The 57671-nt window shown below is 37.2% G+C and carries 63 protein-coding genes (2 of these 63 cut by a window edge); 50 read left to right on the plus strand and 13 right to left on the minus strand.

Translation table 11 applies throughout. From position 1 onward, the window contains the following. Positions 1–112: the 5' portion of a cardiolipin synthase gene (gene cls, locus H3R21_RS06000; protein WP_046305884.1), read on the minus strand. It extends 1346 nt beyond the left edge of the window; the window shows 112 of its 1458 coding nt (coding positions 1–112); its start codon is at positions 110–112; its stop codon lies off the left edge, out of view. 18 nt (positions 113–130) lie between these two features. Next, positions 131–1063, minus strand: a complete 933-nt coding sequence (locus H3R21_RS06005; RefSeq protein ID WP_198183784.1) for an alpha/beta hydrolase — start codon at positions 1061–1063, stop codon at positions 131–133. 72 nt (positions 1064–1135) lie between these two features. On the opposite strand from H3R21_RS06005, the gene H3R21_RS06010 reads away from it, so the two are divergent. After that, a complete protein-coding gene (locus H3R21_RS06010) occupies positions 1136–1936 on the plus strand; it encodes a ribonuclease H family protein (protein WP_198183786.1) in 801 nt (266 codons plus the stop codon). On the opposite strand, the gene H3R21_RS06015 is transcribed toward H3R21_RS06010, so the two are convergent. After that, positions 1937–2902, minus strand: a complete 966-nt coding sequence (locus H3R21_RS06015) for a DUF1002 domain-containing protein (RefSeq protein WP_198183788.1) — start codon at positions 2900–2902, stop codon at positions 1937–1939. Between the two features lie 141 nt (positions 2903–3043). Here H3R21_RS06015 and H3R21_RS06020 point away from each other — a divergent pair, with 141 nt between their 5' ends. From H3R21_RS06020 to H3R21_RS06045, 6 genes are all read left to right on the plus strand, one after another. Further along, complete coding sequence (locus H3R21_RS06020) at positions 3044–3889, plus strand: glycosyltransferase family 2 protein (RefSeq protein WP_198183790.1); 846 nt, start codon at positions 3044–3046, stop codon at positions 3887–3889. Then, positions 3886–4542 carry an alpha/beta fold hydrolase gene (locus H3R21_RS06025; protein ID WP_198183792.1) on the plus strand — a complete coding sequence of 219 codons (657 nt, stop codon included), beginning with the start codon at positions 3886–3888 and terminating at the stop codon, positions 4540–4542. Before H3R21_RS06020 ends, H3R21_RS06025 begins: the two co-directional genes overlap by 4 nt. A gap of 129 nt (positions 4543–4671) precedes the next feature. After that, the gene (locus H3R21_RS06030) at positions 4672–5652 is read left to right on the plus strand and encodes a ribose-phosphate pyrophosphokinase (RefSeq protein ID WP_046305895.1); all 981 of its coding nucleotides are present in this window, start codon (positions 4672–4674) and stop codon (positions 5650–5652) included. A 140-nt stretch (positions 5653–5792) separates the two neighbouring features. Then, positions 5793–6476 (plus strand): TetR/AcrR family transcriptional regulator, encoded by a 684-nt coding sequence (locus H3R21_RS06035; RefSeq protein ID WP_046305896.1) that lies wholly within the window; start codon positions 5793–5795, stop codon positions 6474–6476. Between the two features lie 11 nt (positions 6477–6487). Next, entirely contained in the window at positions 6488–7315 is an 828-nt protein-coding gene (locus tag H3R21_RS06040) for a hypothetical protein (RefSeq protein ID WP_198183794.1), read from the plus strand. A gap of 48 nt (positions 7316–7363) precedes the next feature. Further along, the gene (locus H3R21_RS06045) at positions 7364–7837 is read left to right on the plus strand and encodes a nucleoside 2-deoxyribosyltransferase (RefSeq protein ID WP_198183796.1); all 474 of its coding nucleotides are present in this window, start codon (positions 7364–7366) and stop codon (positions 7835–7837) included. Between the two features lie 41 nt (positions 7838–7878). Here H3R21_RS06045 and H3R21_RS06050 read toward each other — a convergent pair whose 3' ends face one another. After that, positions 7879–8865, minus strand: a complete 987-nt coding sequence (locus H3R21_RS06050; RefSeq protein WP_052726732.1) for a CAP domain-containing protein — start codon at positions 8863–8865, stop codon at positions 7879–7881. 126 nt (positions 8866–8991) lie between these two features. On the opposite strand from H3R21_RS06050, the gene H3R21_RS06055 reads away from it, so the two are divergent. The 8 genes from H3R21_RS06055 (at position 8992) to H3R21_RS06090 (ending at position 16022) form a co-directional block, all read left to right on the plus strand. Then, positions 8992–10029, plus strand: coding sequence for a helveticin J family class III bacteriocin (locus H3R21_RS06055; protein ID WP_198183798.1), 1038 nt, complete (start codon positions 8992–8994; stop codon positions 10027–10029). A gap of 240 nt (positions 10030–10269) precedes the next feature. Next, the gene (locus H3R21_RS06060; protein ID WP_046305904.1) at positions 10270–11355 is read left to right on the plus strand and encodes a D-alanine--D-alanine ligase family protein; all 1086 of its coding nucleotides are present in this window, start codon (positions 10270–10272) and stop codon (positions 11353–11355) included. Positions 11356–11382: 27 nt separating this feature from the next. Then, positions 11383–12162, plus strand: coding sequence for a transcriptional regulator (locus H3R21_RS06065; RefSeq protein ID WP_046305905.1), 780 nt, complete (start codon positions 11383–11385; stop codon positions 12160–12162). Positions 12163–12325: 163 nt separating this feature from the next. Then, a complete protein-coding gene (locus tag H3R21_RS06070) occupies positions 12326–13408 on the plus strand; it encodes a YibE/F family protein (RefSeq protein WP_370628109.1) in 1083 nt (360 codons plus the stop codon). After that, the gene (locus tag H3R21_RS06075) at positions 13405–14166 is read left to right on the plus strand and encodes a YibE/F family protein (RefSeq protein WP_046306197.1); all 762 of its coding nucleotides are present in this window, start codon (positions 13405–13407) and stop codon (positions 14164–14166) included. The genes H3R21_RS06070 and H3R21_RS06075 overlap by 4 nt, the downstream gene beginning before the upstream one ends. Next, entirely contained in the window at positions 14163–14978 is an 816-nt protein-coding gene (locus tag H3R21_RS06080; RefSeq protein WP_187158569.1) for an alpha/beta hydrolase, read from the plus strand. Before H3R21_RS06075 ends, H3R21_RS06080 begins: the two co-directional genes overlap by 4 nt. Before the next feature lie 49 nt (positions 14979–15027). Continuing rightward, positions 15028–15420: a hypothetical protein gene (locus H3R21_RS06085; RefSeq protein ID WP_198183800.1), complete on the plus strand. Its 393-nt coding sequence runs from the start codon at positions 15028–15030 to the stop codon at positions 15418–15420. Between the two features lie 71 nt (positions 15421–15491). Further along, positions 15492–16022, plus strand: a complete 531-nt coding sequence (locus tag H3R21_RS06090; protein ID WP_198183802.1) for a hypothetical protein — start codon at positions 15492–15494, stop codon at positions 16020–16022. A gap of 54 nt (positions 16023–16076) precedes the next feature. Here H3R21_RS06090 and H3R21_RS06095 read toward each other — a convergent pair whose 3' ends face one another. Next, a complete protein-coding gene (locus tag H3R21_RS06095; RefSeq protein WP_046305909.1) occupies positions 16077–16442 on the minus strand; it encodes an aggregation promoting factor surface protein in 366 nt (121 codons plus the stop codon). A 158-nt stretch (positions 16443–16600) separates the two neighbouring features. On the opposite strand from H3R21_RS06095, the gene H3R21_RS06100 reads away from it, so the two are divergent. Next, positions 16601–19138, plus strand: coding sequence for a M1 family metallopeptidase (locus H3R21_RS06100; RefSeq protein ID WP_198183804.1), 2538 nt, complete (start codon positions 16601–16603; stop codon positions 19136–19138). A gap of 135 nt (positions 19139–19273) precedes the next feature. Here the strand turns inward: H3R21_RS06100 and H3R21_RS06105 are convergent, their stop codons facing one another. Next, the gene (locus H3R21_RS06105) at positions 19274–19690 is read right to left on the minus strand and encodes a hypothetical protein (RefSeq protein ID WP_198183807.1); all 417 of its coding nucleotides are present in this window, start codon (positions 19688–19690) and stop codon (positions 19274–19276) included. A gap of 118 nt (positions 19691–19808) precedes the next feature. After that, positions 19809–21020 (minus strand): L,D-transpeptidase family protein, encoded by a 1212-nt coding sequence (locus H3R21_RS06110; RefSeq protein WP_198183809.1) that lies wholly within the window; start codon positions 21018–21020, stop codon positions 19809–19811. Positions 21021–21131: 111 nt separating this feature from the next. Here H3R21_RS06110 and H3R21_RS06115 point away from each other — a divergent pair, with 111 nt between their 5' ends. The 10 genes from H3R21_RS06115 (at position 21132) to H3R21_RS06160 (ending at position 32223) form a co-directional block, all read left to right on the plus strand. After that, positions 21132–21920, plus strand: coding sequence for a DUF4931 domain-containing protein (locus H3R21_RS06115; RefSeq protein WP_046305915.1), 789 nt, complete (start codon positions 21132–21134; stop codon positions 21918–21920). A gap of 127 nt (positions 21921–22047) precedes the next feature. Continuing rightward, entirely contained in the window at positions 22048–22662 is a 615-nt protein-coding gene (locus H3R21_RS06120; protein ID WP_046305917.1) for an ECF transporter S component, read from the plus strand. A gap of 149 nt (positions 22663–22811) precedes the next feature. Continuing rightward, positions 22812–23561: an ABC transporter ATP-binding protein gene (locus H3R21_RS06125; RefSeq protein ID WP_074426054.1), complete on the plus strand. Its 750-nt coding sequence runs from the start codon at positions 22812–22814 to the stop codon at positions 23559–23561. An 11-nt stretch (positions 23562–23572) separates the two neighbouring features. Continuing rightward, the gene (locus H3R21_RS06130) at positions 23573–25399 is read left to right on the plus strand and encodes an FtsX-like permease family protein (protein WP_198183811.1); all 1827 of its coding nucleotides are present in this window, start codon (positions 23573–23575) and stop codon (positions 25397–25399) included. Between the two features lie 28 nt (positions 25400–25427). Further along, positions 25428–27239 carry an FtsX-like permease family protein gene (locus tag H3R21_RS06135; protein ID WP_198183813.1) on the plus strand — a complete coding sequence of 604 codons (1812 nt, stop codon included), beginning with the start codon at positions 25428–25430 and terminating at the stop codon, positions 27237–27239. A 398-nt stretch (positions 27240–27637) separates the two neighbouring features. Further along, on the plus strand, positions 27638–28834 hold the full coding sequence (locus H3R21_RS06140) for an ABC transporter substrate-binding protein (protein ID WP_122034130.1): 1197 nt from the start codon (positions 27638–27640) through the stop codon (positions 28832–28834). A 48-nt stretch (positions 28835–28882) separates the two neighbouring features. Further along, a complete protein-coding gene (locus tag H3R21_RS06145) occupies positions 28883–29761 on the plus strand; it encodes a branched-chain amino acid ABC transporter permease (protein WP_046305923.1) in 879 nt (292 codons plus the stop codon). Positions 29762–29769: 8 nt separating this feature from the next. Further along, on the plus strand, positions 29770–30726 hold the full coding sequence (locus tag H3R21_RS06150) for a branched-chain amino acid ABC transporter permease (RefSeq protein ID WP_198183815.1): 957 nt from the start codon (positions 29770–29772) through the stop codon (positions 30724–30726). Positions 30727–30729: 3 nt separating this feature from the next. Beyond that, a complete protein-coding gene (locus H3R21_RS06155) occupies positions 30730–31512 on the plus strand; it encodes an ABC transporter ATP-binding protein (protein ID WP_198183817.1) in 783 nt (260 codons plus the stop codon). Continuing rightward, entirely contained in the window at positions 31513–32223 is a 711-nt protein-coding gene (locus tag H3R21_RS06160) for an ABC transporter ATP-binding protein (protein ID WP_198183819.1), read from the plus strand. Positions 32224–33117: 894 nt separating this feature from the next. On the opposite strand, the gene H3R21_RS06165 is transcribed toward H3R21_RS06160, so the two are convergent. Then, positions 33118–33765 (minus strand): histidine phosphatase family protein, encoded by a 648-nt coding sequence (locus H3R21_RS06165; protein ID WP_198183821.1) that lies wholly within the window; start codon positions 33763–33765, stop codon positions 33118–33120. A gap of 28 nt (positions 33766–33793) precedes the next feature. Continuing rightward, a complete protein-coding gene (locus tag H3R21_RS06170) occupies positions 33794–34423 on the minus strand; it encodes a matrixin family metalloprotease (protein ID WP_198183823.1) in 630 nt (209 codons plus the stop codon). A 206-nt stretch (positions 34424–34629) separates the two neighbouring features. Between H3R21_RS06170 and helD the strand changes: the two genes are divergently transcribed. The 8 genes from helD (at position 34630) to H3R21_RS06210 (ending at position 42902) form a co-directional block, all read left to right on the plus strand. Continuing rightward, positions 34630–36924, plus strand: a complete 2295-nt coding sequence (gene helD, locus H3R21_RS06175) for an RNA polymerase recycling motor HelD (protein WP_198183825.1) — start codon at positions 34630–34632, stop codon at positions 36922–36924. Between the two features lie 11 nt (positions 36925–36935). Beyond that, entirely contained in the window at positions 36936–37385 is a 450-nt protein-coding gene (locus H3R21_RS06180) for a GNAT family N-acetyltransferase (protein WP_198183827.1), read from the plus strand. Between the two features lie 103 nt (positions 37386–37488). Continuing rightward, entirely contained in the window at positions 37489–38403 is a 915-nt protein-coding gene (gene coaA / locus H3R21_RS06185) for a type I pantothenate kinase (RefSeq protein WP_198183829.1), read from the plus strand. A 144-nt stretch (positions 38404–38547) separates the two neighbouring features. Then, positions 38548–39120: an elongation factor P gene (gene efp, locus H3R21_RS06190; RefSeq protein WP_198183831.1), complete on the plus strand. Its 573-nt coding sequence runs from the start codon at positions 38548–38550 to the stop codon at positions 39118–39120. Positions 39121–39360: 240 nt separating this feature from the next. Continuing rightward, positions 39361–39858, plus strand: coding sequence for a PTS glucose transporter subunit IIA (locus tag H3R21_RS06195; RefSeq protein WP_198183833.1), 498 nt, complete (start codon positions 39361–39363; stop codon positions 39856–39858). A 13-nt stretch (positions 39859–39871) separates the two neighbouring features. Continuing rightward, entirely contained in the window at positions 39872–40723 is an 852-nt protein-coding gene (locus H3R21_RS06200; protein WP_046305933.1) for a PRD domain-containing protein, read from the plus strand. Further along, positions 40716–42128 carry a PTS transporter subunit EIIC gene (locus H3R21_RS06205; protein WP_198183835.1) on the plus strand — a complete coding sequence of 471 codons (1413 nt, stop codon included), beginning with the start codon at positions 40716–40718 and terminating at the stop codon, positions 42126–42128. The genes H3R21_RS06200 and H3R21_RS06205 overlap by 8 nt, the downstream gene beginning before the upstream one ends. Before the next feature lie 9 nt (positions 42129–42137). After that, the gene (locus H3R21_RS06210) at positions 42138–42902 is read left to right on the plus strand and encodes a ChbG/HpnK family deacetylase (RefSeq protein ID WP_198183837.1); all 765 of its coding nucleotides are present in this window, start codon (positions 42138–42140) and stop codon (positions 42900–42902) included. 64 nt (positions 42903–42966) lie between these two features. Here the strand turns inward: H3R21_RS06210 and H3R21_RS06215 are convergent, their stop codons facing one another. Further along, positions 42967–43413, minus strand: coding sequence for a hypothetical protein (locus H3R21_RS06215; RefSeq protein ID WP_198183839.1), 447 nt, complete (start codon positions 43411–43413; stop codon positions 42967–42969). A 176-nt stretch (positions 43414–43589) separates the two neighbouring features. Between H3R21_RS06215 and H3R21_RS06220 the strand changes: the two genes are divergently transcribed. Beyond that, a complete protein-coding gene (locus tag H3R21_RS06220) occupies positions 43590–43937 on the plus strand; it encodes a hypothetical protein (protein WP_046305939.1) in 348 nt (115 codons plus the stop codon). Between the two features lie 43 nt (positions 43938–43980). On the opposite strand, the gene H3R21_RS06225 is transcribed toward H3R21_RS06220, so the two are convergent. Then, entirely contained in the window at positions 43981–44637 is a 657-nt protein-coding gene (locus H3R21_RS06225; RefSeq protein ID WP_198183841.1) for a hypothetical protein, read from the minus strand. A 62-nt stretch (positions 44638–44699) separates the two neighbouring features. Here H3R21_RS06225 and yaaA point away from each other — a divergent pair, with 62 nt between their 5' ends. The 11 genes from yaaA to H3R21_RS06280 all read left to right on the plus strand — a co-directional run bounded on the left by yaaA (position 44700) and on the right by H3R21_RS06280 (position 53012). Further along, a complete protein-coding gene (yaaA, locus tag H3R21_RS06230) occupies positions 44700–45467 on the plus strand; it encodes a peroxide stress protein YaaA (RefSeq protein ID WP_198183843.1) in 768 nt (255 codons plus the stop codon). A 29-nt stretch (positions 45468–45496) separates the two neighbouring features. Continuing rightward, positions 45497–46102 (plus strand): histidine phosphatase family protein, encoded by a 606-nt coding sequence (locus tag H3R21_RS06235; RefSeq protein ID WP_198183845.1) that lies wholly within the window; start codon positions 45497–45499, stop codon positions 46100–46102. Positions 46103–46253: 151 nt separating this feature from the next. Continuing rightward, complete coding sequence (locus tag H3R21_RS06240; RefSeq protein ID WP_198183847.1) at positions 46254–46775, plus strand: TetR/AcrR family transcriptional regulator; 522 nt, start codon at positions 46254–46256, stop codon at positions 46773–46775. Further along, a complete protein-coding gene (locus H3R21_RS06245) occupies positions 46775–47836 on the plus strand; it encodes an ABC transporter permease (protein ID WP_198183849.1) in 1062 nt (353 codons plus the stop codon). The genes H3R21_RS06240 and H3R21_RS06245 overlap by 1 nt, the downstream gene beginning before the upstream one ends. A 1-nt stretch (position 47837) precedes the next feature. Further along, positions 47838–48512, plus strand: a complete 675-nt coding sequence (locus tag H3R21_RS06250; protein WP_046305949.1) for an ABC transporter ATP-binding protein — start codon at positions 47838–47840, stop codon at positions 48510–48512. A gap of 495 nt (positions 48513–49007) precedes the next feature. Beyond that, positions 49008–49226 (plus strand): hypothetical protein, encoded by a 219-nt coding sequence (locus tag H3R21_RS06255; RefSeq protein ID WP_046305951.1) that lies wholly within the window; start codon positions 49008–49010, stop codon positions 49224–49226. 90 nt (positions 49227–49316) lie between these two features. Next, positions 49317–49955 carry a TetR/AcrR family transcriptional regulator gene (locus H3R21_RS06260; protein ID WP_046305953.1) on the plus strand — a complete coding sequence of 213 codons (639 nt, stop codon included), beginning with the start codon at positions 49317–49319 and terminating at the stop codon, positions 49953–49955. Between the two features lie 143 nt (positions 49956–50098). Further along, positions 50099–50638: an NADPH-dependent FMN reductase gene (locus tag H3R21_RS06265; RefSeq protein ID WP_046305955.1), complete on the plus strand. Its 540-nt coding sequence runs from the start codon at positions 50099–50101 to the stop codon at positions 50636–50638. Positions 50639–50649: 11 nt separating this feature from the next. Next, positions 50650–51198, plus strand: a complete 549-nt coding sequence (locus tag H3R21_RS06270) for an NADPH-dependent FMN reductase (RefSeq protein WP_198183851.1) — start codon at positions 50650–50652, stop codon at positions 51196–51198. 84 nt (positions 51199–51282) lie between these two features. Then, a complete protein-coding gene (locus H3R21_RS06275; RefSeq protein WP_198183853.1) occupies positions 51283–52074 on the plus strand; it encodes a tyrosine-protein phosphatase in 792 nt (263 codons plus the stop codon). A gap of 8 nt (positions 52075–52082) precedes the next feature. After that, on the plus strand, positions 52083–53012 hold the full coding sequence (locus tag H3R21_RS06280) for an FAD:protein FMN transferase (protein ID WP_198183855.1): 930 nt from the start codon (positions 52083–52085) through the stop codon (positions 53010–53012). 103 nt (positions 53013–53115) lie between these two features. Here H3R21_RS06280 and H3R21_RS07575 read toward each other — a convergent pair whose 3' ends face one another. Then, positions 53116–54183: a C39 family peptidase gene (locus H3R21_RS07575; RefSeq protein ID WP_341462977.1), complete on the minus strand. Its 1068-nt coding sequence runs from the start codon at positions 54181–54183 to the stop codon at positions 53116–53118. Between the two features lie 146 nt (positions 54184–54329). Then, positions 54330–54866 carry a CvpA family protein gene (locus H3R21_RS06290; protein ID WP_046305963.1) on the minus strand — a complete coding sequence of 179 codons (537 nt, stop codon included), beginning with the start codon at positions 54864–54866 and terminating at the stop codon, positions 54330–54332. A gap of 157 nt (positions 54867–55023) precedes the next feature. Between H3R21_RS06290 and rsmG the strand changes: the two genes are divergently transcribed. The 4 genes in view from rsmG to H3R21_RS06310 are tightly spaced (at most 16 nt apart) and all read left to right on the plus strand, a layout consistent with a single transcriptional unit that may run on beyond the window. After that, complete coding sequence (gene rsmG / locus H3R21_RS06295) at positions 55024–55746, plus strand: 16S rRNA (guanine(527)-N(7))-methyltransferase RsmG (RefSeq protein ID WP_046305969.1); 723 nt, start codon at positions 55024–55026, stop codon at positions 55744–55746. 15 nt (positions 55747–55761) lie between these two features. Next, positions 55762–56598, plus strand: a complete 837-nt coding sequence (gene noc / locus H3R21_RS06300; protein WP_046305971.1) for a nucleoid occlusion protein — start codon at positions 55762–55764, stop codon at positions 56596–56598. Positions 56599–56614: 16 nt separating this feature from the next. Then, on the plus strand, positions 56615–57394 hold the full coding sequence (locus tag H3R21_RS06305; RefSeq protein ID WP_046306204.1) for a ParA family protein: 780 nt from the start codon (positions 56615–56617) through the stop codon (positions 57392–57394). After that, positions 57372–57671, plus strand: partial view of a ParB/RepB/Spo0J family partition protein gene (locus tag H3R21_RS06310; protein WP_046305973.1) — the beginning only. Its footprint extends 588 nt past the window's final position; only the first 300 of its 888 coding nucleotides appear in the window; its start codon is at positions 57372–57374; its stop codon lies beyond the right edge, outside the window. The genes H3R21_RS06305 and H3R21_RS06310 overlap by 23 nt, the downstream gene beginning before the upstream one ends.

Below are 57671 nucleotides of genomic sequence, written 5' to 3' on the forward strand. Positions count from 1 at the left end.
TCAGCCAAGCCCATGTGGTAGAAACTGAGCGTCGTCGATGAAAGACAATGTAAAAGGCTAAAATAGTATTAGTAATAATGATAATGTAAAAAATGTCGCGGAGCAGGGTCACGTGAATCCTCCAGAAAAATTAATCTTTTAGTCCAATAAATTTATCTATGATATTGATTACAAGTGGATTATCATGCATCCAGCTATGTTCGGCGTACTTTTTCCCACGAATTTCAACTTCATGGTAAGATTTAACGTTAGGAGCCAGAATATAACGAATGCTCTTGGCAGAAATCACAGAAATAAATTTATCGCTGTTAGTATTATCAAGTACATTACCATAAATGTTCAAGACAGAAATATTTGAATTGAAATGTTTTCGTCGAAGCATGAGATAGAGGTAATGCAAATTCATGACAGTGGGTCGTCCGCTGCTGTTAAGTTCATTTACATTAGGTATATCACCCATGTAAGTAACGCCATCAAAAGGCCCGGCAATAAAAGCGCATTTGGCTAAGTGCGGAAAATTCTTTTTCCGGTACTTACGCATTTCCGTTCTGACAATGCAGGGGCAGGCTAATGAATGGGCAACTGCTGAGTAGTGCGTAAAATGATATCTTTTAGCTAAAAAGGGTAAAATAAACCGTAAGTAATAGTCAATCGCATATACACCAACGATTCGCTGCCGAAAGACAACCTGAACAATTGGATTCTTGTCGCCCGTCCAAGTTCCTTCGAGTTTGAAGTTACCCCATAAATCCGCTGTTACCTTGAGAAAATGAGGGTCTCCTTTATCTACTAAGGCTTGTTTAACCATCATTTGAGTGGTGTAATCACCGCCGCGGAAGCCATGAAAGTAGATGATTGGAACTTGCTCAAATGATCCACGTTTATTCTCAACCGTGACGTTATCTTCAATCTTTCTTTTATGTAGACGCAAAAAAATCCGCAAGGGAGCAATTGTTGCCAAAATAGCCAAAGAGATCATATTGAATTTACTTGGCTCTTCTGCTAGATTGAGTTTGCGGTTTTTCTCTGCTTCTTCCTTATATTTTTTAGTATTGAAGAACATACATGCCACCTTAAAAAATTAAACTATCTATATTCTAACATTGCTAATCGTATTTTAGTGACTGAGGTACATATGAAATTTTATGCAGTAAAAAAAGGCCGCCAGCCAGGTGTTTATCGCACCTGGGAAGCGGCCAAAAAACAAGTTGATGGCTATCCTAATGCCGAATATAAATCTTTTACCAAGGTAACCGACGCTACCGAGTATTTGGATTGGGATCAACCAACTATTGATCAGGTCTTTCAAAAAGATGAAGACTCGCTTAAACAAGCAATTGCCAAAATTCAGCAGGCTAGCCATGATGTTAAGCAAAAACAACCGGTCGCTGAACGTAAGCCTAAAGAACTCAAGGGCTCAGTAAATATGCAGCAAGATACAACAGCCTTTTTTGCGACAATTTACACGGACGGCGGGACCCGCAATACTGGCAACTTTAAGGGTGGTCACGTTAAGAAAACGGACAAAGCGGCTTGGGCTTACTTAATTGAGTGGGATGAAGCGGGCAAAAAATGCTCCACTTATGATTCAAATGGTGAGTTCGGCGCAACCAATAATAAAATGGAATTAACGGCGCTAATTGAAGCTTTGAAAAAACTAATTGAATTAGGCTTTAATCAGAAACCACTATTATTTGTCCTTGATTCACAGTATGTCTTAAATCCAATCACAAAAGGCTGGCTTAAGGGCTGGAAAAAACGTGGCTGGAAGAAGAGCACGCCAGGCGAAATTGCTAACTTGGGATGCTGGCAAGAACTGGATCAATTACTAGATCAGTTTACTAACGCTCAATTTGAATGGACAAAAGGCCATGCAAACAATCGCGGTAATGAATTTGTAGATCATACTCTTAATCAGTTCATGGATCAAATGTAACTAGAAGTTAATAACAATTGTTCCACTAAAGAGATGGCTGAAGAAGTTGGTCACATTATCCCACATTCTCTCGAGCCAGTTGCGATTTTCTTGTGTGTTGATTTTGTCAAAAATATTTTTGGCGTTTTTCTTAATATTCGCGGATACAGCACCGGCTTGTTCTTTGAACTTGTTGTCTTTTAACGCACCAGAATTACGGATTTCAATTAGAACATTAATAATTTGTTGTTTCTGGTTGTTATTAATAGTGTCACCCAAATGGTTAATGTTGATTTGGTTGTTGACGATGTCACGAATTTGGCTATCGCTAATGTTGTTACCAACTTTACCCATTTCTTGCTTTGCTCCTGCAACTGCATTGTTCAATTGGGCATCAGAATAGCCGTCTTTATCTTTGTTTTCTTTGGTAATTTTGCTCAATGTACCCATCTCATCCTGAGCAGCATTAACCTGGCTTTGGTTAAGATTTTCGCCTGTTTTGCTGTAAGCAGCGTAAACGCCAGCAAGTGCCCCTGAACCATCAATTGGGACGGCACTAGTAACATAGATGTTAGCATCTGCAATTCCGGCGGTAACAGCTGCATTCTTGTATTGATTGGCTGTAATCGTGGTGATGTTATTTCTTCCTTGATAGTCAAGAATCCTTACATTAATACCACTACCTTGCGCTGTTTTTTGAATCATCGCGCTGGACCAAACACCAGAATTGGTTGTAAAGTTGGAACCCGAAGGATTGAGGTATTTAACTAAGTCCGCCCCAGTAATGTTGATAGTTTGGTAGCTTGCCCCGTTTAGTGGATCGCTAAGGGTACTTAGAGTACCGCTGCGCTGGCTATTTGTAAGGGAAGAACCAAGACAGACAACAGGTAGGTCATCAGCCTTAACTGTCTGCTGCGGTCTGACTAGACCAATAGTACTAAATAACAGTGTCGTAATTGTAGCGACAAGTGAGATTGTTTTTTTCATAAAAATAATCAACTCCTTTTATCGCTATTAATTATACTAAATGCTGCTTATAAAAGTTTAAAATCGAGTTTAAAGGCGGCTAGTTTACGATATTTTTAATATTTAAGATGGTATAATATAACTCAATAAAGGAGGGGTGCGATGATTCAGCAACCTGAATTAACTGTCATCATGCCAGTTTACAATGTTGAAAAATATTTGGCTCGTGCGCTTGATCATTTAGCTAAGCAAGACGATCCAAACTTCAAATTGTTAATTGTTAATGATGGCTCAACTGATAGCACAAGAAAAATTGCGGAACAATATCGTGATCAATTCCGCTATTTCAACATAATTAATAAGCATAATGGCGGTCTTTCGGATGCGCGTAATGTTGGGATTGAAAATGTGGATACACCATATTTCACTTTTCATGATGGTGATGATTGGGTCGATTCTGGCTACACAGCCTTTTTCGTTCGCGCTTTTCATGATCATCCTGATGCAGCAATGGTATCTTGTGGTTTTTGGTTAGATTACGAAAATAAAGAGGGGTCAATTCCGGCCACTAAGAAAAATGTTCATGGTATGAAGAATAAATTGCGTACATACCAGTTAGTAGGTAATCCCTTAGGTTCACTGATGGACAATCATTTTTTAGCTACACCAGTTAAGGGCTATACGTGGAATAAGGGCTATAAATTATCTGTAGTTAAACATAATCATTTGCATTTTATGAGCGATTTGGCCTTTATGGAGGACCAGATTTTTACTGTTCAATATCTTGCGTTAACCGATGGTTTTTATTGCGATAGTACGCCGCTATATCATTATTGGCAACGCAAGGATAGCATGGTTCACAAGTTTAACTTGAAAATGATTCCCGATAACTTTAAGGCAAATTACTTCATCATTAGAACAATGATTCGTAGCTTGTGGCAAGAGCATAAAAAAGAAAAAGGCACTAAGCATGAGCTAATTGAGGCAAGTGAAAGGGATCAGCGATGAAAGAACTAGTCAATGGTAATGAACTCTATTACAGCAAGCTTGGTAAAGGCGAGCCACTTCTTCTTTTGCATGGTCATCACCTTGATGGCGGGATGTTTGATCAAATTATTGCGCCGCTTGGCCTTTATTATACTGTCTATGTCCTCGACATGCGCGGGCACGGTTTAAGTGAGGGTGAAATTGCCAAGCATTATCAAACTGAAGTTGATGATGTCGCTGCTTTTATTAAGCAAGTTGACATTAGGGGCTGCTATTGTTTTGGCTTTGACGCTGGTGGTTTGGTTGCAATGATGCTTGCAAGCCAAGATCAAACTATTTTTAAGAAATTAATGGTAGCTGGTGTTTTCGTCAATGGTAATGGCATTAAGCCGTATCATTATTTAACGGAAGGCGTAATGTGCTTTTTAAAACGCAACCGTGATAGCGAAGTTGAATTGACTGAAAGTTTCATGTCAGTAGACAGCTTAAAGGCAATTTCAATTCCAACATATTGTGTTGTGGGCGAAAAAGACTGGGTTAAAGTTGAGCATGTTCGCTGGTATAGTCAAATTATCCCCCAAGGACAATTAATGATTATGCCGCGCCAAAAGCATGAAAGTTATGCAGTTAGAAGTTTTAAACTGCTTAATTTAATGGAAGATTTTTTTAAATAATTATCAATATACAAGGGCCGAAGATTTTTTTCGGCTTTTTGTTTGATTTTTGTCCTTTTCTGGGCATTACTAGTCTTTTTTAGTTATAATAGGTCATGCAAAGTTAGTATTTTAAATAAAGAGGTAGCTATGAATAAAGAAGAAATTCTTCAGTTGATGCACCCAATGAAGTTAATTGGGTTAAGTGGGAATCCGGTTTTAAATGAAAAGATTGCCACAATTTTAAAGAAACCGTTAATCGAAACTGCTGTTCAGCATTTTAGCGATGGCGAAATTCAAGTTAATATCGGTGAAAGCGTCAGAGGTTGTGATGTTTTTGTTATTCAGTCAATTCAAGATCCAGTAAACGAAAACTTCATGGAACTTGAGATTGTGTTAGACGCTCTCCATCGTGCTTCTGCACATCGGATTAACGTGGTTATCCCTTATTTAGCATATTCACGTTCAGATACCAAAACACGTTCACGTGAACCAATTACTGCTAAGTTGATTGCTAATTTACTGCAAATAACAGGTATGGATCACTTGATTGTCTTGGATCTTCACGCTTCGCAAATTCAAGGCTTCTACAATGTGCCAGTTGATCACTTACACGCTATGCCACTTTTAGCGCAATACTTCCTTGACAATGGTATTGCAACTAAAGAAGAGGATGACATCGTTGTTGTTTCACCAGATCATTCTGGTGCAAAATTGGCACGTAATTTTGGGCAATTCTTTGACGCCCCAATTGCAATCGTTGATCAACGTCGTGCTCGTTATGACGCTGATGTTCATGACATGATTGGTGATGTTAAGGGTAAAAAGTGTATCATTGTCGACGATTTGATCGATACAGGTTCAAGAATTTCTTCATCAACTAAGTCTGTTTTGGCAGCTGGTGCTAATAAGGTCTATGTTGCTGCAACTCATGCACTTCTTTCACAAGACGCACTTGAAACACTTAATGAGTTACCAATTGAGCAAATTGTTGTCACTGATACAATTAAGCATAATCACTATCCTGACCGGATGGTTCGTATTTCAGTTGACTTACTGCTAGCGCGAGGAATTAACTATGTTTATAATGATCGTTCTATGCACTTATTAAGCGAGAGCGACTTGAAGTAATTTAACATTTTATACACTTTTTACTGTACACATAAACCTTTGCATGGCAATAATTGTGCTGTTTTTGTGTATTTTTGTTTATTTATTTCATAACACTGATATAATAAAAACAAAATGTGTAAGAACGGAGAAACCATAAAATGGCACGACGTAAAAACTTCAAGAGAAGACGAATTATTTTAAGTAATACCTTCAATTTGATTAGGGAAAACGGAATGGATAATGTATCCTTCCAAATGATTGCAGAAAAATCTGGGATTTCCAAGTCGCTTCTTCAATCCTACTATCCGCATAAAGCAAAATTAACTGATGATGTGGTTCGCAATATCCTTAATACGTTGGATGAGCAGGTTAAAAAGTTCAATCCTACTAAGGAAGGTAACATTTGTGCTCGTACCAAAGCGTTTATTTACACAGTTGCGATGCTCGGTATTTATGACAAAGGACTAAAGCGAATTATCTCGGAAGTTTTTAGTAGCAATGAAACACTTGATAACTGGAGTAGTATGCTCAATAGTTGGGTAAAAGAAAACCAGATTTTTGACGAAGATCACTTCAATCTTAATGAAGTAGAATATGGTATTGCTTTTGTTGTAACAGGCGTTGGACGCCTCTATCATGATAGCAGTCGATTTAGTCTTTCTGCAGAACAGTTAGCAGATTATGCTACTAGTTCATTGATGTATAGCTTTTTGCATTGTAATCAAGAGCAAGTAGATAAGGCACTTGAAGCAGGTCATAAGATAATTAAGTCCATTGACATTAAAGCAATTCACAATGCAATTGATACAATGTTTGATGAAGATAAGGAGATCGTCTGTTAGAAAGGACATATATGACAAGCAGTACGCAAACAGATTTGCGTAGAGTCACTCAGGAAGAAAAGCACCAATATCAAAAGGCTTTATCATTTATTATTTTATTAATTGTAGCCTTGGTAATGGTCTCAGTGACTTTTCTCAATCCTTTTTTTATGAAAGGACAAATTAGGTCTGATAGCAATCAAGTTGTGGTTGTCAGACAAGTCAATAAGCACTTTAATACGCTTGCGAGAGAAATTGGGGCACGGCAAAGCGATGATGCCAATTTACTAACTAATAAGCAGACACAGCTAATTGCTGACCACATTATCGATTACACTTTAAAGCCATGGTTTAAAGTAAACAAGCTAACTTTGGCTAATGATATATTGTATGATATTAATTTAAATATTGACCAGGGCGCATCAAGCGATGCGCAACTGGTACAAGAAAAATTAAAAAAGCAAGGTAGTAATGCCCCGTATGAAGTAATGGATGCATTTAGTTTAAGCACCATTACTGTTGGTGGGAATGTAGCTTTTGGTCTTCTATTGTTAAATATTGTTTTAATGATAATGGCCGTAATCAGTCTGCGTTCATTATTCAATGAAATAAGAGCAGCTTTTACTAAAAAGATGTTGATACATATTATGACCGCATCAAATATGTGGGCAGGCTTTTGGTTAATGCTGGTTGCAGGAATATTTGCCCTTATTCCAGTTATAATTAATGTTGAAGCTGTTGCAGTTTTAGGCTATTTACTTGAAATTGGCAGCAGTATTTTCCTTGATTTTGTAATTGTTGGCGTGCTTTTGTACGTTTTCAGTGCAATTCCTTGGAAGATTACGTCTCCTAATAATTAAGGTTCTAGCTATTTATACGTGATTGAAAAATGATCAAAGGAGGCAAATATGAAAATCTATTTTGCAAACGCACTGTTTTCTCAGGCAGAACTTAATTACAATGCGCAACTCGCAGCTAAAATTAGACAATTAGATCAAACGATTGATTTATACTTACCTCAGGAAAATGATTCAATCAATGACAAACAGGCTTACGCTGATTCTAAAATGATTGCCCAAGCTGACACAGAAAAATTACTTGCCAGTGATTTGATGGTGGCAGTTCTTGATGGGTTAAGCATTGATAATGGTGTCGCCAGCGAAATTGGTGTTGCTTACGCGAAAGAAATTCCAATTATTGGTCTTTATACGGATACACGTCAACAGGGTAGTAGTAACCAACAAAAGCTACAGGCATTAGGTCAAATAGCTGAGAATCAGTTTCATTATGTTAACTTGTATACAACAGGGTTAATTAAACTTAACGGTACAATTGTTAATAGTGAAGCTGATTTACTTGAAGCAGTTAAGAAATATCTCTAATAAAGAAGCACGATTCCATAATTTTAAGGGGAATCGTGCTTTTATTGTTTTAACTGAAATAATTTAAAATGATAGCTAGTGATACCGCTGATATCGACGCGGTACTCGTGATTGGGAATCAAAGGTGTATCACCCGGTAAGTAGGTAATAACTGATTGGAAGTTACCATAGCCGGCACTACTAAAGTTTTCAACTTTTTCAGCTTGATAACTGATGCCACTGTCTTCATCAGTTATTGTGATTTTTGGTGTTCCTTCAATTACTTGATCAGAAAAATAAAGTGACCAAGCGATATTTTTCCCTTTCAAAATTTCGATTGGAAAAACTCCTGCTTCTGGATAGGCGACTTGAGCTTGGCTGGCCAGGCGAAAAGCATCAGTCGAATTGATGACTTTTTGAACAGAATAGCGATAACCGTTTTTGCCATAAGCTGCACCAATTCCAATGGTAGTCAGCTTGGTTGACAGTAGCCAGGCGCGATGTCCCGTATCAGTTCCTGTGAGATTGTATGAATCAGTGAGCAAATCCGTTACGACGTCGCCAGCAGACTGGTTGCACGTATTAAAGTTCAGGTTTGCTGCATTAGAAGTCTTACGTGCAATTTGCCAAGTCCCGCGATTGATGATTTTAGGCTTTTTTTCGTAAGGTAAATTATGCTGATTAATTAAAGGGTTGGCATTAAGTAGTGCTAACACTGCTGCTGTTTTTTGAGCATTAATGTTGTCTTGATGATTGTCACTAACTGGTTCTAAGTTGAAGAGCTGACGGTAATAGTTAATATAAGCCAGTTGCTGTTCAAGATAAGCAGGAGCTAGTATACCTTCTTTGAATTTGCGACTAAGTTGCGGTTTAACTGCATAAAGATTAGTAGCATTAAAAGTGGTCTGGTCTAGAGCTTTGTAGTCTTGTTGAAGCTGCTGAATTTTGGCTGTCTCAGCTGATGTGAATTCGGCAGCACTAACCATACTAGTGCCAAAAGGAAGAACACAAAGTAAGCTAGTTAATATTAAAATGATTTTACGTGACACTTTACTTTATTCCTCCTAATCCTCAATTTATTATAAGTCAAAACTTTGCAAATCAGTGCTAAAATTTGCAAAATACTAAAATAAAGGTGCTAATTATCAGTATGTTTTAAGTGTAGGAGAAAGATAATGTCGCTTAATCGGGGGATTCCAAAAGCTCATAATATTCAAATTGAGTTAATTAGTGATTTAGATGATTGGGACGGAGTAACCGGTTCTGTCGATCGTGACTTGCGCCAAGTAGTGGTCCAAAAAACTTATGTGGGGAAAAGCCATGCGTATGCCTTGCAGCAAGTCGGTGGCGCAACTTTTGTTTACCGTGGTCGCAAAGGACGCAATGTTTCTTTTAAAAAAAGTTGGCCAACTTTGCGAATAGTGCAAAAAGTAGCAGGTCATACGCAGACTTTTGAAAGTGCCGGGCGAAAGAAGCAATGGTTTGTTGGGGTAAAGCCCAATGACATGAATCAGCAGCAAGGCTGGTCTAGTTGGTCTTCTCAAATTGCTCGCCTAAAGTTACCAAGACTTAGACCGATAACTAACCTTAAGGGTGTGCCATGTCTAACCAACTTAAATCATGCCGGTGAGAAATTCGGAATTGGCTGTCCCAGTGACCAGTTTGCTAGGGTGGAACTGGCTGTTTCGTCCGATCGAGAAGCTGCACTAATTGCTTATGGTGACAATGATCATAATGGCTATTTTGCGCTCTATCATTTAAATGAGCTTAATGACGCTCTTGACCAGGTAAAAGAACCTAATAAAACTGTTGATGTTACTCAACTCAACTGTCTGGACGCATTTATGATTCCTAATTTGTCTGGTGGCACTGGCCAAGTTGGTTCGTTGCAGGGCTTTGCCCTTAACCATTATTTTGATCAAAGTGGCAAAGAACAAAATGACTTGTATATATCTAGCCAGCCCGCTAGTGACAAGGTGGGACATGATCGAAAAATTGTGAAAATTCCGTGGCGTGAATCTAATCCACTTAATTGGGAAATGGTTGACTTGACTGAGCAGCCCGCATTAGAAATTCCTGGCTATTACACCGAACTTGAGGGTTTACAGCTAATTGGCAATAATGAAGTTTATTTAACAGCTGCGTACCACCAGCAATTTTTGACGAAAAATCCCACTAAAATTAACAAACTTTATCGCATTGCATGGGAATAATGCTAATTAAGTAAGATTACGGCTGGACTTAAAAAGAGAGTTAGTAACTAGCAAAATAAGTAAGTTCATCTTTCTTGTTTCATAATAAAAGTTCCCTAAGCCGTGGCAAATAGGGGCTTTTTCACATTAAAGAGAACAAATAAAGAAATTTTTTCAAAAAAATTGTTTAATTTACACTTTTTTACAAGTTTATTGCCGTATAATTAAAAAGTTAGAAACATTAGTTAAGAGGTAGAATAAATGACTAGAAAAACACAGGTTGGTCTGATCTTTGGTGGCAATTCCTCCGAATATGAAGTATCAATTATGTCGGGCCACAATATTTATAATGCAATTGATAAGGACAAGTTTGACGTTTGTCCAATTTGGATTACCAATGACGGCTACTTGGCAAGTAAGGAAGACTCATTTAAAGTTCTTGAGGATCCCAAATATACTGTGGAAAATCCACATAAAGTCGCGAACATTTCCAATCTGATTGAGCTGGCTGATTTACCTGAAATCGATGTTTTCTTTCCAATTGTTCACGGTAATTTAGGTGAAGATGGTTGTTTGCAGGGACTTTTCCGTATTCTCGACAAGCCATTTGTTGGTGACGATGTTTTAGCATCTGCGGTCACAATGGATAAAGAGTTTACGAAAATCCTGGCGCAACGCGTTGGTGTACCTGTTGCTGACTGGATTTCAATTAAGCGATTTGAATACGAAGATGCAAATAATGATAAGCGCAATTACGCAAAAGTGAGCGAAAAATTAGGTGGTGACTTGTTTGTGAAGCCATCTAATCAAGGTTCTTCTGTTGGGGTTCATCATGTAACTAACGAGCAAGAATTCAATGATGCACTGGAAGATGCCTTTAGATATGATGACAAAGTCTTAATTGAAGAAACAATTCATGGAACTGAAGTTGAAACAGCTGTGCTAGGTAACGACAAGCCTATTGTTTCTGGTGTTGGTCAAATTATCAATGCTGAAGGTACTTTTTATAGTTATGAAAATAAGTATGATGATGATTCAACAACTATGTTACAAATCCCAGCAGATTTACCAGCAGATATTACCGAAAAGGTTCGCTCAAATGCCTTAAAGGTATATCAAGCCACAGAATGTAGTGGTTTATCACGTGTTGACTCAACATTGCGTGAAAGTGATCATCAACTAATTTTAACTGAAATTAATGCCCTACCTGGTTTTACTAACATCAGTATGTATCCTAAGCTATTTGAAGAAGCAGGCATCCCATACTCTGAATTAATCACACGTCTAATTGAATACGCTCAAGAACGCCATGAGCACAAAAAGACACTGCTACATAAACATGATTAAGCTGGACTATGCTGGGAGTATTAATTAATGACAAAAGATAAGCATGATTTTGAAGAGTTAACTGCACCTGCTGCTACTGCTAAAGAACTAAAAATAAGTGTGCCAACTTTGCGGAAGTACTCACTGATTGTTGAAAAAGTGACTGGTAAACCAGACTACTATGAACGGACAAAGCAAAAAGCCCGTTTATATAGTAAAAAGGATTTGCAAGACCTCAAAGACTTTCATAAGCTAGCTCAAGATAATGGTTTGACATTACAAGAGGCGGCCCAACAGATTTTTGCTGTTAGTGATAAAAAAGATAAAACTAAGAAAGTTGCTCAAACAAAAGCTGAGCAGGAAAAACAAGAAGTGATGTCGCCTTCGCAAATGGGAAAATTGCTAACAGCTTTACAGCAGACAATTGTGCAACAAAATTCGGCACTTGATAAATTACAGAAACAGTTGAACCGAATTGAAAAGCAAAACAAAGACTTGCTAGCTAAGCAAAAAGAACTAGTCCAAAAAGATTCTGACGAAAGTGCCTTTGCTGGGCTACCTGATATTTCAGGTATTATTACCGATGATGAAACAGATTTACTCGATCAAGCTGATTCTGACATCGACAAACCGTTAACGGCTGCGGAGAAGCGCGCCCAAGTTGTCGATGATGGACAAAAATCAAGTGAAGAAGTCCATGAAGAAATATTAGCTAAAGCCAAGGAAAATGCCGAAAAAAGTGCCAACAATAGTGGTTTGCGAACTTTGACTGATATGCAGGTCGAACCCAAAAAGGCTCACTGGTGGCAAAAATTTTTGGATATCTAAATAATTAAAAACGACTTTTTAAAGCCGTTTTTTTATTAATATTAAGTTTTAACTTATTAAGCTAAATTAAGATTCCAAATTGCTATTTTTGCGGTAGAGTAGAACCATTATGGATTTAAGGATGGTCAAATTGAAGAGAATTAAGCGACGTTATCTTGTTGCTATGATTATTGCAGTCATTGGTTTGATTTTGACGGCTTGTACATACTTTGCCACTGACATCTATACTAAGCATGATGTTGCCGTCATCAGCGATAGGCAAATTAAAGATACGCTGGTCGAAAAAAGTACAGATGTTTATGACAACAAGGACGAAACAAGAAAGCAAATTTTACATTTAAAAATTTTATCGGGCAAATACAAGGGGCAAACCTTCCGTACGGTAAACTATTACTACCCTTCGCAATTGATTACGCAAAAATATCGGGCGGGTCAACGGATTTTTGTTAATATCAAGCACAATGATCCAGCTATTCAGGGACCTAAAAGGGATTGGATACTTGCGCTCGCACTTACGGTCATGATGACACTGATGGTGGCCGTTTCTGGTAAAAAAGCACTGGGCTTGATGTGCTCAATGGCGTTAAGTTGGGCTTTGTTTTACCTGCTGATTATGACCGATATTAAGTTAAACGGTTCATATATCGTGCTACTGTTTGGTTTAGCTGATATTGTCTTTTCCTTTTTCAGTTTAGTTCTTGTTCAAGGTTTAAATAAAAAAATGCTGGCGACATGGTTAGCCACAATCCTTGGCACGGTTGTTTCTTTTGCATTATGCTATTTGATTATGCGTTTGACTGGAGAATCGGAAATCAAATACGAAACAGGCGATTATGCTACACAGGATCCACGGGGGATTTTCCTGGCGCAAACGCTGCTGGGAATTCTCGGTGCGGTTATGGATGAGGCAACTGACATCGTTTCTAGCCTATATGAACTAGTCCAAACTAAAAAGGACCTGACGGCGAAGCAGTTAGTCAAAAGTGGTCGCACTATGGGACAGGAAATAATGGGCCCCTTAATCAATGTTCTAGTACTGATTTTCATGTCAGAAGAATTACCACTGACAATCATTTATTTGCGTGACAATAATACGCTTATCTCAACCTTTGGCTTTACATTATCACTTGGCGTAACGCAAAGCGTAATTTCGGCCATTGGAATTGTGTTGACCGTTGTCTTTGCAACAGGTTGTAGTCTTCTCTTTTTGGAAGAGAAAAAGAGAAAGGAGTGGAAGCAAATTTGAGTACGTTAATGGCACTAATTATTGTTTTAGCAATTCTGATGACCATCGTTGGCGGTGAAACTGGAATTAGAAGCTTTTTCAGTGTACTGATTAACACACTGCTATTGATCTTGCTGGCAATTTTAATCTCATGGGGCATTAATATTCCAATTTTGATTCTGATTTTTATTCCACTAAAATTAGTAACAATTATTTTCCTAGGGACACATGACTATCAGGTGGCCAAAAATTCGTTTACCTGTTCGTTTATTGTCTGCTTAGTCGTCAGTGTGCTGATTTTAGGCTGTGAATGGCTTGCTCAAGCTGCGGGCCTTGGGCCAGAAGCGGGTGAAATTTTGGTTGGTTTATCGCAAATGCCAGGCTTAAGCTACCCACTAATTGCTGTAGCTGTTGCGATTTTTTCGACCTTAGGTGCAGTTGCTGAAGCCGCAGTTGCAATGAGCTCTGGTTTATTAGAAATCAAAAAGCACAATCCGGAAATTTCACACGAGGATCTAATGGCGAGCGGGTCTAAAATAGGTAATGATGTATTAGGAACATCAATGAACACGATTTTATTTGGAATGTTTGGCAGCTTTTTATCTCTATTTTTATGGTATATTAGGCTAAATTACACTTTAGGTGAAATTCTCAACGAAAAGATGTTTGTTAATGAAATTTTGATTGTCATGTACTCGCTGATTGCCGTACTGCTAACGGTACCCCTATCAACGGCTTTCTTGGCAAAGAATATGGTGAAGCATGAGGTAAAAGAATGAAAGTAACAGATTTAACATTAACTAACTTTAACAACAGGGCATTTAACGTGCACACATACACTTTGGATTCGATTGGAGATTTAGTAACCGCTAAACATCCGCTCGCAATTGTTATTCCTGGTGGTAGTTTTGATCATTTATCCTTGCGCGAAGGGGAGCCGGTTGCATTAGCTTTTAATAATTGCGGCTTTAATAGTGTAGTGATGGAATATAATCTGGTTCAAGATGAGGGCGATATATACCCTGATGCAGGACTTGACGTTTTAAGCACGGTTAAATACTTCCGTGATCACGCTGCTGAATATGAAATTGATCCGGAAAGAATTGTTACAGTTGGCTTTTCGGCCGGTGGACACGTTGCTAGTTTGGCTAATAGCATGGCCAATTCATCGGAATACCAAAAAGAATTTAATTTTACCAGTAAAGCGGTATTGCCAAATAAGACTATTCTAGGCTACCCACTAATTAACCTAGCTAAAATTGGCTTTGATATTCCAGAAGATGAATTGGACAAGGTGCCTGCTGATGATTTCGTTAAAAATAGTGCATTAGGTGTAACCGCTGAAACACCAGCAACCTTTATTTTCCATGCGTGGGATGATCCAATTGTACTCGTCAACAATACTTTGGAATACCTTGAAGCTTTACGTGAACATAATGTGCCGTGTGAAGCGCATTTATTTAATCGTGGTGGTCACGGCTTTTCACTTGCTCGAACTGATATGGTAGTTAAGGGAAGAGAATGGCAAGATAATCCACATGCTGGTCACTGGTTCGAACTAGCACAAGAATGGTTAAAGAGTGAATGGTAAAAAAAGAAGTGGAGATTAGCTTCTTTTTTTATTAACTTGGAAAGTTAAATTGATAAACGAGAATAGACTTGAAAAAGTGCCTAAAGAATGGACTATTTTAGCTGAAGAGTATTGCATTTATTTACTGAGGGTATATAATGGCACATATTTGAATCAAAAGAAAGGACATGATTTTTTGAAGTTAACGAAAATAAAAGTTTTGACAGCAATTAATGGCGTACTAACTTTGAGCAGTCTAATCATGTTATTCTTTGGATTGTGCAATCAAGTTAATGAGTCAGACGCCTTTTTAAAAGATGAGCAAACAATTGCTTTGAACAGTAATAATGGTTTGTTTATCTTGGCTGCAATTATTGCGCTGATGGTTTTTGGCTTTGCCTTCTTTGCCAACTGGCTTAAGGTAGAACCAGCTAAGGCTCATTTATTACGACACAGAGCTTAAAAAGCAAAAAAAGCTGTTTTCAATTGATGGAAGAACAGCTTTTTATTTTTCATTTTTAAGGGAGAAGAATATTGCAGACAGTTGAAAACAGCGTATACGATCCATTTTTGCCCACCTTATTACTATCAATGCATGAAGAATACGTAAACGAGATTTTAATCGGTCAAAAGGTGATTGAGTATCGTAAGCGATTCTTTAAGGACAGCTTCCAGGCCTTTGTGTACACAACTGGTAAAAACGGTGGCATTGAATTGTTTATTAAATGTCCCTCATTAATTCAAAATGATGCGGTTACCTTGGCTAAAATTGGCCAGTTGATTCAACACGACCAATATGAAGAAATATATGATTATTTTATGCCGAAAAATGATGGCTGCATTATTCCGATTCTCAATTATTGTGCAGTGAAAAAGGTCACTCTGGAGCAGTTACGTAGTGTCATGCCTGAAATCACTATACCGCAAAGCTACCTGTTTCTTGATCGCCCTGATAAGCAGAAATTGCTAGCGTATTTGCTAAAGCAGGAATGTGGCACGGAAAAAGATAACCAGTGGGAAAAATATTTTGGAGAAATTGAGCAAATGCTCAAAACAAATAAATAGTAAATAAAAAAGCCTAACAAATTGTTAGACTTTTTTATTTTTGGGAAACGAATTTTAATACCAGTGATGAGCTAACCAGAAGTTCTTGGCATTAACCCATGAACCGTAACGACCATATACGTAGTTATCAGCAACACGTTCTTGATTCTTTGGTGATAAATTACCTTTTAAGTAGTTGATATTTAATTGATATTTACCGTAACAAACACCATTTCTAGCATAGTAGTTACCACCAGATTCACGCATCGCAATCCAGTTTTTTGCAGCACGTTCAGCACCTGACAGCTTTTTGGCAGCTTGAACCGTTTGAACACCAGAGTGATCAGTAGTTACTTGTGCAATTGTAGTAAAGCCAAACGATAAGGCTAACGCGGCGACTAACTTTAAAATGATACTTTTACTTTTTTTCAATTTCTTCATTCCCTATTCAAACTTGATTTATTGATACTGATAATACTACACAAGCAATATTTCATTGTTGTTACAAAACAGACACGCAAACCTTACAAACGAGTTTTAATGTCATTTCCGAATAGTTTTGGTAAAATTTGTTATATTGCTATATTAGGAGGCAGACAATGACAGTAAAACATTTTTATGAAACTTTCCATCCCGAGCATTATGATCTCTATATTGAGGTAAACCGGGAACAGAAAACCATTAAAGGTACTACTACAATTACTGGTGAGGCCATCGAGGATTCAATCATGGTCAACCAAAAATACCTGACGATTGCTTCAGTGACTAGTGAAGGCCAAGAGGTTCCTTTTACAGTCGACGATGAAAAAGAAGCAATTAAAATAGATTTGGGCAAGACCGGTAAGACAGAAGTTGAAATTAAGTATTCTGCTCCATTAACTGATACCATGATGGGTATTTATCCGTCATATTACACAGTAGATGGGGTTAAGAAGCAGATAATTGGTACACAATTTGAAACAACCTCTGCTCGTCAAGCTTTTCCATGTGTTGATGAACCAGAAGCTAAGGCTACTTTTTCTTTAGCACTGAAATATGATGAACATGAAGGCGAAACAACTATTGCTAACATGCCTGAAATTAAAGTTGAAGACGGTGTACACTACTTTGAAAAAACCGTTAGAATGTCCAGCTATCTAATTGCTTTTGCATTTGGTGAATTGCAATCTAAGATGGCTGAAACCAAAGATGGTGTAAAAGTTGGTGTCTTTGCAACAAAGGCACACCAAGCAAAAGAACTAGACTTTGCTTTAGACATTGCTAAGCGAGCAATTGAATTTTATGAAGAATTCTATCAAACTAAGTATCCATTACCACATTCTTGGCAACTTGCATTGCCAGACTTTTCAGCTGGTGCGATGGAAAACTGGGGTCTAATTACTTACCGTGAGGCAGCAATTTTACTTGATCCAGATAATGCAACGGCTGACCAAAAAGCGTATGTTGCAACTGTAATTGCTCACGAACTGGCTCACCAATGGTTTGGTGACTTGGTTACAATGAAGTGGTGGGATGACCTGTGGCTTAATGAAAGTTTTGCCAACATGATGGAATACGTTTCAGTTGATGCACTTGAACCTGAGTGGCATGTCTGGGATAACACATACCAAGTTTCTGAAGTTCCGGCCGCTTTAAATCGTGATGCAACTGATGGTGTTCAATCAGTTCACGTTGAAGTAGAACATCCAGCTGATATTGATTCGATTTTCGACAGTGCGATTGTTTATGCTAAGGGCTCAAGGATGCTTGTAATGGTAAGAGCATTGCTTGGCGATGATGCCTTACGTAAAGGCCTCAAATATTATTTCGACCAACACAAGTTTGGCAATGCAACTGGTGATGACCTTTGGGATGCCTTATCAACTGCAACTGATTTGGACATTGGCAAAATTATGCATACTTGGTTAGATCAACCTGGTTACCCTGTAGTTAGTGCTAAAGTTGACGCAAATGGTCATTTGATCTTAACACAGAAGCAGTTCTTTGCTGGTGAAGGTAAGGAAGTTGGCCGCAAGTGGGCAATTCCGCTAAATGCAAACTTTGTCGCACCACAGATTATGTCTGATAGAGAACTCGATCTCGGTGATTATAGTGACTTACGTGCAAAAGCAGGCCATGCACTACGTCTTAATGTAGGTAATAGCTCACACTTCATCGTTAACTACGATGAAACGCTGATGGCTGATACTATTGCTGAAGTTGACGACTTAAAGCCTGTTGATCAATTACAATTATTGCAAGATTTGGGTCTTTTAGCTCAAGGCAACCAGATTTCATATGCAGAAATCGTGCCATTGTTACCAAAATTTGCTGACTCTGATTCTAACATCGTAATTGGTGCTTTATTCAGTGCTGTGGCTAGCTTACGTAAGTTTGTCACACCAGATTCTGATGAAGAAAAGAACTTAAAGCAATTCACTGATCAACTTTCAAGTAAACAAGTAGAACGTCTTGGCTGGGAAGCTAAAGAAACAGATACTGCTGATGAACTACAAATTCGTCCAACTGAATTATCAGCTGCTTTATATGCTGGCAACCCAGCTGTGATAAAAGCAGGTCACCAAATTTTTGTCCAAAACGAGGCAGACTTAATTAAGATTGAAGCTTCAGTTCGACCATATGTTTTGATTAATGAAGCTAAAAACTACCACAGTTCAGAGCTTATTGAACGCCTAGTTAAAGAGTATCAAACTGCAGTTGATCCATACTTTAAGCAAGACCTTATGGCAGCCATAACTTCAACTCAGGACAAAGAAGACCTTAAGCAAATTGTTGATAACTTTGAAAACAATGACATTATCAAACCACAAGATTTGCGCTCATGGTACTTCTCAGTTCTTTCTAACAAGCAAGGTGAGCAACTAGCTTGGGATTGGATTCGTGCTGAATGGGCCTGGCTTGAAAAGACTATCGGTGGCGATATGGAATTTACCAGTTTCATAACTGTTACGGCAAAAGCATTCCATACCCCAGCTCGTTTAGAGGAATTCACTACTTTCTTTGAACCAAAAATTGATCAACCTGGTTTAGGTCGAGAGATTCAAATGGATACTAAGGTTATTGCTACTAAGGCTGACTTAGTAACTAAAGAACAGGCAGTTGTTAACCAGAAGATTAAGGAAGCTATTACTAAATAGTTTCCTTAAAAATATTGGCGATCGCGTCATGATTTTTAGATAAAAGAAAAGCAATGCTAAATAAAGTGGCCCCCAAATTTGTCCTAAATTTGGGGGCCACTTTACTTTACTGCCTTTTTTAATGAATTAATGAAATTAGCCGTAATATTGATCATGGTCTAAAGCAGTTTCGTCAAAATTAACTATCACAAATTCATAGTTTGAAAAACACTCCATCCAATTGTTAAAATAGTCGTTCTCTTCTTTTAGCGACTTACTGCTTTCTTCTCCTTCTATTATAAAAGGCTTTGAACATATATTAAAATTTGCATGTATTGCACCCAGCAAATTCAATAAAAGCAAGAAATCTTTTGCTGAATCCACACTTACATGAAAAGATTTAAACGAATTATTATTTTCGCCAAGATATCTTTTTGCTCTATTATACTCATCAACAGATTCTGCCTTATAATTTTCAATGCTATTTACATTCTCTTCAATAATAGCTGTCGGAGCTTGTTTTTCAAAAAAATCTAGTATCTTTCTTAATTTAAAAAATTGTTCATCATTCATTTTTATCATTCCTGTTTAAAAGGCGGTGCTTGGAAACATTATATCTCCTATGAAGCAATCAATTTTACCGCTTAAAGTGGCACAGCCATGTCATCCACGAGGGCAGTTTGGTATAGCTCTAATCATAAACAATTACTGGCTCATGTTTAGTTACGTTACGCCAAACTTTTTTCGCTTCAGCTGGTTTAATGTTAACGCAACCGTGTGAACCACCACGGAGGTAGGCGGTTTTAGTCCAATCACCACGCCAGCTTGCGTCGTGCAGGCCACAACCACTTAAGGTAAATGGCATCCAATATTTAACTGGTGAGGCATATTTTGAACCATCGCTGTTACGTCCGCGAAGAACAGATGGAGATTCTTTATAGTGAATGTACCAAACGCCAGTAGGAGTTCTGTTGCCTTTACCGCCATTTTCGGTTCCTGTAACCACATCGTTTAGATAAACAACCAATTTTCCCTTTTTGACGATCCAAAGTGCCTGCTTTTTCAAGGAAACAACAATATAGTCGTCACCAATGCCATGATTATTTTGACCATAACCGAGGCCGTAAGTACTGTAACCTAGACCGTAAAGGTAGTTTTTACCATCTAATTTGGTTTTACCAGTTAAGAATGCTTGTTCAATTGCTGCTTGTGCTTTTTTAACGTTAACACCCCAGCCATAACTTTCGTTTTTAACGGTAATTTCCTTGCCATTCAATTTTTTCTTGACCGGAACAGTAAATTTATAACTCTTGTGCAAGGTTGTAACTTCCTGATCAATCTGGTTAAGCTTGGCGGTTAAGTTTTCGGAGTTAATGAAGTTAAACTTGCCTTGTTTGAAAGTAACTTCGTTAAGCAAGGCGCGGGCCTGCAATTTGTATGACTTGCCAGCGATTTGATAATTCAATTTTGCTTGACTAACATTTTTAAGCGCATCAGTAGCTGCTGCAAGATCTGTGTATTTGTAGTCAAAAATTCGCTTATCAGGCATTGTCGTGTGCTGTTTATCGAAATATTTTTTAACTTCTTCGCGCTGGATTGTTTTAAGCTTGGGATCGCGTTCAATTGAAACCTTACCTTTTTCCAACACAACCATATTGTTAGCTTTTGCATTAACTTTATTCGTTGCTTTATCAACAGTTAGATTTCCCACTTTTACACCATAAATGGTTACATTAGGGTTAAAATGAGTAATAGCAAATTCTTTGGCGGCCTTTTGTGATTCAACGTGCCGATTATATAAAATAACACCAAAGACAACTGCTAAAATCATGAAGATGCCAACCATAATTAAATAAAAGTTGTTGCGATTGTTTTGTTTTTTTAAATCTTTTATAGATTGCATAATTTTACCCACTATAAATAACTTTTTATAAAATAATTGCGGTTCCAGTTTATCATCTATTGCGGCGCTAGTAAAATGCAATAGATAAGATGGAATTTTTTGGAGGATATGATGGATATTGACCCGTTAATTTTTGATGTAAATATTGCAAAAAATAAACCTAATTCATATCGTAAAGTAAAGAATAATTCGGGCTGTCCATTTTGTGAAGTTGACAGCCTAGAAAATATCTATCAAAAAAATGGTGACATGATCTGGTTGCGTAATAAGTATCCAACCTTACGTGATACGGTTCAAACTGTTCTAATTGAGTCGAGTGATCATCATGGTGATATTGCGACCTATTCTAAAGCGTTCAATCGACAATTAATTCAGTTTTCCTCGAACTGCTTTAATAAGATGATGGCGCAAAAACGGTTCCAATCCGTTTTATGGTACAAGAACTTTGGCCCAAATTCAGGAGGCTCACTTGTGCACCCACACATGCAGATTATTGGACTTGAAAAGCAAGACGGCTATCGGTACATTAACGAAGCCAATTTTAAGGGTATAACACTCTTTGATGAAGCTGGAGTTGAGGTTAACGTTTCAACTGCTCCAATTCATGGCTATGTTGAATTAAATCTTAATTTATGTGATTTGTCTAGTGTTGACCTATGGGCAGACTGGATTCAAGCGGGAACCAAGTACATGTTAAATGTGGTGTCGAAGGGGCGTTGTGATTCCTATAATTTATTCTTTTATCCGCGTGAAGGAGGCAAAATTTGTGCTAAGCTAATTGCACGATTTGCTGCTTCACCTTATTTTGTGGGTTATAAGCTACCGCAGGTCGATAATCGTGAAAAATTGCTCCAAGAGGCCGAGCAATTTAGAGCCTTTTTTGAAGAAGAACAAGATTAGGAAAAAGCATATAAGGACAGTTAGAGTTTAAACCTGTATTATCATGGTCTTAGCAACTAATATAATTGTTTGCGACTTAAAAAGTTTAGCAATATAATAGCAAAATGTTATTAAGGAGAAAACTTACATGAGACGAGAACAAACAAGAAACATGGCAATTACAGCTTTATTCATCGCACTTTTTTTACTTCAGACCTTTGTTCCTAACATTGGCTACATTCGTATCCTGCCTGGGTTACCTGCAATTACGACTGCGCCATTAACAGTAGCAATCTACGCCTTATTAATGGGTCCAATGGCTGGAGCGGTTTTTGGTTTGTTTTGGGGAATTTTACGATTAATCTTGGCGTTTACACAGCCAGGCGATATTGTCAGCTTGATGCTCTTTCAAAATGTTTTCATCGCAGTAATTCCAAGTGTGTGTGCTGGACTTTTTCCTGGTCTAATAGGCAAACTCTTTCAGAATAAGAAAAAGGGAATAAGAGAAACCGGCTATGCAACTGCAGGTGCGGTTACCTCTTTAACCAATACAGTCTTAGTCATATTATTAACCAGCCTTGCTTTTATGAATGATTCAGGGCGGCTAATTGGTTATATGGGCAATTTTGCCAAAGGAACGCCATTAATCGAGGCTTTGATTGTTGCCTTAGGGATGAACGGTTTGATTGAAGCAATTTTTACAGCAATAGTTACACCGATTATTGTGATACCACTAAAAAAGGTGATGAAGAGAATTGGCTAAAGCTTAATTTTATATACTAGAATTACAGCAAAACTTAGCTGATAAAAGCACTTACTTAAGTAAGTGCTTTTTTTGTTTGACAAAATTCCAAAACAGGATTAGTGTATTAGATATATAATACACAGTGACTAACAGGAGGAAAAGGAAACATGACTGAAATACTACGTGTAGAGCAGGTAACTAAAACATATGGCAAGCGCGGCGAAAAGCAATATCAGGCACTAAAGGGTATTAACTTCACGGTTAATTCGGGCGAGTATGTGGCTATCATGGGTGCTTCAGGCTCAGGGAAAACGACCCTGCTTAACATTTTGTCAACGCTCGATAAGCCAACAAGTGGTCATGTTTTTATTAATCATGAAGATAATAGTACGTTAAACGCCAATCAGTTAGCCGATTTTAGAAGTAAACAAATTGGCTTTATCTTTCAAGACTTTAATTTACTGGAAAACTTAACTAACCGCGAAAATATTGCTTTGCCGCTAAGTTTGCGTGGAATATCAACCAAGCGAATTGATCCGTTAATTGATCGAATTGCTGGACGACTTGGAATTGAGCAAATATTAGCCAAGTATCCGGCTGAGGTTTCAGGAGGGCAAAAACAAAGGGTAGCAGCAGCCAGGGCTTTAGTTCATGAACCAGCAATTTTACTTGCAGATGAGCCAACCGGTGCGCTTGATTCAAAGAGTGCACGTGAATTATTGGATACAATGGAAGATTTGAATCAAAACGATGGCATTACAACATTGATGGTTACTCATGACCCGTTTGCCGCTAGTTTTGCCAGTCGAATTCTCTTTATTAAAGACGGTAAGATTGGTAAGCAAATGTTGAAAAACGAGCTGTCGCGGCAAGAGTTCTATCACTTATTGATTGATCATTTAGACACCGATGAATAGAGGAAACGAATATGATTTGGAAATTATCTTTAACAGGAATCAAAAATCGTTTTAAAGATTATACGGTCTTATTCTCTGGCTTGGTTGTTGCAAGCATGATCTTTTACATGTTTTTGACCATTGCAATTAATCCGGCCTTTATCAAAAACGATATTCAAACCTCAACTTCATATGTTCAATTTACATTTGGCTTTGGCATTGTATTACTAGTCATTATTTCAATGATTTATCTTGTTTACGCTAATTCGTTTTTGCTAAGCATGCGTAAGCACGACTATGGCATGTATATGATGCTAGGAGCCAAGAGCAGCAAGATTGGGTTGCTAATTTTTCTAGAAACATTGATTACTGGGATTTTAGCCACTTCAGCTGGCATTATTCTGGGCTTTGGCTTGACCACAGTTGTTGCCAAATTACTAATTGATAAACTGGGTTTAACGGTTACTCATTTTAGTCCCATCTTGCTTAATGCCGTTTTGTGGACACTAATCTTTTTCACTTTAATGTTTCTCTTCGGCGCGCTCAAAAATGCACGTAAATTAGTGCATACACCAGTAATCAACCTTTTGAAAGATGAGCAAAAGCCAGCTGAAACGAGTCTTAAAACGGGGCTGCGTTCAGTGGAAGCAATTGCTGGCTTAGTTCTGCTAGCCATAGGTTACTATACGCTCAGTCTTCCCGCAGCAATGATTTTAATTATCATTCCAGTTGCTTTAGTGACGATTGTAGTGGGATCATACTTTACATTTAATTCTTTTTTCAGTGCATTAATTGGCTTTTTATTAAAGCGAAAAGACTTTTCTTACCGCGGAATCCGGGTGTTTACACTAGGTCAGTTAAAGTTTCGGATTCATGACTGCACCAAGATCTTAACAATTATTTCGCTACTCTTTGCCTTGGCTTTAGGAGCAATCACGGTGGGCTTGAACTTTAGTACACTTAAAGATCAAGCTACTGCAAGCACATATTATGACACGACGATTGTAAGTTCCTCTTCTGCAGTTCAAGAAGCTAAAAAGCAGCTGCATATCAAGCATGAACAAACATATCATTATAAAGAAAGCAAAAAGTACTTGTACTTTAAGCGGGCTGAATTCAGTGCTAATCCAGTCAAAAACAATGAATTCCATGTCAAAAATGACACACCAGCTTATAAGACAGTAAATTTGAAAATTGCTGATCTGGCTAAGCAGGGAACAACTGCTAATAACGCTTTGAACTCAATGCTTCCTGCTAAGCACCATAAACCTATTCGTTTGGTTTCACAGCAAAAGTGGGCTAGTTTAAAGGGCGACAAGCAGTTTGTCACCCTTCTAACCGTAAAGAATTTTCAGCAAGACTATCCAATCCTCTTAAAAATTGAAAAGCAGCAGCTAGAAGAAAGCAAAAATTATGCCAATGTTTATCAATCAAGTAAGGCAGGAGCCTATCAGCTAGTTATGAACTTTAGCAGTGGCTTTGAATTCATGGGCTTCTTCTTGGGCTTTGCGTTCTTAACTATGCTTGCTTCTACTTTAATGTTTAAAATCTTAACGGGTGCTGCTAGCGATAAAATTCGCTATCAGATGTTGTTTGAAATGGGCACTAGAATGTCTGTCTTACGTAATTCAATTAAAAATGAGATTGGTATCTTATTCCTTTTACCGGGAATATTAGGCGTAGTCGATGTTTTATTTGGTTTACAGATGTTTAGAGTTTTCCTTCCAGCCCCGTACCACAACTTATGGATTCCATTTACAATTTTTATCATTTTGTACGTTCTCTATTACCTAATAACAGTGAAGTTATATGAAAAAATCGTTTTGAGATCAGATAGTGTTCTCAGCAAAGGAGAATGAGCTGCTAGTTTAGGAAAGAGGAATACGTATGATTTGGAAGTTGTCTTTAACGGGAATAAGAAGCAGGTTAAAGGACTATCTGGTTTTGTTTTCAGGTTTAACTGTTGCTAGCATGGTTTTCTATATGTTTTTAGCAATTGCAGTTAACCCAGCCTTCATAAAAAATGACATCCACGTTAGAACAGATTACTTAAAATATATTTTTATTTTTGGCATTGTTTTATTAGTCATTATTACTTTAGTCTATTTATTGTATGCCGATACGTTTTTACTCAGTATGCGTAAGCATGATTACGGCATGTACATGATGCTGGGTGCTAAAAGCACTAGGATAGGGCGACTGATTTTTGGTGAAACCCTAATCACTGGTCTTTTGGCCACTTTCTTAGGGCTTATACTTGGGTTTGGTTTAACCTGGATCAGTCTAAAAATACTAATTAGCAAGTTAGGCTTAGAAATACCACATTTTCAGGCCATTTTACCTAATGCGATTATAATTACGATTGCGTTTTTCTTAGTAATATTTTTGGTGGTAGCCTTGGCTAACGTATACAAGTTAACGCACACGCCTGTTATTACTTTGTTGCATGAAGATCAGGCACCAGTAAAATTTCGCTATCGCCCATTTTTACGAGTAATCGAAGCAGCAGGCGGTGTTTTCTTATTGGCAATAGGTTATTACGTAATGACACTGCCAAAGGAGCAAGTTTTTAAAATTATTCCAACCGCTTTGGTAACAATTGTAATTGGTTCATACTTGATTTTTGCTGCAGTGTTTAGTTCGCTTGTGGGGCTTTTGCTAAAAAGGAAAAGTTTTTCTTATCATGGTATTCGTATGTTTACGCTGGGACAGCTGAAGTTCCGGTTGCAAAGCTATACTCGAGTTTTGACAATGATTTCTTTGCTGTTTGCTCTGGCACTTGGTGCAATCACCGTTGGTTTGAACTTTGATTCGCTCAATGCTTTAGCAACGCAGTCTGTTTATTACGATGCAACAATTGTTAGCAATTCTTCTGCCGTCAAAAAGGCCGAGTCAAAACTGGATGTAATTAGTAAACAGACCTACCATTACAAGGAAACCAAAAAAGTTCTTTACTTTGATCAAGCAGAACTTTCGAAACAGCCAGTGAAATATGTCAGTGTTAATTATTCCAATAATAGAGGTGTCACTCAATATACTATTAAAGCACTGCAAGTAAATAAAATATCTGATAGCAATGCAATAGATAATACTATTTTTATGCGGATGGTTCCAAACCATGGCCAGCAAAAAGTTAAGCTTGTCTCGTCAAAGGAGTTAAGCAAACTTAGCGGTCAGAAAAACTTTGTTAGTCTTCTTCGAGTTAAAGATTTTCGCCAGGCTTATCCTATTATCGCTAAAATAGAAAGTCAGCAAGTAAAAGAAAAGCCTGTTTTTTCCGCCCTCGTGCCTCAGTCTAAAGCGGCTTTTTACGGCAACTCACTTGCTTACAGTAGTTCGTTTGAGTTCATGGGCTTCTTTCTCGGCTTTGCCTTTTTGACTATGCTTGCTTCAACTTTAATGTTTAAAGTTTTAAGTGGTGCTGCTGGCGATAAAGCGAAGTACCGGATGCTCTACCAAATGGGGACAAGGAAACAGCTACTACGGCGTTCTATCAAAGCAGAAATCGGTGTTCTTTTTCTCTTACCAGCACTTCTAGGTGTGATTGATGTTCTTTTTGGACTTCAACTTTTCAAAGATTTGTTAGAAAACCCATATCGTAGTATCTGGATTCCATTTGCTATTTTTATTATTCTTTATTTATTTTATTATTTATTAACAGTCAAATTGTATGAAAAACTTGTTTTAACAAAAGAGTGAAAAAAGCTGTAATCATTGAGATTACAGCTTTTTATTTTTGCTGAGAAAGCTAACTATTTATTCAAGTTTTTTGACTAAATTAAATTATTTTTAAAATATTTCTTGACACCTAAAAACAAGATACCTATAATTCTAAGTGTTAAATTAAATTTTGAGGAGGCTATTTTAATGAAAATTACAAAATTAAATAAAAAGAACATTAGAATAGTCAATACGCAAAAGATAATTATTGCCTTGTTGTCAAGTAGGACTTAACCTAAGTAGATTGCTGAATGCAGTTTTTAAAGTTGAGCCCTTGTTTGCTTCTTGATGAATGGGGCTTAACTCATAAATGACCTAGCGCCTCATTCATTAAGTTGAATGAGGTGTTTTTGTAGGTAAATGTCAAAGGAGAAAAAATGAGTAAGTTTACTAAAAGAGTAATGAGTGCTGTCACATTAGGAGCGGCTGCATTTATGATGGCGGGCTGTTCCGTTGCTAAAAACAGTGGTAGCAAGGGAACAACCCAAGCACATGATGTTGTTAAAATTGGGGCCAATTTAGAGCTGTCTGGAGCTGCTGCCGGTTATGGTAATGCGGAACGACAGGGTGTCCAACTTGCAGTTGATGAAATCAATAAAGCAGGTGGAATTAACGTTAATGGCCACAAGAAGAAAATTAAATTGATTTTACGTGACAATAAGTCGGCAATAGCTACTTCATCCTCTGTTGCAGCTCAGTTAACTACTAAGGACAAGGTTGCGGCAATTGTTGGGCCTGCAACTACAAGTGCAGGTACTGCTGAAATTCCAAATATTACGAAAGCAGCTGTGCCAAGTGTCAGTCCATCAGCAACGGATTCAAAATATACTTTACAAAAAGACGGTAAGGTTCAAGAGTATGTTTTCCGTGCTTGTTTCCAAGATAATTTCCAAGGAACTAAAGCAGCAGAATTTGTAATGGATAAATTAAAGGCCAAGCGTGTTGCTATTTACGCTGATAATTCAAGTGATTATGGAACAGGGCTTGCTAAGGCTTTCCAAAATACATATAAGGGTAAGGTAGTCGCTAACCAAACCTACTCAGCAGGTGATAAGGACTTTAATGCTGTTTTAACTTCATTTAAGTCGAAAAACGTTGATGCGATTTATGTTCCTGGTTACTACACTGAAGTAGGTTTAATCATTAAGCAAGCCCGTCAAATGGGTATCAAGGTTCCAATCGTTGGTGGTGACGGAATGGCTGATCCGAAGTTACCACAAATCGCAGGTCCCAAGAATGCCACAAATATTTTCTACACCACACCATTTTCTACCCGTGTTGCAGCTAAGGATCCATTTGCTTCGAAGTTTATGAAAGCTTTTAAGGCACGTTACCACACTGATGCTCCTGCATTCTCAGCACTTGCTTATGATGCGGTATACCTAGTTAAAAATGCAATTGAAACACAAAAATCAGATGATTCAGTCAAAATTACTGCAGGCTTAGCTAAGACTAAGAACTTCAAGGGTGTTACTGGCGAAATCACGATTGATAAAAAACACAATCCTGAAAGACCAATCATAACTGAGGAAATGACTAACGGAAAAATCAGTAATTCTTACAAGGTTGACTAACGTAAAACATGTTTAGTTAATAGAGATATTTCAAAGGAGCGATCAAATTTGCAGATAGTTTTACAGCAAATTATCAATGCCTTATCATTAGGCTCGATATATGCCTTGTTGGCGTTGGGTTATAGCATGGTTTACGGCATTATTAAGTTAATTAACTTTGCTCATGGTGATATTTACATGTTAGGGGCATTTTGTGCCTACTACGTAATTAGCCTTTGGCACTTTAACTTTATTACCGCTCTACTTACAGCAATGATTGTTAGTGCACTAGCTGGTGTAGTGATTGAATATTTTGCATATCGGCCTCTACGAAAGTCACCTAGAATCGCGGTTTTGATTACTGCTATTGGTGTATCGTTTTTGCTAGAAAATGGTATGTCATATTTAGTAGGCTCTAATGCACGCAGCTTTCCCCAAGTAATGGAACAAGTTAATTACAACATTGGTGGCATTGTCATTTCTAATATTCAAATTTTGATTTTGGCTACAGCGTTGATCTTAATGGTTTTGCTGCAGGTAATTATCAAAAAGACCAAAATGGGACGAGCAATGAGAGCTGTTTCGGTTGATCCAGATGCAGCTGAGTTAGTCGGTGTAAATGTGAACCACACGATTTCATTTACTTTTGCCTTAGGCTCGGCCTTAGCCGGTGCTGGCGGTATTCTGATTGGGATGTACTATAACCAAATTGATCCGCTGATGGGAATGACACCGGGAATCAAGGCCTTCGTGGCAGCCGTATTGGGCGGAATTGGCTCAGTACCTGGGGCATCACTAGGAGGTTTCCTGATTGGTATTTTGGAAACATTTTTCCAATCAATTGGTTTATCTGCATACAAAGATGCTGTCGTTTACTTTGTCTTAATTGTTATTTTGCTCTTTTTACCAGCCGGTATCTTTGGCAAAAATACTAAAGAAAAGGTTTAGGTGGCAAAATGAAAGCAAATTTGAAATACATCTTGTCGTGGCTTGTAATTATGATTGCTGGCTTCTATCTAATCAATGCGTTAATTATGGTAGGCGTGATCGATGACTTTATTGAAAATATGTTGGTCACAATCGGAATCAATATTATTTTGGCAACGGGATTGAACTTAATTATCGGTTTTAGTGGCCAATTTTCACTTGGACACGCTGGTTTTATGGCAATTGGTGCATATGCAACCGCGATTATTACCCAGCACGTAAGCACTGAACTAGGTTTTATTGTGTCATTGCTGGTTGGGATGGCGCTTGCAGCACTTATTGCATTAGTTGTCGGAACAGCAACGTTTACTCGATTAAAGGGTGATTATTTAGCAATTGCGACTTTAGGTGCGGCTGAAATTATTCGCAACATCATCAATAACCTGAAGATTACTGGTGGCTCAGCGGGGATGTTTAACATTCCTCAACTATGCTCTTGGCCAACTGTTTATATTTTGGTTTGTTTAACGACCCTAGTTTTGATGAACTTTATTAAATCTAAAAACGGACGAGCAATTAAAGCCGTACGTGAAGATGAAATTGCTGCTGAAGCGATGGGAATTAACACTACCAAGTGGAAAGTAGCCGCTTTTGTTATTGGTGCGACAACAGCTGCGATTGCTGGTAGCTTGCATGCATCCTATATCCAAACTATTTCACCATCAAACTTTGGAATTATGGAGTCTATTTCGATTCTTGTAATTGTTGTTTTAGGTGGTGTTGGTAGTATGACAGGAACATTTTTAGCAGCAGTTGTTTTAGGCGTGTTAGATACGGTCTTACAAAACTTTGGTGCGCTAAGAATGGTTATTTATGCAATTGCACTGATTTTAATTATGATCTTCAAGCCATCAGGACTGCTCGGTAACTGGGAATTTTCATTAAAGAATCTTGGTAAACATTTTGGTAAAAAGGAAAGGGGCTAGCACATGGAGCATTTACTGCAAGTAGAACACGCGGTACGTAAATTTGGTGGTGTAACCGCAGTTAACGATGTTTCACTTCATCTAGATGAACATGAATTGGTTGCCCTTATTGGTCCAAATGGTGCTGGTAAAACAACGCTATTTAACTTATTAACAGGGATGGTTCCTGTAACTAGCGGCAAAATAGATTTACGAGTTGACAAGCAAACTTATGATTTAACCAGTAAGAATGCTGTCCAAATTGCTGATTTAGGCTTGTCACGAACTTTTCAGAATATTCGTTTGTTCAAAAATTTAACAGTTATGGACAATGTTTTAACTGCCATGACAAATAAGTACAAAGAAGGATTTTTGACAACTGTTTTTCGTTTGCCAAGCTACTATCGAATTGAAAAGGAAATGAGAGCAGCAGCAGAAAAACTGCTAGACATTTTCGATTTAACAGATAGCCAAGCACTATTAGCTGAAAATCTACCTTATGGAACGCAGCGCCGCTTAGAAATAGTTAGAGCCTTGGCAACACAGCCTAAAATTTTGTTCTTAGATGAGCCTGCCGCTGGAATGAATCCAGAGGAAACGGCAGATTTAACTAACCTAATTAAGCGGGTACAAAAAGAGTTTGGTATAACTGTTTTATTGATTGAGCATGACATGTCTCTTGTTATGAACTTGGCTGAACGCATTTATGTTCTCGATCAAGGAGAATTACTTGCAACTGGTACCCCTGAAGAAATCAGGACAAATAATAAAGTGGTTGAGGCATATTTGGGAGAAGGTGAAGTCTAGATGGCGATGCTCGAAGTTGAAAACTTGTCCGTTAACTATGGTGTTATCCAAGCTGTTAAAGGGGTAAGTTTCAAAATAAATGAAGGTGAAATTGTGACTTTGATTGGTGCAAACGGTGCCGGCAAGTCGACAATTGTTAAAACAATCTCTGGACTACTTAAACCTAAGGATGGTCAAATCACATATCAGGGTAAGAGCATTGTTAAAGAAAAGGCTCCGCAAATAGTATTAGACGGGATTTCACAAGTTCCAGAGGGACGGCATATTTTTTCCGGACTAACGGTAATGGAAAACCTACAGATGGGTGCTTTTTTACAAAAAAGTGGTAGTGAAGTGAACAAGGGTTATCAAGAAATTTTTGAACGTTTTCCAATTTTACAAAAACGTAAAAATCAGGATGCTGCAACGCTGTCAGGTGGTGAGCAACAAATGCTGGCCATCGGTCGTGCGTTGATGGCTAAACCTAAATTACTTTTACTTGACGAACCTTCGATGGGACTGTCACCTTTGTATATTCAGGAGATTTTTAAGATTATTAAAGAGCTGAATGAAAAGGGAACAACAATCTTGTTGATTGAGCAGAATGCTAAACAAGCTCTCTCGATTGCTGATCGAGGTTATGTATTGGCAACTGGTAAAATTGAATTAACTGGTACAGGACAGGAACTATTAGCTAATCCAGAAGTGCAGAAAGTGTACTTCGGTGGCTAAGTAGTTACTTCAAGAGTAAAAAGACCATTCACATTTTTAGTGAATGGTCTTTTAATTTTTGGAGCAAGCTTTATTTACGGCAGAGCTTCTTAATGTTTTTTATATCGACTGGCTGAATTGGGTATCTCCCTTCAGTGTCCATGACAGATGGAACCTTTGTGTTATGATCAAACCCCATTGCATGCCCCATTTCATGTTCGATGGCTTGAAGTACTTGTTAGTAGCGCTCAGCATCGTCTGCAAAATCACACAAGCAACATGTGTTTAACTGGATAGTTGAAGCAACGAGACGGTGGTTTTTGACATAATAGCGCCAGTGAGTGTAGCCAGCATAACGGGTTTTTGAATTGTACCAAGGTACTACAGTGATTTGAGCCTTTTTCCTATTCTTAGTTTTTGTGAAAGTAAATGCACCTGTTTCGTTCCATTCTTTAATTGCATCATTAGTTGCGGCAATTAAATCGTCATTTTTCCCTAAATCAAGGTAAATTAAAGCTTTGGCTTTGTTCCATCTGCGATGTGGTACCTTCTTAACTTTCTTAGCCTTTTAGTCTTTTTGGCATAGGTTATTTGATTAAAAGAAACGGGTGAATAGGAACCACTGCTTAGAATAAACGATCCGACGAGAGCTATTGAAACAAATAGTGAACAGAATGATTTTTTAATAAAATGATGGCTTTTTTCATCTTAATTGCCAGTATACTGACTATTACAATTTAATGACAATTATAACAGTGAACCAATTAAAGCGTGTAAATCGTCAATTTATTTTATTATTGAAAATCAATTCTGGACTAATGATGTCACTCGACAATGCGGTAAATAAGTGTTTAGGGTAATAAAAATCCTCAGTTATCAAAGTAATTGAGGATATCCATAGATAGAAAAGTGTAATTAAGATAATTTCATTTTATTATAGGAAATTACTTTTTTATCTTTATCAGTCATATTCATAATTGTGATCGAAGCGTTACGAGGACCTTCGCTAATATCAAAGTCACCGTATTTTGCTGCGATGCTACGAATAGTAAAACTATGGGTTACCAGAAGGATGTTTTCTGCACCATCAAGTTGGCTAATCAGTTTGAAACCTTGGTCGAGTCGTTTCCAGTATTCTTCAGCGTTTTCAGCATCATGAAAGGGATCAGCCTCTTTAACCCAGTCCTTAACCTTATCAAGTGGTTCCTTTTGGAATAAATCATAATGGTTTTTGTAACCATGCGGGCCAGCAATCATTTGCCATGCTGCATCGGAATCCATGCCTTCAAAGTACCCACAAAACTGTTCGCGGAAAAATGGGGAAGCTATATGTTGCAACGTGTCACGATTAGTGTTGTGTGACATGATAATATCACAAGTATCACTAGCACGTTTTAAGTCGCTAGAAAGAGCAATGTCAAACGAGATGTTCTTAAGAACTTCACCAGCTTCATTGGCATCAGCAATTCCCTTATCAGTTAATGGTGTGTCGCACCAACCTTGCATTTTGTTGTAGCGATTAATATAAGTTTGACCGTGGCGGACAATATAGATTCTTTTCATTTTACCTACTTAGATTTTTTTAATATACTTATTTATTGTAAAGTTTTTTGACAGCTTCAATATCTGTTTCTTGAATAGAGTAGATAGAGCCAGTTGGATACATAACTGATTGTCCGTTATTGTGCTTAAGCCCAATTGCGTGCCCCAGCTCGTGTTCAACTGTGTTGACAACTCGTTCATAACTGTAATTGTAGCTTGAGAAATTGTCAAGGTAGTAGGTGTTTAATTTAGTGTCAGCAGAGAATAATAGTCCTGATTTTACATAGAAGTGAAAAGTTGTATAGCCAGCATAAGTAGTGTTTGGACTATAGACACTTTCTATTGTAATATCAGCTTTCTTTTTGTTTTTGGTTTTAGTAAAAGTGAATGCTCCGGTGTCATTCCACACTTGAATTGCATGGTTGGCAGCTGCGGTCAGGTTTTTATCGCCATCTAGGTCAACATAAACACTGGCTTTAGGTTGTGCCCATTTCCATTCAGCAGAAACAGTCTCTTTTCTTGATTTCTTGGCACGTTTTTTAGCCTTTTTTGCATAAACGACTTGATTTGGCATGCTGGACAAAATATTGTTGCCGAGTAGTTCAAAGCAGCCGCTAAGTGCGATAACTGCTATTAAAGCGTAAGTTAGTTTATTTAAAAAATGGCGAAAGTTCCTCATGATTTATCAGCTCCGTTACTTTATGTTATTCGAGGATAATTACAAAACTTTCAAACGACCCGTTTACTTTATTATAGTCACAAGTACTATGATTTTCACGGATTGCACTCGGAAAAATTCAAAAGTAATTAAGTGAGTTATTGTATATATATAAATCATGTTTAATGTTAAAATAATAAACAAGTTTTAAAAATACAGGTGACGTTATGTTAAACGCAAAGGATGAAAAAAAAATTGAACAAGAACATCTTGATCATATTTTAAAAATGATAAGAGCCAAAAAGGCAGAGTTATCCTCTTCAATTAAGTCGGCAGAAGGAGAAGCTAAGGATCTTAACTCCCACTTTTTTGACGATGTAAAACTAGATTATGACGGCTATTCCACCTCAATGGAAACGGCCTTGTCAATTCATCAACAGCAACAACTTCTTGATGAACGTGAGAATGCATGGCAACATGCAGCTAGACAATTAACGACAATCCAGAAATTAGAGCAAAGGCCATATTTTGCGCGGGTTGATTTTAAAGAAAATGGACAGCCTGCAGAAACTATTTATATTGGTTTAGGTTCTTTTGCTGATAAAAATGATCACTTTTTAATTTATGATTGGCGCGCCCCAATTTCTTCAATTTATTATGATGGCAAGCTTGGCGACGTTTCTTACGTTTCCCCTGAAGGTGAAATTACCGTTGAGATGACCAAGAAGCGACAATTTATGATTGAAGACGGTAAGATTGTCAATATGTTTGATACCAATGAATCGATTGGTGATCAAATGTTGCTTGAGGTCTTGGGTGAAAAGTCCAGTACGCAAATGAAGTCAATTGTGACGACAATTCAGCGCGAGCAAAATAAGATTATTCGTAATACAAGCGCTGATTTATTGTTTGTTCAAGGTGCTGCTGGGTCGGGAAAGACCTCTGCAATTTTACAAAGAATAGCATACTTGCTCTACCGGTACCGTGGTAATTTAACAAGTAGCGATGTTATTATGTTTAGCCCTAACCAGCTATTTAATGACTACATTAAAAATGTTTTGCCTGAGATGGGTGAACAGAATATGGTGCAAATGACATACTGGCAATTTGTTGCACGTCGTTTGCCTGGCATGAATGTCGAAAACCTGTTTGATCAGTTTGAGGATGATGCTGCCGATTCAGCAATCAGCCAATTCAAAGATTCGACTAATTTCTTTGAATTGCTAACTCGCTATGCAAAACACCTTAATCAACGTGGTGTCATCTTTAAGAACATTTATTTCCGTGACAAAAAGCGTCCATTTTTTGAAAAAGCAAAAATCAATGAAATTTATTATTCCTACAATTCGAACTACAATTTAAGCAATCGAATTGATGCAACGCGTGAAGAGTTAATTAAATTGCTTAACCGCAAGATTAATTCTGAAGCTAAAAAGTCTTGGGTAGCTGATGAGATTCAAAGCCTAAGTCAAGAACAGCTTAATGAGCTATATGACAGGCCTGATCAAGAGTTTGAGTCTGAGGAAAAAGAAGAAAAGTTCTTAAGCCGCAAAATTGTGGTTAAGGCACTAGATAAAGTTTTCCAACAAATTAAACGTAATAACTTTATTAATATGCGTGCGCAATACCTTAGCTTCTTGCGTCGCGTTCCAAAAATGACTGATCTTTCTAAATGGAATATTACTGAAGATCAGTGGAATGGCCATGTTGAGGAAGTCAAAGCAAGTTTTAAGAATCACTACATTCATATGAATGATGTTTCGGCGTACCTATACTTATATGACATGATTACGGGAAGACACGTTGATTATGAAATGCGCTATGCCTTTATTGATGAGATTCAAGACTACACGCCATTTCAACTTTGCTACCTTAAATATAATTTCCCACGCGCCAAATTCACGATGCTGGGAGACTTAAACCAGGCTATTTTTACCAAGGATGAGAGTCGAAGTTTACTTAAACAAATTAGTGGCTTGTTCGATCCTAAGAAAACGGATGTTGTGCAGCTAACCAAATCGTACCGTTCAACCAAGCAATTAACAGATTTTACCAAGCAAATTTTACGTCAGGGTGAAAAAATTGAGTCCTTTAACAGGCAAGGACCAAAGCCTGTCGTTTGGGGACGAAATGATAATGCTGAGGCGATAAAGGTTTTGCAACAAGTATTACTGGAAAATGAGCAAAACAAGTTGACGACAGCGGTGATTACTAAAGATCTTGAAAGTGCTAGGTTTGTTGCAGAAGAATTGAAGAAAAATGGTGTAAAAGCCACTTTGATTGCAACCGCTAATCAGCGACTGGTTGATGGAACGTTGATTATTCCGTCATATTTAGCTAAAGGCTTGGAATTTGATTCTGTCATTATGTGGGATGCCTCAAAGAAAAGCTATCACCGCCTTGATGAAACGCAACTGGTTTACACTATCACTTCGCGTGCAATGTATAAGCTTGATATGATTTATACAGGCACCAAAAGTCCACTTCTTGATGTTGATCAAGACACTTACGAAGAAAAATAGGTGAGGCTAAGATGGAGAAACAGGAAACATTTAAGTTTAAAAAAATTGCTGATATGTCGGGTCAAGAGATGTATTGTATTGCAAGATTGCGTATTGATACTTTTGTCACGGAACAGAAAATCACTGAGCCTGAACTTGATGATCAAGATCTTACTGCAATTCAAGTCTTTTTGCTGAACGAAGAGCAAAATAGAGCGCTTGCTGTTTGCCGTATTTTTAAAGAAAATGATCAGTGGGCTCTTGGCCGTGTAGCAGTTGCTGCGCAAACGCGTGGGCAACATCTTGGTACAAAAATGATGCAGCAGGTGCACCAATATCTGCGTGATCTTGGTGTTAAGCAATTAATTTGCCATGCTCAAATGCAAGCTAAACCTTTTTATGATCAATTAGGTTATCAGACTAAGGGCGAAGTTTTTACTGAAGCGGGTATTGACCACATTATGATGTACTATAACTTATAAAAAGAAGTAAAACTTGCGTTTTTAACGTGAGTTTTTCTTTTGCAATGAGATAATTTAATTTGATATCCGTAATGATTTGGACAAGGTAAGGGAATGACTAAAGATGAAAAATTATTTGCGTTTTAATCGAGATGAATGGGCATCTTTTTCTTCTAATGATGCTGTTAAAATAACGAAGGACGAACTTGCAAAAATTAAGTCATTAGGGGATGTCATCAATTTAACGGATGTTCAAGAAATTTATGGCAGCCTAATTAACTATCTTTATTTGGTGTACCAGGAAAAACGTACTTTGCAGCAAAAACAGAGTGAATTTTTAAAGCAGCATGTGCTTGCTGCACCTTTTATCATTGGTATTTCCGGTTCGGTTGCAGTTGGTAAATCAACAACTGCTCGTCTTCTACAGGTCTTACTTAGCCGAACATTTCCTGGCTTAAACGTTCATCTAATGACAACAGATGGCTTTATTTATCCGAATGAAGAATTGAAACGGCGTGGTCTTTTTGATCGGAAAGGTTTTCCTGAAAGTTACAACATGAACTTACTGAGTGACTTTTTAAAGGATGTCCTTAGCGGTAAAGAAAATATTGCCTATCCGCTTTATTCCCAAGAATTAAGCGATATTGTTCCAGGCAAGTATGGTCACGTGAAGCAGCCGGATATCTTAATTATCGAAGGAATTAATACCTTACAGTTACCAACTAATGGGCAAATTGTTACCAGTGACTTTTTTGATTTTTCAATTTATATCGATGCCGATGAGGAGTTAATTGAAAAATGGTTCATGCAACGGTTTGAGCGCGTGCTTGAAATGAATAAAACTGATCCAACTAATTTTTACTATGAGATGGCTAACGGTCCTAGAACAGATGCAATTCAATTAGCACAAGATACTTGGCAAATGGTGAATTTGGTTAATTTGCGTGAATATATTGCACCAACTAAACAACGAGCCAGCTTAATTTTGCATAAAACAACCGGCCATCAAATTGATGAAATCTATCTGCGGCAGTTTTAACTTTTAGTACCTAGTTTGGGTCAATTTTGCTATACTAAACGGTATGAACACGATTTATTTATTATTAATTAAAAAATTTGCATTGCCTCCAGCGTAAAGTTTTTTCTGGAATTTAAACGCGATTAAAATAAAAAGGAGAAAAAAATGGTACAGGCAATTAACTTAAAAAAGGGTATGGTATTTAGCCAAGACGGTAAAATGATTCGAGTGCTTAAGGCAAACCATCATAAGCCTGGTAAGGGCAATACTGTTATGCAAATGGACTTACGCAACATTGAAAGTGGTGCAGTTGTTCATAAGACGATGCGTCCAACTGAAAAGGTTGAATTAATCGACATTACTAAAAAGAAAGCACAATTCCTTTATAACGAAGGTGACGTTTATACTTTCATGGATTCCGAAACTTATGAACAATACGAAGTTTCTGGTGAACAACTTGGTGATGATAAGTTTTATTTGATGCCAAATATTGAAGTTCAATTGGAATTTGCTAATGACAGTAAGCTTCTTGGCGTTGAATTACCAGCAACTGTTACAATGAAAGTTACTCATACTGAACCTGGTATTAAGGGTGCTACAGTTACTGGTACAGGTAAGCCTGCAACAATGGAAACTGGCTTAGTAGTTCAAGTTCCTGATTTTATCAAAGAGGGCGAAGAACTAATTATCAATACCGCTGAAGGCGTATATAAATCAAGAGCCGAAGGTAATAAATAGATACACTTAAAAAACGCAGTCGAAAAAGACTGCGTTTTTTGTTTTTGCTAAAATGCTGCTAGGTAGCTTATATTTCAATCTAAAAAGCGCTTGCATAGAAAATATAATTGTGTATAATGATACATATAATAAGAAATGGATTGTTACTCTTTGAGACATTACCATTAGTCAAAGTGTTTTTTGAACACTTGCTAATCTTGTGCCACAAAGAGTTTTTTTGTGTGCTAAGGGGGGATAATTATGTTTAATTTTTTAAAAAAGAAAAGTACTAAATTTACTGTTACTGCACCTATTTCGGGAACACTGACAAATTTAAGTAATGTAAAAGATCCAGTATTTTCACAAAAAATGATGGGAGACGGCTTTGCAATAACTTTATCTGCAACAGCAAATGTAGTTTTTGCACCAGTAGCTGGAAAAGTTGTTTCATTACCTGAAAGCCATCATGCAGTGGGGATAGTTACCAAAGATGGAGATGAAATACTCGTTCACATTGGTATAGATACAGTTAATTTAAATGGACAAGGTTTTACAGCTGTCGTTGAACAAGATGAAGAAATAGAACAGGGACAAGAAATAGTTAAACTTGATCGTGACTTTCTTAAGAATAGAGAAGTCGATTTGACTACGATGGTCATTTTTACCAAGCTGATACCGGAACATCAAGACTGGAAATTGATTGAGAACTATGGCGATAAGGTGACTAATTTGGACACAATAGTCGAAAAGCAAGTTTAATGGGAGTATCTGAATGCAAGTCATTAAGCGAATAAATAATAACGTAGCAGTTTGCTTAGATCAAAATCATGACGAATTGGTGGCTTTTGGTAAAGGAATTGGCTACCCTAAAACACCATATGAACTAACTGACTTAAGTAAAATCAAACTGACTTTTTATCGAATTGACAGTCGTAATTTTAAACTGATTAAAGAAATTCCGGAAAATGTTTTAGAAGTGAGTGCTGATATCATTCAGCAGGCACAAACTATTTTGAGTCAAGATTTAAATCAAAATATTCTGTTTAGTTTAGCAGACCATATTAATTTTGCGATTGAACGTTCAAAAAAAGGGATACGAATTGATTATCCATTTTCGTATGATATTCGTTCGTTTTATCCTAAAGAATGTCAGGTTGGCGAAATAGCTCTGAAACTAATTGAACAGAAGTTGAATGTAAAATTATCTTCAGAAGAAGTAATTGCGATAGCTATGCACTTTATTAATTCTCAAGTAGTTACAAAACTGCAAATAAGTGAAGATAGTTTTAATTCAATTGCCGACTTAATAGTAAAAGAGATTGAGCAACAATTTAAGCTAAAAATTAATCGTAATTCCTTTATCTATAACAGATTTATTACGCATCTAAGATACTATTTGAAGCGGTTAGAGAGTAATGAGCAAATTGATGATGGCTCAAGTAAATTACTCAGGACAAGTTTTAAAGAAAGCTATCCTAAAGTGTACCAGTGTACAGTAGATATTATTAATCAGATTGATGAAAAATTACGTACAAATACTACGGATGATGAAGAATTTTATTTAATGATTTACGTTCAAAGAATGATTACACAATTAAATAGTGAGGAAAGTGAAAATGAATAAAAAATATCAGGAAATGGCTCAGCAAATTGTTGATGCTGTTGGTGGCAGTGAGAATGTTGTTAGTGTAACTCATTGTATGACAAGATTACGATTCAATCTTAAGGACATGAGCATACCAAAAGACGACGAGATAAAAAATATTGCTGGCGTGTTGGGAACTGCAAGATCTGGTGGACAATATCAAATTATCATTGGTCAAACGGTTAATGAAGTTTATGATGCAGTTACTGCAGTGGGCAACTTAACAGAAGCTGCGCCAATAAATGAAAATATTGATAACGTAAAAAGCGAACCCAAAAAACTAACATGGAAGTCTGTAGGTAATACGATTTTAAACAAAATTGCTGGAAGTTTAACACCACTCATTCCAATGCTGATTGCGGCATCAATGTTTAAAATGCTAGTAGCAGTGCTTGGACCAACTATGCTAAACGTTATTTCTGTACATAGTGACTTATATCAGCTGTTTAGTTTTGTTGGTGATGCTGGTTTTTACTTCTTCCCAATTGCAATCGGCTATACTGCTGCCAAACAATTTAACACATCCCCAATTCTAGGAATCTTTCTTGGAGCGATTATGCTTGACCCAGGTTTGGTAAAAATAGTTGCTGCAGGAAAGCCATTCACAGTATATGGCATTCCAATGCACTTAACCAATTATGCTAGTTCTGTTTTGCCAATCTTACTATCGGTATGGATAATGTCATATATCGAGCGCTTTTTCAATAAACATATCACTGCCGCATTGCGCACTATTCTTGCACCTACTTTAACAATTGCTATTATGCTACCTCTTGCCCTATGTGTACTTGGACCACTTGGAGGATTTGTAGGCGAATACGTTTCTAAGGGAATCATTTCCTTCGGTCAACTAGGCGGTGTTGCTGCTATTATTGGTGTCGGGCTAATAGGTGCTCTTTGGGAACTTCTAGTTATAACAGGGATGCACTTAGTTATGATAAGTGCAATGATTACGATTGTGGCGCAAACTGGTCACGATAACTTTATTATTCTAGGTTCTTTGGCTGCTAGTTTTGCAGTAGCTGGTATGAGTTTGGGTGCTGCATTACGCTTAAAAGATAAAAAAGAAAAATCTTTAGCTTTTGGTTACTTTATTGCCAACTTTGTAGGTGGTGTTACTGAGCCTGGTTTATATGGAATAGCAATTAAATACCGTAGACCATTTATTGGAATGATGATTGGTGGATTCGTAGGCGGTATATATGCTGCCATAATGCATGTTTCTGGTTATGTAATTGTACCAGTGGCCAATTTTATGTCACTGACAGCTTACGTAGGCGGCTCTACTGCTAACTTAATTAATGGGATTATAAGTGCAGCAATTGCCTTAATAGTTGCAGCAATTGCTACTTATATCATTGGCGTTGAGCCAAAAACTAAATAGGAGGAGAATATGAAAAACATAATTATTCGTGCAGACGATTTAGGCTATTCTAAGGGTGTTAATTATGGAACTTATGAAAGCGTCAAAAATGGATTAATCAATAATGTTGGCGTAATGGTTAACATGAAAGACACGCTTCATGGGTTAGACTTGTTGAAACCATTTGATCTTGATATTGGGATGCATACAGTGATTTGTGCAGGTAAGCCTTTGACAGATCCAGAGAAAATACCAAGTTTGGTGACATCTAATGGTTTATTCAAACCTTCTAAGGTTTATCGAACTGCCGAGTATGATGTAGTTAATTTAGACGAAGTTATTATTGAAATTGAGGCGCAATATCAGTATTTCTTGAAAATTGTTGGTAAAAAGCCCGATTATTTCGAAGCGCATGCTGTTTATAGTGCAAACCTATTAAAAGGCCTTGAAGTAGTAGCTGAAAGACATGACTTACCGTTGTTGCCATTCGACTTAGACCTAAACCCAGTTAAGTTTAAAAATAATACAACAATCACAACTTTTATGGACAGCATGAAGCCGAATTATGATCCATATCGTACTTTTGCTGACACCGTCAAATTTGCTCTTGCTAGCTCTGAGGATAATGTGCCAATGATGGTATGCCACCCAGGGTATTTAGATCAAAGCATTATTCAGCAATCCAGCCTAACTATTCCGCGTACACAAGAAGTGGACTTTTTATGTGATCCAAAGGTAGCACAGGAAATTGAGGATAAAGGACTACATTTAGCTAGATATACTGAATTAAGTTAAAGATGATATTGTATCAAAGGAATAGAAAAAGCAGAGTTTGTAAAAACTCTGCTTTTTCTATTTGTTAATCTTCCCATTTACATAAAGTGTAGCCGCGGCTAATCGCATTTTTCTTAGATATTTTAGAGATATTTCCTCTTGCAGGCCTGAGGCCGCGGCAGTTAGGATCATAATGATATCTTCTACCAGACCTAGGTGCAATATAAACAACGCGACTTTTTCCTTGACGGTAGTATTTTACTTGGTTAAACTGCGTTTTCTGAGTAACATTTTTATTGACGGTCAGTACTTGCTTTGTGGGTTTTTGATTATTATGTTTAACTACAAGTTCTTGTACTTTTGCTTTGGCTTGTGGTGCATCTTTTTTGTGGGTAACTTCTACAGAGCGAGCTTCATTAGTTTGATTGCTCTGATGCTCGCTTGAAGTTGAATCATTAGCGAAAAAGGTAAGGGCAAAGAAGGCAACTAGCCAAAGCCACCACTTTTGATAAAACGGTTTGTTAGATTTCATTTATAACTCTCCTTGATGTGTTTTAGTTTATTGTAAATTATTCATGTTGCATATAGTTAATTTTGTGGTGTAAATTCACATGAAAATACAGTGTGAATAATATTACTTGGCCATTGGTAGTGATAAAAATAGTTGAACTTTTTGATGCAATAGTATAATTGAACAGAGGTGATATCATGGAAATAGGACCATTATCTGAGTGGGTAACAGCTATAGCAGAGATTGCTGCTGTTTGCGTAGCACTATTTTTACCTGTCTATGATAAGAAACGTGAAAAAAAGAAAAGAACTCGTAACTTGAAAAAGGTGTTTATATTCCTCATACAAAAGGCTTTAGATGAAAATGATACAACTGGTTTGGAGGCCTACTTTAAAATTAGTTATTTGACGATTGATAGTTTAGAGAACAGGGAGATATATGCGGTAGTTCAACCTGCATTTGAAATCCTGAAAAACCCTGATATTCCAAAACAGAAAAAAGAAAAGGATCTCAAACCAATACTGGAGTATCTTAATAAAAAATAAAATAGCACTTAACTTATATTAAGTGCTATTTTTTTGTTGAACTTTAAAACTTAGTTTCTTTAATATCGTCTTCTGGCCTGTGCTCCTGTACACGAATAATTTGCCAGTCAAAATCACTTTCAGGAATATCTGCTAAATCAATAGTTAGTTTGCCATCTTCATAGCTAAATTTTGGTTCAGTTCGCTTTTCGATCATTTCGATTCGGTTAGGTTCAACTGCAATACCGTCTACCACTACTTCTCGTGCTAGTGGTTTTTTAACAAAAACATATTTTTGATATTGCATGTGACGGTTTTGCAAGACAAAACCGTTGTCGCTGGTGCATGCGCATGGTTCGCTTTCGTTTAAAGCATGGCCAAAAATGTGCATCCAATTGTTGGTCGCGGTGAACATTTCTGTTGTGCTTTCAATAAGTGAATTGGCAGAATCCACTTCAACATTGATAAATATGCTGTTTCCTTCTTTACGGTGATTAATAATTTCATCAATTACATTGTCAGGAGTTAAATCAACTCCAGTCTGCGCATCAACTAGGGCAATCGTATATTTAGCACAAGCCTTTTCGAAGTCAGCTTGTAATTGATCGGTTGCAACAGCTCTAGCACCAATATTGCGTGCAGTTTTTACTAAAAAATCAGCATCTACATCTTTGGTGCTTTTTAGTTTAAAATTTAAGATAATAGCAAAATCAGGATTCATTAAATCTCTCTCCTTAATACTCATACTATTAAGTTTAACCTAAAAGGCGGTAAATACGAAAGATGAAAATTATTATCTCACCAGCAATGAAAATGAAAGTTGATACTAATGCCTTTGCAGCGAAATCACAACCACAGTTTTTAACTCAAGCAAAAGAACTATCCGATTTTTTAAAAAAATGCAGTTTTACGCAATTAAAGGCAATTTGGGGTGGAAGTGACCGTACTACTGAAGAAGGACAAAAACAACTCGCTGCCCTGGACATAACTGAAGTAGAGGGCTTAACGCCAGCAATTATCTCGTATTCAGGTATTCAATATCAGTACATGGCACCGGACTTGTTTACAGCTGAAGCCTTGGCATACCTGCAGGAAAATGTGCGCATTTTGTCTGGCCTCTACGGTGTTTTGCGGCCATTTGATGGTGTGTGGCCATACCGTTTAGAGATGAAGAACAAAGTTTTAGGTTTTGGAGAACCAAACCTTTATAAATATTGGGGCGAAACTTTGGTCGATAACCTCTTTGATAAAAATGATGTTGTAATTAATTTAGCTTCAAAGGAATATTCAAAGAATATTGCGCCATACGTATCTGATAAACGACAAATGATTACAATTGATTTTCAGGAACAAAAAAATGGGCAATGGAAGACGGTAGGCGTTCATGCTAAAATGGCACGAGGCGAAATGGTTCGCTTTATTTCAGAAAACGAACTCAAGCAGCCAGAAGAATTACAGCAATTTGATGATTTTGGCTTTCAGTTTGTTGCGGAAGAAAGCACAGCTAGTAGGTATGTTTTTCGAACAGACTTTGATTTTAAGCGACAGTAATACCGATAAGTTAGCAAATGGAGATTAGCATGGAAATTGTTTTTGTACGGCACGGTCAGACAGATTTAAATAAGACTAGGAAAATTCAGGGGTCAAAGTTTGATCATGATCTTGACGAAGAGGGGCGTACATATGCAGAAGAAGCTGCAGCAAATTTTGATCCTAATCAATTTGATCTTGTATTTTGTAGTCCGATGAAAAGGGCGATGACGACAGCACAAATTTTTACTAAAGGACAAAAAGAAATAATTACTGATGAGCGCTTAGTAGAGTTCAATTTCGGTGAGTGGGACGGAGAATACCTAACGGAATTAGGTAAAAAGTATCCGGATGCGATTGATCCATGGGGAAAAGCGGCAGCTAATTACGTTAAATACGCGCCACACGGCGAGACTTTTGCGGAACTTGATCAACGTTGCGGCAGCTTCCTTGATGAATTACAGGAAAAAAATCTCGATAAAAAGATTTTGGTTGTTTGTCATGGCACGTTAATTAGAATGATGTTTGCCCACTATTTTACAGCAGGAGATATCAACGCATTTGAAACAATTGATAACTGCGCATTAGCTAAAATCTCATACCGTGATCATGTGGCCAGGATAAACTATTACAATCGATTATTAGCATTTAAATAAATAGGGAAAAGAGTTCGAGAAGGAACTCTTTTTTATTGCTCAATTTTTAGACCAAGTAAAAATTGCAAGAGCTTTTTGATTGACGGAAAAAATTATAAGGGTTAATATTTCGCCAAAGTGACACAGTGTCATTTTGAAAGGAGATGAGAAAATGGTAAAACCAACTTTTGTAAATTTACCGCAGGACAAAAAAGAGAAAATTACGCAGGCTTTACTCAATGAATTTAGCAATCACTCGTTGGCTGAGGCACAGGTAGCTAGGATTGTTAAAGAGGCTGAAATTGCGCGTGGAGCTTTTTACAAGTACTTTGAAGATTTGTCTGATGCTTACAGATATTTGTATCAGCTCGCAATGAAAGAGATTCATTCTTTTGTTGGGGCGCCAGCAGACTATCAGCCTGAAATTTTTTATCAAAATGTGGTTGATTTCATTAATCAAACGCAAGGTAGTAAATATGCCAAATTAGTTAAAATGCATATGTTGTATAACGAGAGCACAGTTAGTGAACCATTTTCTCAGGAAGTGTTAGTTAAATTAAGTCCACAAAATTGGAGCGCCATGGTTCTCAGTCATGCTGCTATTAGGGAAATACTGGTTGATCTGGCGCAAAAGGAGCTTGTCTTTTCTAAGCTTAAGGCGGGCTTGACGCTACTTAAGAAGGAGTCAGATTAATGTTTTTAGCGATTAAAGAAATTAAACGGGAAAAGCTGCGTTACGGATTGATCATTTTAATGATTTTTCTAATCAGCTACTTAATCTTTATTCTGTCATCACTAGCTGTTGGTTTAGCAAGTGAAAATACGCAGGCAATTGAGTCTTGGAATGCCAAACAAGTGGTATTAAACAAAAATGCTAATGTGAGCATGAGTCAATCACTTTTAACTAAAGATGATTTGAGCAAAGCCAAGCTAACTAAAGATGAAGCTTTACTTGGTCAAACACCAGTAGTTGCTAAAAACAGTAACCGTCCACAGGTTTCAGCTCAGTTTATTGGGGTAAAAAAAGATCAGTTTATTTACGCCAATCAAGAATTAATCGCTGGTAGAAAAGCCAAAAAAGATCGTGAAGTTGTGGTCGATCAAGCCTTCCAGACAAAAGGATATAAGCTAGGTGACGAGCTTGAATTAAATGGCTTGACAAACAAGTATCGTATAGTTGGATTTGTTAAAAACGCGAAGATAAATATTGCACCCATTATTTATGGTTCATTAGCAAGTTGGCGCAAATTACGTCAAGGGATGCCTAATTTAAAGGCTTCAGCGATAATTTCACGGAATGTAAATTATAGTTATAATCATGCTAACAGTAAGACTTACCAGATTGCTCAGTTCATTAAAAAGCTGCCGGGCTATACAGCGCAAAATATGACTTTCCAGTTAATGATTGGCTTTTTGTTCGTTATTTCGTTAATTATTATTGCGGTCTTTTTGTACATTCTGACAATGCAAAAGATGCATAATTTTGCTGTAATGAGGGCTCAAGGAATTCCAAGTCGAACTTTAGTAGCAGCAACAGTCAGCCAATCGGTTATTTTGGTTGTAGTTGGAGTAATTATTGGTTTGGCTGTAATGTGGTTAACCGCAAAAGTTCTGCCTGCTGCAGTTCCAATGAGCTTTACACCGCAAATTATTTTAAGTGGAACATGCGGCATGCTATTAACAGGAATTATCGGTAGCTTAATTCCAATTAGATCAATTTTAAAGGTAGATCCAGCTAAGGCGATAGGTGAATAAAATGGCAGTTATTGAATTAAAAAATGTTCAAAAAGTATATGGAACAGGTGCAGCAGAAGTTCAAGCGCTTAAGCAAATAGATTTCAAGGCCAATGAAGGCGAAGTCGTGTTAATCATGGGACCGTCTGGGGCAGGTAAAAGCACTTTTTTAACGATTGCAGGTTCTTTACAAAAGCCGACATCTGGACAGGTTTACATTAACGGTGAGGATATTGCCAATATTTCTGCTAAGCAAAGTAATGCATTGCGTCTGAATCAGATTGGTTTTGTTTTGCAGGCATACAATTTGGTTCCTTTTTTAACGGTTAAAGAGCAGTTTGAACTTGTTGATCATGTAAAAAAACAGGGCAACCTTACCCAAGCAACAATGGGCAAGTTATTAGAACAGTTGGGAATTACTGGACTAGTAAATAAGTATCCGAGTGAGCTATCTGGGGGTCAGCAACAACGTGCCGCAATTGCTCGGGCACTTTATGCCAACCCTAAAATTTTGCTGGCTGATGAGCCAACAGCATCACTTGATAGTAAAAATGTAGATGAAGTAGGTCAATTGTTCAAAAATCTTGCCCAAAATTACCAAAAAGCAGTCATTTTAGTGACTCATGACCCGAGATTGGAAAAATATGCTGATCATATTTACGAAATGATGGATGGGGAAATGATAAAAAAACAGTAGTTCTCTAACAGGTATATACCTTTCATGGCTGACTTAATTATTTTGTTATTGTATACGAGCATTTTCAATAATGATTAAACTGGCTATTTTTTATTGCTTTTTATATAGTAAATTTCCACTCTACGGGTTCATTATCAAGTAACATTATTCGTTGAGACTATTAGAGTAACTGATAATTTTAGGTATAAAATATCACATTGTTCTTGACAAAATAGTTTTAAATTTACTATTCTTATCATTGGATAATTAATTGTTATTTTATGAGATGGTTATGAGATGGTACTGTTGTCAATTCAATAAACAGATTAAAAATGAGGTTTCTTTAAGACAGTTATTAATCATTTGAGCCGAAATGTTCTTTTAAGAGAAAATAGCAAAAAATTATGTTAAAGAAGATGTTTTTGTAATGTGAAGTCGCGATTTTACGCCATAGCCAAAGCTATAGAAGATTGAGCGACAAGTAAAGAGTTAAGTAATGAAAAATTGAGGTAGAAAATGGAACTTCCAGAAGATAAAGCAATTGAAATAACAACAGATTATGAGAATCAAAGCATTAACTTGAGATTTTCTGACAATTTAACGGATGATCGCGAGAGAGGATATATTTTATCAGCTGCATTCTTTTCATTTTGCGCATCACAAGGTTTAAGCAAAGACGAAATTGGCGATATGGTCTCGTCATATTACGATGAATTTTCAGATAACGAAAATTAAAGAGTTTTCTGCGGGTATGGGCAGTTTAATGACTTGATTGCCAGCGAGCAGGGAAAATTATGGTACTAAATTAATCAAGGAAAAAACCTTATGGCAAGAAAAAAAGAAATTGGGAAAAAGAAAATTTTAGCTATTGCTTATAAAATGGTTGTTAAAGATGGTATTGAAAGCTTAACTGCCCGAAATATTGCTAAAGTAGGCCACTTTTCAACACAGCCATTGTATCTTGAGTTTGAGAGCATGGACGAATTGCGCAACGAGGTTTTGCGTCAAATTGCGGACAACCTTAGAAGTAATATTTTGCAAAAGCAATACACCAGTGAACCTATGGTAGATATGGATTTGTCGTACATTGAATTTGCTGAGCAACATGAAAATCTTTTTCGTGCAATGTTTGTTGATGGAAAGTTTGGCAGTAAAGTTATTTCAGATACTTTGATTGAGCTCGGAATTATTAAGTTTAAAGAGCAGTATCCGGATGACAGTCATACAAATGAAAAAATCAAAAATATTGTAATTGCCAATTGGATTACCACTATCGGAATTGCGTCTTTAATCGTTAATGACATTGCAAGCTTTTCGCAAACGCAAATCGTAAATGTGCTGTCTGCACAGCTTAATGATGCAGTTATTAACGATTGGCTAAGTGAGACTAGCACCGTTTCTCTGTTCGATACTGATGATGTTAAAGAAGCTAGAGCAAAAAAGAAGAAAAACCACAAAAAATAATTTTTTAATATAAAGCCATATATAACAAAGGTTATAGAATAAAAAATTAAACTTCTGTAGGCGTACGGTTATGTTTTTTGTTCAAAAATTAGAGATGATGTTATAATTATTTAAGAAATTATTTTTCTTGAAAGGTGGTTTTTATGAAAATTCTTGCATTATCTGGTTCAAATGCCAATAATTCATTTAATGAAGCATTGCTTAAGTTTATCTCTAAGGAATTTGCTAACAAATATGACTTTAAATTAGCAACTGTTAAAGGTTTACCAATGTTTAAAGAAGGTGAAGACGTTCCTGAAGCTATTCAAACTTTGACTAAAGAAATTGAAGATGCTGATTTGGTCTTAATTGGTTCACCAGAGCAACAACACTCTGTAACTAGTGCTTTAAGTAGCGCACTTGAATGGTTATCAAGTGCAACACATCCATTTAAGGGTAAACCTGTTGCTATTGTTTCAACTTCTCCAATGCCTCAAGGTGCTTCACGTTCACAAAGTCGTTTGAAGAGCTTGATGACTGCACCTGGTTTTGGTGCTAAGATCTTTAACGGCGATGAGTTTATGATGGGTGTTGCACCTCAACAATTTGATGAAAATGGTGACTTAACTGATAAGTCTTCTGTTGAATTCTTAGGTCACTTCTTCGATGAAGTTGATAGTTGGTACGCACAAGTTACTAAGTAGGAGGACCAAGAATGAAAATTTTAGCAATTGTTGGTACAAACGCTGATTTCTCATACAATCGTTTTTTAGCAAAGTTTATTGCTAAGCGTTACGGTGACAAAGCAGAGATTGAAGTAAAAGAAATTGATAAGTTAACACCATTCTGTAGAACAGAAATGGCTGATGAAACTATTAAACCTTGGATTGAAGACGTTAAGAATGCTGATGGTATCATCATCACTACACCAGAATACGACCACACTATTCCTGCTGCATTAAAGAGTAGTCTTGAATGGTTAGGTTCACACGCTGGCCCTAATGTAATGAAGATGAAGCCAGTTGCTGTTGCTGGTGCTTCATACGGTACACAAGGTACTGGTCGTGCACAAGAAGATATGCGTGAAATTTTACTTTCACCAGATATGAGTGCTAACGTTTTACCAGGTAACGAAGTTTTGATTGGTCAAGCCCCAAGCAAGTTTGACAAGCAAACTGGAGAATTAACTGACGAAGCAACAATCAAACAATTAGATGGTATGATGGATAACTTCTTCAAGTTCATTGAACAAGCAAATAAATAATATTTTGCTAGATTGTTTAGCAGAGAGTAAAATAACCGGATAGGATTAACTATCCGGTTATTTTTGTCAGGAAGGAAATTGTCGATGACTGCCCCAATTGTATTGCCAATAAAATCTGTTCGTAATCCCCGTGATGTTGGAGGATATGTAGGATCTGATGGACGTAAAATTCGAACACACTGTTTACTGAGGACTGGTAATATGAGTGAAATAACGCCAGCTGATGAGCAGTTTTTGCTAGATTACGGCTTACACACAATTATTGATTTACGTTCACCAGCTGAATGTAAAAAAAGTCCTGATAAAGAGCTGGACAATGTTGAGCACTATGCTTGTCCGCTTTCTGCTGAAGATAATACTGGTGGGCAGGGACAGAATATGAGTAAAGAATTTGCTGAGTATCGTAAAGACCAATATGCAGGTTTTAAGTTGATGTGCCGCCGCTATCATCACCATATCCTTAACAAGTCAGCCCAACAAAGCTTTCATCATATTATTGAATTGATAGCAGAAAATGATGACGGGGCAATTCTTTACCATTGTTCTGAAGGTAAGGACCGCACAGGTCTGGTAACGATTATCATTTTATACATTTTAGGCGTAGATATGGAGGTAATTCGCCAGGACTATCTTTATTCAAACTACATGTTGAATGATTATCGTGCAGTTCGTGACCAGCACTTTAAACAGGCGGGAGAAAATGACAATTTCCGCGCCAATATGCGTGTCTTAGGTTCGGTTGCGAATTCTTATTTTGACACCAGCTTAATCACTATTAATGAAAATTTTGGTGGTCTTGATTCATACATTACTAATGAACTTGAGATTGATGACCAAATGCAAGAACTAATTAGAGAAAGATACTTGGAGAAATAGAAAACATAATGATTGAAAATTTAACTTTAGAGCAGGCAACAGGGCAGCATCAGGCCTTAGGAACCGCAATTACTTTGCAAATTTTTGGTACAACTGATGATACTTTGATTAATGAAACGTTTGATCTGATTGATCACTACGAAGATTTATTGACTGTAAATCGTGAAAATTCAGAAGTAATGGATATTAATCATGCTGCGGGTAAGGAACCAGTTCAGGTTTCAAGTGCTGTCTATGGTTTGGTTAAGTTAGCGGTTGAACAAAGCCGAGAAAACTTTGGCTTTAATGCATTAATTGGTCCGTTAGTTAAGCTGTGGGCAATTGGCTTTAAGGATGCACATGTTCCAACTGATGAACAAATACAAGAAAAAATGAAATTAATTGATCCATTTAGTGTTGAATTAGATGATGAAAATCAAACAGTCTACTTGAAGAAACCAGGGATGGAACTCGACTTAGGTGGCATTGCTAAGGGCTGGATTGCTGATCGAATTCGTGACTTTTGGCATGCTTACGGCGTCAGAGCTGGCATCATCAATCTGGGTGGTAACATTTTGCTTGTTAATGATTCGCCTAAGCGTACGAGTGGCCAATGGACAGTTGGCATTCAAGATCCTAAGAAGCCACGTGGCAATAACATTTCAACGGTAACAGTTACAGAGTGCTCAGCTGTGACCAGTGGTACTTATGAGCGTTATTTAGTTGTAGATGGTCATAAGTATCATCATTTGATTGATCCAAGAACTGGCTATCCAGTAGAAACTGATTTGGCTGGTATAACTACCTTTACCAAGGACTCAGTTGAAGCCGAAATCGAATGCAAGCGTCTTTTTTTCGCAGGACATCCAATTGAAGGCTGGCATGACAATCCTGATCGAATTGGTGCAGTTTTTGTATATAATGATGAACACGTTGAATATGATAATTTTGATCAGTAGAGATTTAAAACTGCTTTTACGATATTGTAAAAGCAGTTTTTTATTAAGTAACAAAAAAACGAAGCTGAGATTTAACCAGCTTCGTTTTTTAAAATAATTGAATTTATTTAATAGTAATAGCCTTGTGACAGAATTCATGTTGAATTGTTGCTTTTGGAAGCCAAGCAATGGCGCCATGGTCGTAGTTCATGTTCTTGCCACCAGTACCAGCACCATCATGCTTTGAGTAGTATAGAGGGTCATAAACTAGGAATTTACCTTTTTCATAGCCAACAATAACTTTGCAGTGGTTACGTACATTGTCACCAGGCTTTTGGTATGAAGAAAAACCGTAGTAAAGAACAGGCTTTCCACCTTGAACGTACATTCTGATGTCGTCTAAGGTCAATTTCTTGTTAGAAATGTTAATAACATTTTTACCGGTCTTAAAGGTACGAGCATATTTAGCTAAAGCACCTGGGCTGATTACAAAGCCAAAACCGACACCGGTGTAAACATTACCTTTTTGACCACCCTTAGTTGGTTGCATTGGTAAGTTGTCCTGTACTTTCTTTAAGAAACTTGCAGTAATCTTTTGACCTTGTGAGCCAAGTAGCATTGACATTGAAGCCCCCGCACAGCCCCAAGGTGTTTTAACTGGAACGTATTGGCTGACATATGGAGCCTTAACAATTTTAGCTTGGTTAGGTGTTGCGACAGCATTTTTGTTAATGTAGCCAATTGCTGGTTTGCCTTTTTGGCTGATCCAGTAGTATTTTTTACCGTTGTGGGTAAAAGTTTTGCTGACATTAAAAGTCTTGTGGAAGTATTTTGAGCTAGATTTTTTGTTCTCAAAATTGCCTTGATAAATGCCGTAGTTCTTCTTAACAATTGCTACTTTGAAAGTCTTAACCTTTTTATTTGAAGCAGTTGTTGTTTGCTCCTTATTCGTGGTCGAAGGCGCTTTTGTCTGATCAGATGAAGATGGCGTCTTTGTTTGATCAGTTTTACTTGATTGTTCAGTTTGACTAGGTTGCTGTGTTTGAGTTGTTTGACTGCTTTGAGGTGTTTGTGATTGAGCCTCATCAGCAGCGCTAACAACTGAAACGATACTTGAGCTTGCGATCGGAGCAGCAAGCAAGATTGCAGCAGAAAGTGTCTTTATTTTTTTAAGCACTGATTTTTTATCCACTTTTTTCCTCCAAAATTTCATATATTATTGTTAAATAATCTTACCAAAACTAGTTTACTACAATCACCAATTAATTTGTCATATTTTTAGATGAAAAAAATAACAAAAAAAGCAATCGTAGTTGCTTTTTCATTTGTTTGACTTTTTTATGCAGCTGTCCGACTAATACTAAAAATATAGTTGAACATACCGTTAGATAGGCCTGGTGTACTATAAATTATAAAACGTAAAAATGATGAATTAAGTGTTTGTTGAATAAACCATGGATTTTGCAAAGCATTGAGCATCGACAAAATTATATAGACGAAAAAATAGCTAGCAAAAAATTGAGCGGTCGCGCCTAAAACACCATCTAAAAGAGTACCAAAACTGGTTGAGTGTGGCTTTTTGCTTGGGAACCACCCTTTAACAATTTTGATTAACCATTTACCAACAAATAAAATGATGAAAAAGGCTAAGAATCGAAAAATCATTAAATTGGTGCTAGTGGTCAAACTGGCTTGAATGTTTTGACCAGTAATTTGGCTGTAGAGCCAATTGCCAACAGGATTTTGAAATAAGATTGCAGCGATGAAAACAACCGCTGCAAAAATTAAATTAATAACTAATTTGGTAAAACCGGTTTGGTATCCCTTATATGTTTTTAGGGCCAAATAGACTAAAACAATTAAAGTAACAATCATAATGATCTCCTTTGACGATATTATAGCGTATTTTGCTGATTTAGACTTTGACGGCAGTCAAAAAATATTTCATAATTAATAAGATATAATGGCTTTACAATAAGCCGCTTTTAGCGTTAAATTTATAGGGTGTGAAACAAGGTTTCACGGGTGAAAAATGAATCCTGAACAATTTGTCCAAGAATTATCAAAGCGTAATTTTAAATTAAATGAAAAGCAAATCAACCAATTTAACCAATACTTTACTAGTTTGATTGAAGCTAATCAGCATGTTAACCTCACACGAATTACTGAAGAAAATGATGTTTATCTTAAGCACTTTTTTGACAGTATTACGCCACTACTCATGTTTGATGAACTTTTTAAATCGGGCAGCAATTTATGTGATATCGGTGCTGGCGCGGGTTTTCCATCAATTCCGCTCAAAATTATAAAACCAGAAATCAAAGTCACTATTGTCGATTCACTAGGTAAGCGACTAACTTTTTTGCAAGAACTTGTTGATAAGTTAGATTTGAAGGATGTAACACTTGTTCATGGTCGCGCCGAGGATGTCGGTCAAAACAAGCAATACCGTGAACAGTTTGATCTTGTAACTGCACGTGCAGTTGCCAATATGGCGGTATTGAGTGAATATTGCTTACCACTAGTCAAAAAAGGTGGTAGTTTCATTGCACTTAAGGGACCTAAAGCTGATGATGAGTTGAAAGATAGTCAAAAGGCAATCACAACTCTTGGTGGCAAGGTCAGTGAGGCTGAAGAACTGCAATTACCTTATAGTGACGAAGAAAGAACGCTGATTCTTGTTCAAAAAGTCAAAATGACACCTAAGAAATATCCACGACAAGCGGGAACACCGCATCGTAAACCAATTCATTAATAGGGGGACAATCATATGTCATTATTTTCTTCTTTAAGACATCACGATGAAATTCCTAAAGATAAACAAATTCAAGATATTGAATTAACTAAAATCGTGCCCAATTCTTATCAACCAAGACGTGAGTTTTCCGATGAATCAATTCGTGAATTAGCAACGACGCTTGATAAGGAAGGATTGCTACAACCGATCGTGGTTCGCGAACAAGGCGAGCAATACGAAATCATTGCAGGTGAGCGTCGCTTTCGTGCTGCTAAGCAATTAGGTTGGGAAACAATTCCTGCAATTGTTAACAATATGGAGGAAGCTCAGGCAGCATCATTAGCGCTGATTGAGAACTTACAAAGAGAGAATTTAAATCCAATCGATGAGGCGCAAGCATATAATAATTTAATGAAGCTAAATAATTTGACGCAAACAGCTCTTGCGCAAAATATTGGTAAGTCTCAATCATATGTTGCCAATAAGATGAGATTGCTGAAGCTATCACCTAAAGTTCAAAGCTATCTTGCCAGTGGACAAATTTCGCCACGACATGGTCGTTGTCTAGTAGGCTTAAGCCAAAAGGACCAAGGGCGTGTTTTAGATGAAATCTTGGACAATAATCTTAATGTTAGTGATACAGAAAAGATTGTCAAAGACGTTGCTGGCTACTTTGAAAATAAAAAAGAGCAGGACAAGGCAGAAAAAACAAAGCGCGCTGTCAGCCGAATACCTAAGGACATGCAGGTCCAAATTAACACAATTAAGCGTGCAGTTAAGTTAGCTAAAGAATCTGGCATCAAAGTTAAAGTCAAGGAAAACAATGATCCTGATGATTATATGATTACGATTGAATTAAAGAGAAAGTAGGTTGCACATGGAAAATATGGTAAGTGTAATTTCAGTTGCTAACCAAAAGGGTGGTGTTGGTAAAACAACCACCACGATTAATTTGGCGGCTTCGATTGCAGAACGTGGCTACCGCGTTTTAATTGTCGATATTGATCCACAGGGGAATGCAACTTCTGGCTTAGGAATTGAAAAATCGGAAATTGATCAAGATATTTACAGTGTGTTGATTAACGATGTTCCACTCAAAGACACAATTTTCCATACTTCGACTGATAAGCTGGATTTGGTGCCAGCCACCATTAATCTTTCAGGAGCAGAAACGGAATTGATTAGCATGATGGCACGTGAAACTCGACTCAAGTCAGCGCTTGATACGGTTAGTGGCGATTATGATTTCATTTTTATTGATTGTCCACCTTCTTTAGGACAATTATCAATTAATGCCTTTACAGCTTCAAATTCAATTTTAATTCCAGTTCAAAGTGAGTATTATGCAATGGAAGGATTAAGCCAGTTGCTCAATACCATTCGCCTAGTTCAAAAGCACTTCAATAAGGATTTAGGTGTTGAGGGTGTATTGCTGACCATGCTGGATGCACGTACTAATTTGGGTGCAGAAGTTGTTAAAGAGGTTAAGTCGTATTTCACAGATAAGGTTTATAAAACTATTATTCCCAGGATAACTAAACTAGCAGAAGCTCCAAGTTACGGCGAAGCAATTACAGAATACGCACCTAATTCAAGAGGTGCCAAGGTATACGATGATTTAGCTAAGGAGGTGTTGAAGAATCATGGAAAGAGAATCAAAAAATAAAGAAATGAAGCGAAAAGGCGGTCTTGGTCGTGGGATTGAAGCTCTATTTGAAGATGAGCCACAGATTGAAGAAACTGAAGAAGAAATCAAGGAACTTGATCTAGGCGATATGAGACCCAATCCGTATCAACCACGTAAGAGTTTTGATGATAAAACTCTGAAAGAATTATCGGATTCAATTAAGGAAAATGGCGTTTTTCAACCAATTATTGTTCGTAAGTCTGTTAATGGTTATGAGATTATTGCAGGTGAGCGCCGTTTCCGTGCTTCCAAATTA

The organism is Lactobacillus sp. W8172 (assembly GCF_016102055.1).
In the GTDB taxonomy this organism is placed as follows: Bacteria; Bacillota; Bacilli; order Lactobacillales; family Lactobacillaceae; genus Lactobacillus; species Lactobacillus apis_A.

Excerpts from the sequence above, each read along its gene's own strand:
- H3R21_RS06135 (WP_198183813.1), top strand. The coding sequence starts at position 25,428 with ATGATTTGGAAGTTGTCTTTAACGGGAATAAGAAGCAGGTTAAAGGAC.
- H3R21_RS06115 (WP_046305915.1), top strand. The coding sequence starts at position 21,132 with ATGGATATTGACCCGTTAATTTTTGATGTAAATATTGCAAAAAATAAA.
- H3R21_RS06250 (WP_046305949.1), top strand. The coding sequence starts at position 47,838 with ATGGCAGTTATTGAATTAAAAAATGTTCAAAAAGTATATGGAACAGGT.
- H3R21_RS06110 (WP_198183809.1), bottom strand. The coding sequence starts at position 21,020 with ATGCAATCTATAAAAGATTTAAAAAAACAAAACAATCGCAACAACTTT.
- H3R21_RS06040 (WP_198183794.1), top strand. The coding sequence starts at position 6,488 with ATGACAAGCAGTACGCAAACAGATTTGCGTAGAGTCACTCAGGAAGAA.
- H3R21_RS06275 (WP_198183853.1), top strand. The coding sequence starts at position 51,283 with ATGACTGCCCCAATTGTATTGCCAATAAAATCTGTTCGTAATCCCCGT.
- H3R21_RS06200 (WP_046305933.1), top strand. The coding sequence starts at position 39,872 with ATGCAAGTCATTAAGCGAATAAATAATAACGTAGCAGTTTGCTTAGAT.
- H3R21_RS06005 (WP_198183784.1), bottom strand. The coding sequence starts at position 1,063 with ATGTTCTTCAATACTAAAAAATATAAGGAAGAAGCAGAGAAAAACCGC.
- H3R21_RS06095 (WP_046305909.1), bottom strand. The coding sequence starts at position 16,442 with ATGAAGAAATTGAAAAAAAGTAAAAGTATCATTTTAAAGTTAGTCGCC.
- H3R21_RS06225 (WP_198183841.1), bottom strand. The coding sequence starts at position 44,637 with ATGAATCCTGATTTTGCTATTATCTTAAATTTTAAACTAAAAAGCACC.
- H3R21_RS06125 (WP_074426054.1), top strand. The coding sequence starts at position 22,812 with ATGACTGAAATACTACGTGTAGAGCAGGTAACTAAAACATATGGCAAG.
- noc (WP_046305971.1), top strand. The coding sequence starts at position 55,762 with ATGTCATTATTTTCTTCTTTAAGACATCACGATGAAATTCCTAAAGAT.
- H3R21_RS06205 (WP_198183835.1), top strand. The coding sequence starts at position 40,716 with ATGAATAAAAAATATCAGGAAATGGCTCAGCAAATTGTTGATGCTGTT.
- H3R21_RS06290 (WP_046305963.1), bottom strand. The coding sequence starts at position 54,866 with ATGATTGTTACTTTAATTGTTTTAGTCTATTTGGCCCTAAAAACATAT.
- H3R21_RS06015 (WP_198183788.1), bottom strand. The coding sequence starts at position 2,902 with ATGAAAAAAACAATCTCACTTGTCGCTACAATTACGACACTGTTATTT.
- H3R21_RS06120 (WP_046305917.1), top strand. The coding sequence starts at position 22,048 with ATGAGACGAGAACAAACAAGAAACATGGCAATTACAGCTTTATTCATC.
- H3R21_RS06220 (WP_046305939.1), top strand. The coding sequence starts at position 43,590 with ATGGAAATAGGACCATTATCTGAGTGGGTAACAGCTATAGCAGAGATT.
- H3R21_RS06065 (WP_046305905.1), top strand. The coding sequence starts at position 11,383 with ATGACAAAAGATAAGCATGATTTTGAAGAGTTAACTGCACCTGCTGCT.
- H3R21_RS06030 (WP_046305895.1), top strand. The coding sequence starts at position 4,672 with ATGAATAAAGAAGAAATTCTTCAGTTGATGCACCCAATGAAGTTAATT.
- H3R21_RS06020 (WP_198183790.1), top strand. The coding sequence starts at position 3,044 with ATGATTCAGCAACCTGAATTAACTGTCATCATGCCAGTTTACAATGTT.
- H3R21_RS06180 (WP_198183827.1), top strand. The coding sequence starts at position 36,936 with ATGGAGAAACAGGAAACATTTAAGTTTAAAAAAATTGCTGATATGTCG.
- H3R21_RS06170 (WP_198183823.1), bottom strand. The coding sequence starts at position 34,423 with ATGAGGAACTTTCGCCATTTTTTAAATAAACTAACTTACGCTTTAATA.
- H3R21_RS06195 (WP_198183833.1), top strand. The coding sequence starts at position 39,361 with ATGTTTAATTTTTTAAAAAAGAAAAGTACTAAATTTACTGTTACTGCA.
- H3R21_RS06080 (WP_187158569.1), top strand. The coding sequence starts at position 14,163 with ATGAAAGTAACAGATTTAACATTAACTAACTTTAACAACAGGGCATTT.
- H3R21_RS06060 (WP_046305904.1), top strand. The coding sequence starts at position 10,270 with ATGACTAGAAAAACACAGGTTGGTCTGATCTTTGGTGGCAATTCCTCC.
- H3R21_RS06215 (WP_198183839.1), bottom strand. The coding sequence starts at position 43,413 with ATGAAATCTAACAAACCGTTTTATCAAAAGTGGTGGCTTTGGCTAGTT.
- H3R21_RS06270 (WP_198183851.1), top strand. The coding sequence starts at position 50,650 with ATGAAAATTTTAGCAATTGTTGGTACAAACGCTGATTTCTCATACAAT.
- H3R21_RS06130 (WP_198183811.1), top strand. The coding sequence starts at position 23,573 with ATGATTTGGAAATTATCTTTAACAGGAATCAAAAATCGTTTTAAAGAT.
- yaaA (WP_198183843.1), top strand. The coding sequence starts at position 44,700 with ATGAAAATTATTATCTCACCAGCAATGAAAATGAAAGTTGATACTAAT.
- H3R21_RS06100 (WP_198183804.1), top strand. The coding sequence starts at position 16,601 with ATGACAGTAAAACATTTTTATGAAACTTTCCATCCCGAGCATTATGAT.
- rsmG (WP_046305969.1), top strand. The coding sequence starts at position 55,024 with ATGAATCCTGAACAATTTGTCCAAGAATTATCAAAGCGTAATTTTAAA.
- H3R21_RS06140 (WP_122034130.1), top strand. The coding sequence starts at position 27,638 with ATGAGTAAGTTTACTAAAAGAGTAATGAGTGCTGTCACATTAGGAGCG.
- H3R21_RS06265 (WP_046305955.1), top strand. The coding sequence starts at position 50,099 with ATGAAAATTCTTGCATTATCTGGTTCAAATGCCAATAATTCATTTAAT.
- H3R21_RS06045 (WP_198183796.1), top strand. The coding sequence starts at position 7,364 with ATGAAAATCTATTTTGCAAACGCACTGTTTTCTCAGGCAGAACTTAAT.
- H3R21_RS06010 (WP_198183786.1), top strand. The coding sequence starts at position 1,136 with ATGAAATTTTATGCAGTAAAAAAAGGCCGCCAGCCAGGTGTTTATCGC.
- H3R21_RS06150 (WP_198183815.1), top strand. The coding sequence starts at position 29,770 with ATGAAAGCAAATTTGAAATACATCTTGTCGTGGCTTGTAATTATGATT.
- helD (WP_198183825.1), top strand. The coding sequence starts at position 34,630 with ATGTTAAACGCAAAGGATGAAAAAAAAATTGAACAAGAACATCTTGAT.
- H3R21_RS06240 (WP_198183847.1), top strand. The coding sequence starts at position 46,254 with ATGGTAAAACCAACTTTTGTAAATTTACCGCAGGACAAAAAAGAGAAA.
- H3R21_RS06255 (WP_046305951.1), top strand. The coding sequence starts at position 49,008 with ATGGAACTTCCAGAAGATAAAGCAATTGAAATAACAACAGATTATGAG.
- H3R21_RS06105 (WP_198183807.1), bottom strand. The coding sequence starts at position 19,690 with ATGAATGATGAACAATTTTTTAAATTAAGAAAGATACTAGATTTTTTT.
- H3R21_RS06160 (WP_198183819.1), top strand. The coding sequence starts at position 31,513 with ATGGCGATGCTCGAAGTTGAAAACTTGTCCGTTAACTATGGTGTTATC.
- H3R21_RS06025 (WP_198183792.1), top strand. The coding sequence starts at position 3,886 with ATGAAAGAACTAGTCAATGGTAATGAACTCTATTACAGCAAGCTTGGT.
- coaA (WP_198183829.1), top strand. The coding sequence starts at position 37,489 with ATGAAAAATTATTTGCGTTTTAATCGAGATGAATGGGCATCTTTTTCT.
- H3R21_RS06210 (WP_198183837.1), top strand. The coding sequence starts at position 42,138 with ATGAAAAACATAATTATTCGTGCAGACGATTTAGGCTATTCTAAGGGT.
- H3R21_RS06070 (WP_370628109.1), top strand. The coding sequence starts at position 12,326 with ATGATTATTGCAGTCATTGGTTTGATTTTGACGGCTTGTACATACTTT.
- H3R21_RS06155 (WP_198183817.1), top strand. The coding sequence starts at position 30,730 with ATGGAGCATTTACTGCAAGTAGAACACGCGGTACGTAAATTTGGTGGT.
- H3R21_RS06305 (WP_046306204.1), top strand. The coding sequence starts at position 56,615 with ATGGTAAGTGTAATTTCAGTTGCTAACCAAAAGGGTGGTGTTGGTAAA.
- H3R21_RS06235 (WP_198183845.1), top strand. The coding sequence starts at position 45,497 with ATGGAAATTGTTTTTGTACGGCACGGTCAGACAGATTTAAATAAGACT.
- H3R21_RS06055 (WP_198183798.1), top strand. The coding sequence starts at position 8,992 with ATGTCGCTTAATCGGGGGATTCCAAAAGCTCATAATATTCAAATTGAG.
- H3R21_RS06245 (WP_198183849.1), top strand. The coding sequence starts at position 46,775 with ATGTTTTTAGCGATTAAAGAAATTAAACGGGAAAAGCTGCGTTACGGA.
- efp (WP_198183831.1), top strand. The coding sequence starts at position 38,548 with ATGGTACAGGCAATTAACTTAAAAAAGGGTATGGTATTTAGCCAAGAC.
- H3R21_RS06165 (WP_198183821.1), bottom strand. The coding sequence starts at position 33,765 with ATGAAAAGAATCTATATTGTCCGCCACGGTCAAACTTATATTAATCGC.
- H3R21_RS06260 (WP_046305953.1), top strand. The coding sequence starts at position 49,317 with ATGGCAAGAAAAAAAGAAATTGGGAAAAAGAAAATTTTAGCTATTGCT.
- H3R21_RS06280 (WP_198183855.1), top strand. The coding sequence starts at position 52,083 with ATGATTGAAAATTTAACTTTAGAGCAGGCAACAGGGCAGCATCAGGCC.
- H3R21_RS06035 (WP_046305896.1), top strand. The coding sequence starts at position 5,793 with ATGGCACGACGTAAAAACTTCAAGAGAAGACGAATTATTTTAAGTAAT.